55 protein-coding genes and 3 pseudogenes (1 of these 58 cut by a window edge) are annotated in these 57,671 nt (G+C 37.8%); 15 read left to right on the forward strand and 43 right to left on the reverse strand.

Annotation, left to right across the window (positions count from 1 at the left end; genetic code table 11):
• Positions 1–671 precede the first annotated feature (671 nt).
• The 3 genes from AC3WJG_RS09030 to AC3WJG_RS09040 all read right to left on the reverse strand — a co-directional run bounded on the left by AC3WJG_RS09030 (position 672) and on the right by AC3WJG_RS09040 (position 2,961).
• Positions 672–866: a DUF4181 domain-containing protein gene (locus AC3WJG_RS09030; protein ID WP_373364788.1), complete on the reverse strand. Its 195-nt coding sequence runs from the start codon at positions 864–866 to the stop codon at positions 672–674.
• 167 nt (positions 867–1,033) lie between these two features.
• Entirely contained in the window at positions 1,034–1,390 is a 357-nt protein-coding gene (locus tag AC3WJG_RS09035) for a DUF4181 domain-containing protein (RefSeq protein WP_060746757.1), read from the reverse strand.
• A gap of 1,007 nt (positions 1,391–2,397) precedes the next feature.
• Positions 2,398–2,961, reverse strand: coding sequence for a hypothetical protein (locus AC3WJG_RS09040; protein WP_255293549.1), 564 nt, complete (start codon positions 2,959–2,961; stop codon positions 2,398–2,400).
• A 144-nt stretch (positions 2,962–3,105) separates the two neighbouring features.
• Between AC3WJG_RS09040 and AC3WJG_RS09045 the strand changes: the two are divergent.
• Positions 3,106–3,675 (forward strand): annotated as a pseudogene (locus AC3WJG_RS09045) (Y-family DNA polymerase); the annotation flags it as partial.
• A gap of 4 nt (positions 3,676–3,679) precedes the next feature.
• On the opposite strand, the pseudogene AC3WJG_RS09050 reads toward AC3WJG_RS09045, so the two are convergent.
• The 4 genes and pseudogenes from AC3WJG_RS09050 to AC3WJG_RS09065 all read right to left on the reverse strand — a co-directional run.
• Positions 3,680–3,799: pseudogene (locus AC3WJG_RS09050) on the reverse strand (aldo/keto reductase); the annotation flags it as partial.
• Between the two features lie 117 nt (positions 3,800–3,916).
• Positions 3,917–5,161, reverse strand: coding sequence for a Bcr/CflA family efflux MFS transporter (locus AC3WJG_RS09055; RefSeq protein ID WP_028408061.1), 1,245 nt, complete (start codon positions 5,159–5,161; stop codon positions 3,917–3,919).
• Between the two features lie 214 nt (positions 5,162–5,375).
• Positions 5,376–6,563: a methionine gamma-lyase gene (megL, locus tag AC3WJG_RS09060; protein WP_102813269.1), complete on the reverse strand. Its 1,188-nt coding sequence runs from the start codon at positions 6,561–6,563 to the stop codon at positions 5,376–5,378.
• 156 nt (positions 6,564–6,719) lie between these two features.
• Positions 6,720–7,769 carry an NAD(P)/FAD-dependent oxidoreductase gene (locus AC3WJG_RS09065; protein WP_098332330.1) on the reverse strand — a complete coding sequence of 350 codons (1,050 nt, stop codon included), beginning with the start codon at positions 7,767–7,769 and terminating at the stop codon, positions 6,720–6,722.
• A gap of 189 nt (positions 7,770–7,958) precedes the next feature.
• Between AC3WJG_RS09065 and AC3WJG_RS09070 the strand changes: the two genes are divergently transcribed.
• The 4 genes from AC3WJG_RS09070 to AC3WJG_RS09085 all read left to right on the forward strand — a co-directional run bounded on the left by AC3WJG_RS09070 (position 7,959) and on the right by AC3WJG_RS09085 (position 11,773).
• Entirely contained in the window at positions 7,959–8,753 is a 795-nt protein-coding gene (locus AC3WJG_RS09070) for an ABC transporter ATP-binding protein (protein ID WP_098333548.1), read from the forward strand.
• Complete coding sequence (locus AC3WJG_RS09075; RefSeq protein ID WP_337133400.1) at positions 8,754–9,677, forward strand: iron-hydroxamate ABC transporter substrate-binding protein; 924 nt, start codon at positions 8,754–8,756, stop codon at positions 9,675–9,677.
• An 81-nt stretch (positions 9,678–9,758) separates the two neighbouring features.
• Positions 9,759–10,769 (forward strand): FecCD family ABC transporter permease, encoded by a 1,011-nt coding sequence (locus AC3WJG_RS09080; RefSeq protein WP_337133401.1) that lies wholly within the window; start codon positions 9,759–9,761, stop codon positions 10,767–10,769.
• A complete protein-coding gene (locus tag AC3WJG_RS09085) occupies positions 10,766–11,773 on the forward strand; it encodes a FecCD family ABC transporter permease (RefSeq protein ID WP_098433671.1) in 1,008 nt (335 codons plus the stop codon). Before AC3WJG_RS09080 ends, AC3WJG_RS09085 begins: the two co-directional genes overlap by 4 nt.
• Before the next feature lie 165 nt (positions 11,774–11,938).
• On the opposite strand, the gene AC3WJG_RS09090 is transcribed toward AC3WJG_RS09085, so the two are convergent.
• Entirely contained in the window at positions 11,939–12,106 is a 168-nt protein-coding gene (locus tag AC3WJG_RS09090; RefSeq protein ID WP_081085297.1) for a YfhD family protein, read from the reverse strand.
• 128 nt (positions 12,107–12,234) lie between these two features.
• Here AC3WJG_RS09090 and ytzI point away from each other — a divergent pair, with 128 nt between their 5' ends.
• The gene (gene ytzI, locus AC3WJG_RS09095) at positions 12,235–12,369 is read left to right on the forward strand and encodes a YtzI protein (protein WP_016763550.1); all 135 of its coding nucleotides are present in this window, start codon (positions 12,235–12,237) and stop codon (positions 12,367–12,369) included.
• A gap of 29 nt (positions 12,370–12,398) precedes the next feature.
• Here ytzI and AC3WJG_RS09100 read toward each other — a convergent pair.
• The 4 genes and pseudogenes from AC3WJG_RS09100 to AC3WJG_RS09115 form a co-directional block, all read right to left on the reverse strand.
• Positions 12,399–12,601, reverse strand: a pseudogene (locus tag AC3WJG_RS09100) (XRE family transcriptional regulator).
• A 45-nt stretch (positions 12,602–12,646) separates the two neighbouring features.
• Positions 12,647–13,075 (reverse strand): MarR family winged helix-turn-helix transcriptional regulator, encoded by a 429-nt coding sequence (locus tag AC3WJG_RS09105; protein WP_337133402.1) that lies wholly within the window; start codon positions 13,073–13,075, stop codon positions 12,647–12,649.
• A 61-nt stretch (positions 13,076–13,136) separates the two neighbouring features.
• Positions 13,137–14,762: a DHA2 family efflux MFS transporter permease subunit gene (locus AC3WJG_RS09110; RefSeq protein WP_034275603.1), complete on the reverse strand. Its 1,626-nt coding sequence runs from the start codon at positions 14,760–14,762 to the stop codon at positions 13,137–13,139.
• Between the two features lie 33 nt (positions 14,763–14,795).
• Positions 14,796–15,434 carry a biotin/lipoyl-containing protein gene (locus AC3WJG_RS09115; RefSeq protein WP_013082429.1) on the reverse strand — a complete coding sequence of 213 codons (639 nt, stop codon included), beginning with the start codon at positions 15,432–15,434 and terminating at the stop codon, positions 14,796–14,798.
• 279 nt (positions 15,435–15,713) lie between these two features.
• Here AC3WJG_RS09115 and AC3WJG_RS09120 point away from each other — a divergent pair, with 279 nt between their 5' ends.
• Positions 15,714–16,175, forward strand: a complete 462-nt coding sequence (locus AC3WJG_RS09120; protein ID WP_025749292.1) for a MarR family winged helix-turn-helix transcriptional regulator — start codon at positions 15,714–15,716, stop codon at positions 16,173–16,175.
• Between the two features lie 49 nt (positions 16,176–16,224).
• On the opposite strand, the gene AC3WJG_RS09125 is transcribed toward AC3WJG_RS09120, so the two are convergent.
• The 5 genes from AC3WJG_RS09125 to AC3WJG_RS09145 form a co-directional block, all read right to left on the reverse strand.
• Positions 16,225–17,028, reverse strand: a complete 804-nt coding sequence (locus tag AC3WJG_RS09125; protein WP_028408051.1) for an endonuclease I family protein — start codon at positions 17,026–17,028, stop codon at positions 16,225–16,227.
• Positions 17,025–17,984, reverse strand: a complete 960-nt coding sequence (locus AC3WJG_RS09130; RefSeq protein WP_337133403.1) for a S8 family peptidase — start codon at positions 17,982–17,984, stop codon at positions 17,025–17,027. Before AC3WJG_RS09130 ends, AC3WJG_RS09125 begins: the two co-directional genes overlap by 4 nt.
• Before the next feature lie 201 nt (positions 17,985–18,185).
• Entirely contained in the window at positions 18,186–18,926 is a 741-nt protein-coding gene (locus AC3WJG_RS09135) for a DsbA family oxidoreductase (protein ID WP_034653288.1), read from the reverse strand.
• Between the two features lie 142 nt (positions 18,927–19,068).
• Positions 19,069–20,325, reverse strand: coding sequence for an alkaline phosphatase (locus AC3WJG_RS09140; RefSeq protein ID WP_337133404.1), 1,257 nt, complete (start codon positions 20,323–20,325; stop codon positions 19,069–19,071).
• 140 nt (positions 20,326–20,465) lie between these two features.
• Complete coding sequence (locus AC3WJG_RS09145; protein ID WP_028408047.1) at positions 20,466–21,446, reverse strand: DUF3231 family protein; 981 nt, start codon at positions 21,444–21,446, stop codon at positions 20,466–20,468.
• 274 nt (positions 21,447–21,720) lie between these two features.
• Between AC3WJG_RS09145 and AC3WJG_RS09150 the strand changes: the two genes are divergently transcribed.
• Positions 21,721–21,987, forward strand: coding sequence for a hypothetical protein (locus tag AC3WJG_RS09150; RefSeq protein WP_225049654.1), 267 nt, complete (start codon positions 21,721–21,723; stop codon positions 21,985–21,987).
• Here the strand turns inward: AC3WJG_RS09150 and AC3WJG_RS09155 are convergent.
• The gene (locus AC3WJG_RS09155; protein ID WP_337133405.1) at positions 21,934–22,854 is read right to left on the reverse strand and encodes an oxidoreductase; all 921 of its coding nucleotides are present in this window, start codon (positions 22,852–22,854) and stop codon (positions 21,934–21,936) included. The two genes, AC3WJG_RS09150 and AC3WJG_RS09155, sit on opposite strands and share 54 nt — an antisense overlap.
• A gap of 153 nt (positions 22,855–23,007) precedes the next feature.
• Complete coding sequence (locus AC3WJG_RS09160; protein ID WP_028408045.1) at positions 23,008–23,379, reverse strand: thiol-disulfide oxidoreductase DCC family protein; 372 nt, start codon at positions 23,377–23,379, stop codon at positions 23,008–23,010.
• A gap of 418 nt (positions 23,380–23,797) precedes the next feature.
• Between AC3WJG_RS09160 and AC3WJG_RS09165 the strand changes: the two genes are divergently transcribed.
• Positions 23,798–25,021 carry an MFS transporter gene (locus AC3WJG_RS09165; RefSeq protein ID WP_060746744.1) on the forward strand — a complete coding sequence of 408 codons (1,224 nt, stop codon included), beginning with the start codon at positions 23,798–23,800 and terminating at the stop codon, positions 25,019–25,021.
• Positions 25,022–25,131: 110 nt separating this feature from the next.
• Here the strand turns inward: AC3WJG_RS09165 and AC3WJG_RS09170 are convergent, their stop codons facing one another.
• The 9 genes from AC3WJG_RS09170 to AC3WJG_RS09210 all read right to left on the reverse strand — a co-directional run bounded on the left by AC3WJG_RS09170 (position 25,132) and on the right by AC3WJG_RS09210 (position 34,624).
• Complete coding sequence (locus tag AC3WJG_RS09170) at positions 25,132–26,343, reverse strand: MFS transporter (protein ID WP_337133406.1); 1,212 nt, start codon at positions 26,341–26,343, stop codon at positions 25,132–25,134.
• Between the two features lie 103 nt (positions 26,344–26,446).
• A complete protein-coding gene (gene galU / locus AC3WJG_RS09175; protein WP_337133407.1) occupies positions 26,447–27,355 on the reverse strand; it encodes a UTP--glucose-1-phosphate uridylyltransferase GalU in 909 nt (302 codons plus the stop codon).
• Positions 27,356–27,400: 45 nt separating this feature from the next.
• The gene (locus AC3WJG_RS09180) at positions 27,401–28,603 is read right to left on the reverse strand and encodes a macrolide family glycosyltransferase (protein ID WP_028408041.1); all 1,203 of its coding nucleotides are present in this window, start codon (positions 28,601–28,603) and stop codon (positions 27,401–27,403) included.
• Positions 28,604–28,891: 288 nt separating this feature from the next.
• On the reverse strand, positions 28,892–30,397 hold the full coding sequence (locus AC3WJG_RS09185) for a glycosyl hydrolase family 18 protein (RefSeq protein ID WP_492588167.1): 1,506 nt from the start codon (positions 30,395–30,397) through the stop codon (positions 28,892–28,894).
• Positions 30,398–30,554: 157 nt separating this feature from the next.
• The gene (locus AC3WJG_RS09190) at positions 30,555–30,776 is read right to left on the reverse strand and encodes a spore germination protein (RefSeq protein ID WP_028408039.1); all 222 of its coding nucleotides are present in this window, start codon (positions 30,774–30,776) and stop codon (positions 30,555–30,557) included.
• Positions 30,777–30,860: 84 nt separating this feature from the next.
• The gene (locus tag AC3WJG_RS09195; RefSeq protein ID WP_014460878.1) at positions 30,861–31,715 is read right to left on the reverse strand and encodes a DUF1206 domain-containing protein; all 855 of its coding nucleotides are present in this window, start codon (positions 31,713–31,715) and stop codon (positions 30,861–30,863) included.
• 35 nt (positions 31,716–31,750) lie between these two features.
• Positions 31,751–33,253, reverse strand: coding sequence for a cardiolipin synthase (gene cls, locus AC3WJG_RS09200; protein ID WP_060746028.1), 1,503 nt, complete (start codon positions 33,251–33,253; stop codon positions 31,751–31,753).
• A gap of 262 nt (positions 33,254–33,515) precedes the next feature.
• Positions 33,516–34,070, reverse strand: a complete 555-nt coding sequence (locus AC3WJG_RS09205) for a hypothetical protein (RefSeq protein WP_098332317.1) — start codon at positions 34,068–34,070, stop codon at positions 33,516–33,518.
• 158 nt (positions 34,071–34,228) lie between these two features.
• On the reverse strand, positions 34,229–34,624 hold the full coding sequence (locus AC3WJG_RS09210) for a ribosomal maturation YjgA family protein (RefSeq protein WP_028408036.1): 396 nt from the start codon (positions 34,622–34,624) through the stop codon (positions 34,229–34,231).
• Between the two features lie 223 nt (positions 34,625–34,847).
• On the opposite strand from AC3WJG_RS09210, the gene desA reads away from it, so the two are divergent.
• The 3 genes from desA to AC3WJG_RS09225 all read left to right on the forward strand — a co-directional run bounded on the left by desA (position 34,848) and on the right by AC3WJG_RS09225 (position 37,750).
• Complete coding sequence (gene desA / locus AC3WJG_RS09215) at positions 34,848–35,891, forward strand: Delta(5) desaturase DesA (protein ID WP_013082402.1); 1,044 nt, start codon at positions 34,848–34,850, stop codon at positions 35,889–35,891.
• Positions 35,892–36,008: 117 nt separating this feature from the next.
• Positions 36,009–37,151, forward strand: coding sequence for a sensor histidine kinase (locus tag AC3WJG_RS09220; protein WP_028408034.1), 1,143 nt, complete (start codon positions 36,009–36,011; stop codon positions 37,149–37,151).
• Positions 37,148–37,750, forward strand: coding sequence for a response regulator transcription factor (locus AC3WJG_RS09225; protein WP_013056197.1), 603 nt, complete (start codon positions 37,148–37,150; stop codon positions 37,748–37,750). The genes AC3WJG_RS09220 and AC3WJG_RS09225 overlap by 4 nt, the downstream gene beginning before the upstream one ends.
• Before the next feature lie 33 nt (positions 37,751–37,783).
• Here AC3WJG_RS09225 and AC3WJG_RS09230 read toward each other — a convergent pair whose 3' ends face one another.
• Both AC3WJG_RS09230 and AC3WJG_RS09235 read right to left on the reverse strand, forming a co-directional pair.
• On the reverse strand, positions 37,784–38,308 hold the full coding sequence (locus tag AC3WJG_RS09230) for a cupin domain-containing protein (RefSeq protein ID WP_013056196.1): 525 nt from the start codon (positions 38,306–38,308) through the stop codon (positions 37,784–37,786).
• Between the two features lie 338 nt (positions 38,309–38,646).
• Positions 38,647–38,964, reverse strand: a complete 318-nt coding sequence (locus AC3WJG_RS09235; protein ID WP_013056195.1) for a hypothetical protein — start codon at positions 38,962–38,964, stop codon at positions 38,647–38,649.
• Positions 38,965–39,458: 494 nt separating this feature from the next.
• Here AC3WJG_RS09235 and AC3WJG_RS09240 point away from each other — a divergent pair, with 494 nt between their 5' ends.
• A complete protein-coding gene (locus tag AC3WJG_RS09240; protein WP_028408032.1) occupies positions 39,459–40,010 on the forward strand; it encodes a TVP38/TMEM64 family protein in 552 nt (183 codons plus the stop codon).
• A gap of 88 nt (positions 40,011–40,098) precedes the next feature.
• Entirely contained in the window at positions 40,099–40,401 is a 303-nt protein-coding gene (locus tag AC3WJG_RS09245) for a hypothetical protein (protein WP_060746032.1), read from the forward strand.
• Between the two features lie 18 nt (positions 40,402–40,419).
• Here AC3WJG_RS09245 and AC3WJG_RS09250 read toward each other — a convergent pair whose 3' ends face one another.
• The 12 genes from AC3WJG_RS09250 to dppA all read right to left on the reverse strand — a co-directional run bounded on the left by AC3WJG_RS09250 (position 40,420) and on the right by dppA (position 53,949).
• Positions 40,420–43,188: a bifunctional diguanylate cyclase/phosphodiesterase gene (locus AC3WJG_RS09250; protein WP_060746033.1), complete on the reverse strand. Its 2,769-nt coding sequence runs from the start codon at positions 43,186–43,188 to the stop codon at positions 40,420–40,422.
• Positions 43,189–43,274: 86 nt separating this feature from the next.
• Positions 43,275–43,802 (reverse strand): GNAT family N-acetyltransferase, encoded by a 528-nt coding sequence (locus AC3WJG_RS09255; RefSeq protein WP_337133409.1) that lies wholly within the window; start codon positions 43,800–43,802, stop codon positions 43,275–43,277.
• A 109-nt stretch (positions 43,803–43,911) separates the two neighbouring features.
• On the reverse strand, positions 43,912–44,463 hold the full coding sequence (locus tag AC3WJG_RS09260) for a hypothetical protein (protein WP_013056190.1): 552 nt from the start codon (positions 44,461–44,463) through the stop codon (positions 43,912–43,914).
• A gap of 341 nt (positions 44,464–44,804) precedes the next feature.
• Positions 44,805–45,566, reverse strand: a complete 762-nt coding sequence (locus AC3WJG_RS09265) for a serine hydrolase (RefSeq protein WP_225049652.1) — start codon at positions 45,564–45,566, stop codon at positions 44,805–44,807.
• Positions 45,567–45,580: 14 nt separating this feature from the next.
• Positions 45,581–46,588, reverse strand: coding sequence for an ABC transporter ATP-binding protein (locus tag AC3WJG_RS09270; protein WP_098333568.1), 1,008 nt, complete (start codon positions 46,586–46,588; stop codon positions 45,581–45,583).
• Positions 46,589–46,600: 12 nt separating this feature from the next.
• A complete protein-coding gene (locus AC3WJG_RS09275) occupies positions 46,601–47,506 on the reverse strand; it encodes a C40 family peptidase (protein ID WP_028408020.1) in 906 nt (301 codons plus the stop codon).
• 31 nt (positions 47,507–47,537) lie between these two features.
• Positions 47,538–48,482: a S66 peptidase family protein gene (locus AC3WJG_RS09280; protein WP_221840292.1), complete on the reverse strand. Its 945-nt coding sequence runs from the start codon at positions 48,480–48,482 to the stop codon at positions 47,538–47,540.
• 88 nt (positions 48,483–48,570) lie between these two features.
• Positions 48,571–50,214, reverse strand: coding sequence for a peptide ABC transporter substrate-binding protein (locus AC3WJG_RS09285; RefSeq protein ID WP_060746036.1), 1,644 nt, complete (start codon positions 50,212–50,214; stop codon positions 48,571–48,573).
• A gap of 23 nt (positions 50,215–50,237) precedes the next feature.
• Entirely contained in the window at positions 50,238–51,236 is a 999-nt protein-coding gene (locus tag AC3WJG_RS09290) for an ABC transporter ATP-binding protein (protein WP_102813282.1), read from the reverse strand.
• Between the two features lie 4 nt (positions 51,237–51,240).
• Positions 51,241–52,179 carry an ABC transporter permease gene (locus AC3WJG_RS09295; RefSeq protein ID WP_028408016.1) on the reverse strand — a complete coding sequence of 313 codons (939 nt, stop codon included), beginning with the start codon at positions 52,177–52,179 and terminating at the stop codon, positions 51,241–51,243.
• 1 nt (position 52,180) lies between these two features.
• Positions 52,181–53,110, reverse strand: a complete 930-nt coding sequence (locus AC3WJG_RS09300) for an ABC transporter permease (RefSeq protein ID WP_028408015.1) — start codon at positions 53,108–53,110, stop codon at positions 52,181–52,183.
• A gap of 14 nt (positions 53,111–53,124) precedes the next feature.
• The gene (gene dppA / locus AC3WJG_RS09305; RefSeq protein ID WP_028408014.1) at positions 53,125–53,949 is read right to left on the reverse strand and encodes a D-aminopeptidase DppA; all 825 of its coding nucleotides are present in this window, start codon (positions 53,947–53,949) and stop codon (positions 53,125–53,127) included.
• Between the two features lie 252 nt (positions 53,950–54,201).
• Here dppA and AC3WJG_RS09310 point away from each other — a divergent pair, with 252 nt between their 5' ends.
• Entirely contained in the window at positions 54,202–55,497 is a 1,296-nt protein-coding gene (locus AC3WJG_RS09310) for a purine/pyrimidine permease (RefSeq protein WP_034275595.1), read from the forward strand.
• Between the two features lie 30 nt (positions 55,498–55,527).
• Here AC3WJG_RS09310 and AC3WJG_RS09315 read toward each other — a convergent pair whose 3' ends face one another.
• Positions 55,528–57,671 carry the 3' portion of a tetratricopeptide repeat protein gene (locus AC3WJG_RS09315; RefSeq protein ID WP_337133410.1) on the reverse strand. The gene runs 2,062 nt beyond the window's last position, so the window shows 2,144 of its 4,206 coding nt (coding positions 2,063–4,206); its start codon lies beyond the right edge, outside the window — the gene reads right to left on this strand; it ends in the stop codon at positions 55,528–55,530.

Consider the following 57,671-nt stretch of genomic DNA (forward strand, 5'->3'; position numbering starts at 1 on the left):
GTTAATTGGAGATTTTTCGAAATGTCATCTTAACTCATTGAGCCTATTCCCACATCACAGCACCAGGGAATAGGTTTTTTAATGCAATTATGGATATAGTATTTAAACCTATATTTAAAGTGGAATTATTTGTATAAATTTAACAATAACACAAAATATATAGTTCATAAAAGTATACCTTTACGAACTTTTCTTTTTCATGAGAAATCTATCATCTTTATCGTTCGCTTAAGTTATAAAAACAATTATGAACGTCTTCTGGAATCCATGCACTTTTACGAACGTTTTTAGTAATAAAAAAGGATTCATACCGGTTAATTGATATGAGTCCTTTTGAAACATAGTTATATACCAATAGGTATTTCTTATAATAAAATTAATCCACCTATTATAAGAACAGCACCAAGCATAATACGGAACCCAGAAGACGACACTGGATCAGTAACTATATCGGATGCTACTGCTAAAAAAACTAAAGTTTTTTTAGTCTTTCCTTTTGTGTTTTTATCTTTTACAATGATTAAAATTCCCGAGATTAATAGATACAAACCAACTAGTAAAACTAATATAGGTATAAAAATTATTTCCACCTGCTTTTATGTATTATAGTGTATTTATTTTCTATGCTTTTTATAACGTACATAGCTCTTTGTGTATGTATAAATAAACCATTAGAAAACATTCAATATTGCTCCAATAATAATTGCTATTAAAAAATATATCAGGAGACTAAATGACAGTAAATATTCCCTCGTTTCTCCGTTATATCTCCACTCCATAAAGATTCGGAAACTTAAATAACATAAACAGAAAATAATTAACATGACCCACATAGGAACCTGTTTAAAAGCAATAAAGAGTATAATAAAAACTTTTTTCTACCCATTTATGCCACTTGTTCACATAATTTTTTCAGTGTCGAGGTCATCTTTAACATTTAATTTTATAGCAAGATACTTTGTAATAAGAGATGCTACTAACAATAATAGTAAGAGGTATAAAAATGTTTTTAGCAATAATATTCAACTCCTATTTAAAATACATTTAATAAAGTGCCAACTCCTATAGAAGCTAAATAAAAGAAGAAGAAAATAACGGCTAAAAGGTGTTCCCTCGTTTCTCTTGCAAATTTCCATTCCATAAATATATTAAATCCCTGATAAACAATACAAAAAGCAGCTAAAATAATCCACATAGGGACTTGATTATAATAGCTTAGGGAAAATAAAAATATTATGTATAGTACAACTTCTATTCTTGAGTGCCACCTGTTTACTTTTTTTCTGTAAATCTCTGGATCGGTTTCTAAGTGCATCTTTTTTCTTAAGTATTTTTCAACATAATGAGCGATATAAAACGCTACTATAATAAAAATCAAAAATTTGTACATAAATACCTCCTAATGTCCAATAATATCTTTTTTTCTATTTTAATTAAATTAATCCAATTATTGTAGAATTAATTATATGATTTAAGGCAGGTTTCATTGAGCAGTAAGAAGAGGCTTCACTTGTGAATAAAGATATAGTAGCAATTGAAAGTGATAAAATTGCGTTTTACAAAGATTTAAAATATATGTTACTTAGGAAGATGACGCAATAACAAAAATAACTGTGTGACGAAAAATATGGAAGGTTAAAGAGCCCTTGTATATCAAGAGCTCATATTTTTGTATGGTTCCTATAATCAAACTTATGGTAACTAAACTAGAAAATAAAAAGCCTGGATCTCCTTAGATACAGGCTTTTTCTCAACTCTGTTGTTTAAGTAGAAAAAAGTACTTACTTTAAATTAAAGGTTACTTCCTTATTTAGATATGGAGATGTAAAAGTTACTGTTTGTTCATTTCCCCATTGTGCATCATAAGCTCCTAAAACATTTAAATCGCTCATATCCGTATTTCGTGTCATGACATGAAGAGGTTCTTGATTTATTCGTTTTTTCACCAAAGGGAATTCCGTTTGTTTATAAAAATCATAGTAATAGTTAGTTTCTCCAAGACTCCAATTGGAATAACCAATAATAATTTTTTGGGTATTCTTAGGGGAACTTAGATCGTAATAGTCAACTTTATTAGTATAAAAGAACGTGAACCACCCAACGATTGCTATAGGTACATTAAAAAACAGCCCAATTACTCCCCAAAAAACTTTAGACTCTTTTGTTTTGCTAACGGTTATAAGGACTATGTATAAATAGATAAAGTGTAGAACAAATATCAGAAAATATATCGAAACCTTTGAAGAGAATTTGAAGAGAAAACGTATACGCTCTTTAGTGCTAAAAGATAAAAGAATAGATCTATAGAAAGAAGGATGATAGCTAACATTTTTAGTATACTCTTATTATTTTTATACTTCATTGACTACAAACCCTCCTCCTTTTAATTTAGAAATGTTAAATATTGCTGCTATTAATATCAAGTGAGTAGCTACGAGGTATATAATTTTTGACTTTTCCAGGTGAGTTAAATAGATCACTCTTACTGAATATCGTAAATCCAACCTCTTCCACATCCACAAATGTATCGACTTTATCTATATCGACATTTTTAAATTCTATAGGTTTATTCCATTGTCTCGAAGGAATTAAATCCTGCTCTACAATACCTTCTCCGTAGAAAATGAATATACTCAGCCCATTATTAACTAACTCTTCTGCTAATCCACTAACATGGCTCAATTTTTCTTCAGAATCAACTTTAATAATAGCACCATCTGATGAATGCTCATAAAAAGGCGTTTTATTTTTAATCAATGTTTCTTTTTCATGTCCAGAGAGCATTGAGTCTAAAACAAAAAAAACAGGTAAACCAAACATTTTTCGAACTAAAGAGATGATCAGATCATGATTAATGTCCCTAATCCCTACAGTAATAGATACAAATTTATCTTCTGGAAAGTCAAAACTATCAATTATACTTTGGTCTGAATATTGCACAAAATATTCTTTTTTCAACATTTATCCCCCTTTAGGGTTTATTCTTTTTGAACTCTTACCATTACGTTATGTAGTAGTTACTTCTGTTAATGTAACAATAAATTCTATGCAAGTGATAGCAATGATTGGGAAAAATGTAGAGTTTTTATTTTAGGAGTATTTTCAATGGAGGATGAACAGTTACCAAACAGAATCATTATATGTATCGACATGAAGGCGTTCTATGCTTCAGTTTCTTCTGTCATAAGAGGATTAAACCCGTTGAAAACAAAGCTTGCGGTAGTCGGAGATATCAAACGGTCGGGATCCGTTGTATTAGCTGCCACACCCTTATTAAAGAAAGAAGGGGTCAAAACAGGAAGTCGTCTTTTCGACATTCCTAAAAGGAAAGATATCCATGTGGTGAATCCATCCATTGAGAGGTATATCAAGGCTTCGACCTATATTTCGAGCTTGGTGTTACAGTATGTGGATCCTGAGGATTTTTATGCCTATAGTATTGATGAGTTGTTTATTGATGCGACAGCTTCGTGGCATCTATTCGCTCGTACACCAGAAGAATTAGCCCACAATATTATCGACGAAATTTATCATAAGACACGCCTGACAGCTACGGCAGGCATAGGCCCTAATCTCTTACTGGCGAAGGTAAGCTTAGACCATGAGGCTAAGAATAGCCCAACAGGAGTGGCTTATTGGCGATATGAGGATATTCCCTTTAAATTGTGGGCTATTCATCATCAATCGCACTCGTTATAGCGTTGACTCCTTCATTTCCGTTAAGCTTGTATGTGCCAAAACCTATAGCAGGCAAGGTTACCCCGTCATTAAGGGTTATTTCAGGAATTACTTTACTCATTATTATCCACTCCTTTCGATCACGCCCTAAGGTTAGCATATATTATTCAATACTTAAATAAATTTGCATCACTCATTTTTACAAAGGAGTGATGCTTTCAAACATTCAAAAAAGTGATTACGGAGAAACCTCCGTTTTAAACTCGTTAACTTCGCACTTTTCTGTTTCTTTCTTGTTTTTAGTTAACGTAAAGAAAGCTACAAAACCTAAAAGCGCCGTACTAAATAAAATAGCAGCCATCGGAATCGCTGTGGTTTCGTTAATACCCACTAAAGGAGAAACAATGGATCCTAAAGTTAGTGGAAGCATGCCTAACACGGCACTCGCACTTCCTGCTCTATGTCCTTGATTTTTCATTGCCAATGTCACCGAGCCTGTGATCGTCATTCCTATAGAGATCATGTAAATAAAAATGGGAATAACAATCGTAGCCAGCGGCCCTTTAAGCATGGTCATGATAAGAAGTACGCTAGTAGCACTTACAGCCGTAATCACGGCAATGCGAAGCAGGCTTCTTTCATGAAGAATTCCGCTAAAGCGCCCAATAATAAAGCTTCCAGTCACAATGGCTAAGCCGTTAATGCCAAACAAAATGCTAAAAATTTGCGGAGAAACATGGTAGATCCCTTGATAGACAAATGGAGTGCCTGATACATAAGCAAAGCTACCTCCATGGACCAGTCCGACAATTAAGGCATACCCAATAAAAGAACGGTCTTGTAATAGACTGCCCATCGTGCGAATGGAATGACCAATTGAACTTGGCGTTCTATTTTCAATTGGCAAAGTTTCTTTTAAACGCATTGAAATTGTTAAAACAATTAAAAGGCCTATTAAACTTAAAAACAAGAAAATAGTATGCCAGCTTGCAAAAGGAAGAAGTAAAATAGCACCTCCGGCCATTGGTGCTATCATTGGCGCAAAGGCATTGATAACCATTAACAGAGCAAAAAACTTCGTAAGCTCTCTTCCACTAAAAACGTCTCTGACAATGGCTCGAGAAAGAACAACTCCTGCCGAAGCTGTAAACCCTTGTAAAAAGCGTGCGATGACTAAAGCTGTAATAGTAGGAGCCAAAGCACAGAGCAAGGACGATATCATAAATAAAGAAATGGAAATGAGTAAAGGTCGTTTTCGTCCCTTCGCATCACTGATTGGACCGATCACGATTTGACCAATGGCAAGGCCTAGTAAACACGATGTTAAACTAAGCTGTACAAGTGAAGCTCGCGCATCTAAATGATCAGCAATAGCAGGGAAACTTGGCAAATACATATCGATATTAAGCGGACCTAATATCGCAAGCGTGCTGAGGAGAAACGCCAATCCTAGACGTTTTTTTCCAGTTGGATTATGAAGCATAATAGCAGAGCACCTTCCTTACCTAAATATTGTATTTTTACAGATAACCTTTAGTCTATTGAAAGGCATCTCTTCTGTCTAGGACATTTGTCTAAAGATGTAGGTAAAGTTCCACTCGCAAAAAAAGATCTATGAGTGATGACATGCAGTTGATATTCAAAAAAACAACGCTTGAAATATCCTTAAGATACTTCAAGCGCTGTTTGAGCGTTTGTTATATACTATCTAATGCCTGCTGTAAATCTCTCATAATATCTTCCCATGCTTCCAGCCCAACTGATAAGCGAAGGAGTTCATTTGAGATTCCCATTTCTTTTCGAGCTTCTTCCGGCACGACTGCGTGCGTCATCGAGGCAGGATGCTGAATAAGTGTTTCAGCATCTCCAAGACTCACCGCAATGGAAATGAGCTTAAGCTGATTAACCACTTTTACGGTTTCTTCATAACCGCCTTCCACTTCAAAAGAGAGAAGCCCCCCTCCTTTTTTCATTTGCTTTTGCATGAGAGAATAAGCAGTGCTCTTTTTATCACCCGGATAATAAACGGCTTTCACCTTGGGGTGGAGACTTAATTGTTTTGCGATGTGTTCAGCATTTTCACAGTGACGATCCATCCGAACGGCCAGTGTTTTTAACCCGCGGAGTAACAGCCACGCATCAAACGGGGAAAGAATGCCTCCGATATCTTTTTGCGTCGTTTTGCGCAGTACGGAAATAACCTCTTTGTTCCCTACTACAATTCCTGCAACAACATCTCCGTGTCCACCAATAAATTTTGTTGCGCTATGAATGACTAAGTCGCATCCAAGCTTCAGCGGCTGCTGCAAATAAGGAGTTGAAAAGGTATTGTCTACTACCACAGGAATTCCTTTTTGTTTGGCGATAGAAGCAACTAACTCTAAATCTACTAAAGTCATAGTCGGATTAATCGGTGTTTCAATATAAATACATGCTGTATCTTTTCTGATAGCAGCAAGAATTTCTTCTTCAGTTTCCAAGTTGGAGAAAGAATGATGGATTTGATATTTTTCCTCAAGCATTTCTAAGAGACCAAACGTGCATCCATACACTCCTTTAGAACACAAAATATGATCGCCTGCTTTTGTAAGTCCAATCAATACAGCCGATACTGCAGCCATTCCCGATCCAAATGCCAAAGCTGCTTCTCCTTCTTCAAGCTGTGCCATACGCTCTTCTAAAATGGTGACCGTTGGATTCGATAACCGGGAATATACATAACCATCTTCTGCTCCGCTAAAACGGCTTGCACCTTGTTCTAGAGATGAGAATGTAAATGTAGACGTTTGATAAATAGGCGGAGCTAAGCTATCAAAATGATGTTTTGATTCATACCCTGCGTGAATGGCTTTTGTTTCAAACTGATATTTCTCTTTTTCGTTCATACGGCTTCCCCCTTATGCACACAAGCACTATGTCATTTTTTTAAAAATGTAAGCGTTTTCTTTTATTATATTTCTCTTTTCTTTTTTCGTTCCCTGCCTCCCTGCTTAGATAATTCCATCCTAGAAAAAGAAGCGACATGCACACTGCACCTCGCTTTACGTCATCATTTGTTTAATTAGTGCTGAATTGCGCTTTTTGAATACTTCATTATGAGAAGAAACCATAGCTGTCTTAGCCGCGGAGGGCTGAACAAATTGTTTTGCTTTGTTTACGGCATTAGCAGCGTCTTGAAAAGCACCTGTAATTAAATGGACTTTTCCTTCGTGCATGAGAATATCTCCCGCTGCATATACGCCTTCTACAGACGTTTCGCTTGCTGCGTTACCTGCAATATAGCAGTCATCAATGGTTTTAATATGTAATTCACTGTTTTTTAACAGCTCTGTATCTCTTTCATAACCGTGATTAATAATGACTTCGTCAATCGGTAAATAAGAAATTTCACCGGTTTGATGATTAGTCAGCTCAACTTTTTCAATAAATTCATGCGTCGCATCAGCCACTAATTTTGTAATAGATGTGTTAAGCAGACACCGAGCTGAACTATTTATTAATTGTCTCACTTGTGCTTCATGACCGTTTAGTTCACTGTTTCGATACGTAATATATACTTTTTTAGCAACAGACTCTAGCTCATTTGCCCAATCAATGGCTGAATTGCCTCCCCCGGAAACAATCACCGTTTTATTTTTAAAATGCTGCAAAGATTTAACCGTATAGTTTAAATTTGATATTTCAAATCGTTCTGCCCCTTCAATTTTGAGTTTTTGCGGATTTAAAATACCTCCTCCGACAGCAAGGATAATGGTTTTAGAGTAATGATGTTCACCTGAAAAACTCGTCAGCTGGAAAATACCATCTTCTAAGCGAGAAATGGATTCAACTTTCTCATTTAAAACAACAGTTGGATCAAACGTCAGCCCTTGTTCAATAAGCTGTTCAATAAGCTTCGCACCAGCAATAGGCGTTTGGCCTCCTACATCCCAAATCATTTTTTCAGGATAAACGTGAAGTTTTCCGCCTAGCTTTGGCTGATAATCAATCAGCTTTGTTTTCATTTCTCTTAGTCCACTATAAAAGGCAGAGTATAGGCCAGCAGGTCCCCCTCCTATAATTGTCACGTCGAACAGTTCGTTATGTGTCATGAACACCCACTCCTTGCAATTAATTGTTATTGATTATCATTCTCATTTGAATATACATCTTCTTCACCGTTTTGACAATAAAAATAACTATTGACATCCGGAAACGTTCGAATTATAGTATGTAAAGTAAACGATACTGATAATCATTATCAAGTATTTGTTGTATTAAACGTAAACGGAGGGTCAGATATGGTTCGCCTATATACAGAGAAATTGCATATTAGTTATGGTGAACGTCCAATAGTAAAGAATTTAAGCGTTAACATTCCAGACAAAAAGATTACCACGATTATTGGTTCAAACGGATGCGGCAAATCAACGCTTTTAAAAGCCATCACCCGCATTATTTCTCATCAATCCGGTTCCGTCATTTTAGATGGCGAAAATATTTCAACAGAACATACAAAAGCACTCGCTAAAAAAATGGCCATTCTCCCTCAAACCCCCGAAAGTGCCAGCGGCTTAACTGTTGGAGAACTTGTATCTTATGGGCGATTTCCCTATCAAAAAGGGTTTGGGCGTCTATCGAAACAAGACTATCAAACGATTGACTGGGCGCTTGAAGTAACCGGAACAAAAGATTACAAATTTCGTCTCGTTGACTCTCTTTCAGGCGGTCAGCGTCAGCGAGTGTGGATTGCAATGGCTTTAGCTCAAGAAACAGATATTATATTCCTCGATGAGCCGACTACCTACTTAGATATGGCTCATCAGTTAGAAGTGCTTGAGCTGCTTCAAAAGCTAAACAAAGAGCAAGAACGTACCGTCGTAATGGTGCTTCACGATTTAAATCAAGCCGCTCGCTTTGCAGATTATATTATCGCTTTAAAAGATGGAGAAATTGTTAAGGCCGGAACGTGTGACGAAGTCATTACGCATGACGTTTTAAAAAAAGTGTTTCATATCGACGCTGAAATCGGACGAGACCCGAGAACCAATAAACCAATGTGCATCACGTATAACTTATTAAGAGGAGATAACTAAATGAAAAAATTACTGCTTCCATTCATGCTCATATTCGTACTACTTATTAGTGCCTGCAGCAGCGGTTCAACTGAAAGCAAAAACGATTCTAATAAAGGAAACAGCGGATCCAAGACAATCACATATCAATCGGAAGACGGTCCTGTAAAAGTTCCGGCTAACCCGAAACGTGTTGTAGTGTTAGGCTCCTACGCAGGTAACGTCATGTCATTAGGTGTCAATATTGTCGGAGTTGATTCATGGTCTAAAATGAATCCCCGCTTTGAAAAGAAATTAAAAGGCGTTGAAGAAGTATCAGATGAAAATTTAGAAAAGATCATTAAATTAAAGCCTGACCTAATTATTGGCTTATCTACTACAAAAAACGTTGATAAATTGAAAAAAATTGCTCCTACCGTTACGTATACATACGATAAAGTAGATTACCTTACTCAGCATGTAGAAATCGGAAAACTATTAAATAAAGAAAAAGAAGCACAGTCATGGGTAAACGATTTTAAAAAGCGTGCGGCAAAAGCTGGTTCTGACATCAAAGCTAAAATTGGCGACGATACCACGGTTTCAGTTATTGAGAACTTTGACAAGCAGCTTTATGTATTTGGCGATAACTGGGGACGCGGAACGGAGATTCTTTATCAAGAAATGAAATTAAAAATGCCAGAGAAAGTAAAAGACATGGCTTTGAAAGATGGTTACTATGCAATTTCACCAGAAGTTCTTCCTGAATATGCCGGAGATTATTTAATCTTCAGTAAAAACCAAGATGGAGATACATCCTTTGAGAAAACAGATACGTACAAAAATATTCCTGCTGTAAAGAATAATGACGTATTTGAAGCAAATGCAAAAGAATTTTATTTTAATGATCCAATCACATTAGATTATCAACTAGATTTCTTTACTCAAAAATTTCTTGGCAAGTAACTCATTCAAGAGGAATTCTTTTTAGAATTCCTCTTGCTTTGTTTTACTAAATTTATTCTTACATGAAAAGATGGGTGTTTTATGAAAATAGACAATCAGCGTTTCATTCCTTTTTTATATAAATTAATAGGTGCCTTGCTCGTGTTCATCATAATGTTTGGTTATTCAATGATTTTTGGCGCTGCTGATATATCGATAAAAGATGTGTGGCTAGCACTTTCATCAAGCAGTGTAAACGAACAGATTTCGATCATCCGAGATATTCGTTTACCTCGTGAAATCGCCGCTGTTTTTGTTGGCGCTGCTTTATCAGTATCAGGGGCGATTATGCAAGGTATGACAAGAAATCCTCTTGCAGATCCAGGACTTTTAGGCTTAACTTCTGGCGCAAATGCAGCTTTAGCTGTAACCATTGCCTTTATCCCTTCTGTAAATTATTTAGGTATTACGATTGCTTGCTTTATCGGAGCTGCGGTTGGCGCAATTTTGGTATTTGGAATTGCTGCTATAAAAAGAGACGGTTTTTCTCCGCTTCGAATTGTACTAGCCGGGGCTGCCGTTTCAGCGTTTCTTTATGCGATCGGAGAAGGCGTCGGTATTTATTTTAAAATTTCAAAAGATGTATCGATGTGGACTGCTGGCGGAATGGTAGGCACTTCTTGGGAACAGCTTCAAATCATTGTTCCTTTTATTGTCGGAGGTATATTCATTGCCCTTTTGCTTTCCCGGCAGCTTACTATTTTAAGCTTAAACGAAGAAGTCGCTGTGGGGTTAGGTCAGCAAACAACAAAGGTCAAAACCGTTTTATTTGTTGTCATGATTCTTCTTGCAGGTGCTTCTGTTGCGCTAGTCGGAAACATGGTGTTTATCGGCTTGATGATTCCTCATATTGTACGAGGAATTGTAGGAACCGACTATCGTTATATTATCCCTATGTCCGCTGTCATTGGCGCAGCGTTTATGCTGCTCGCTGATACGTTGGGCCGAACCGTAAGTGCGCCTTATGAAACACCGATAGCAGCAGTTGTATCCATGATTGGTTTACCTTTCTTTTTAGTCATTGTTCGTAAAGGAGGAAAAGCATTCTCATGATCCACCCAGCGCTTATTAGAAAACAACGAATAATTATGATGCTGCTCACTGTTTTGATTCTTGGAACGATTGTAATAGGGATGGGGCTTGGGGATGCCTCCCTTCCTTATAATAAAGTATTTCCTACTCTTTTTGGCAAAGGGGATTTTGCAGATGAGTTTGTTCTTTTTTCAATTCGACTTCCGCGAATTATCATTACTCTTTTAGCAGGAATGGCTCTAGCTTTATCAGGCGCTATCTTACAAGGGGTTACGCGCAATGACTTAGCGGAACCTGGAATTATAGGAATTAATTCAGGAGCAGGCGTCGCAATTGCCGTATTCTTTTTATTTTTTCCAATTGAAGCTGGCTCTTTCGTGTATGCTCTTCCGTTAGTAGGGTTCATCGGTGCCTTGTTTACAGCTGGTCTTATCTACCTTTGTGCATATAGTAAAAGCCAAGGACTGCAGCCTGTAAAACTTATTTTAACAGGCGTAGGTTTTTCGATGGCTCTTTCTGGAATGATGGTGGTGATTATGTCATCAGCTGATCGTGCTAAAGTTGATTTTATTGCTAAATGGATTGCAGGAAACATTTGGGGGACAGACTGGCCTTTTATATGGGCACTTCTACCTTGGCTGCTTGTCTTGATTCCTTTTATATTGTACAAAGCAAATTCATTAAACATTTTTAACTTAAATGAAGCTGCAGCTATTGGAGTCGGTATCGCTATGGAGAAAGAGCGTATCACATTGCTTCTAGCCGCGGTTGCATTAGCGGCAGCCGCAGTTTCAGTTACAGGGGGCGTGGCCTTTATTGGGCTTCTTGCTCCTCATATTGCCAAAGGCTTAGTCGGACCGAGAAACCAGCTTTTTATTCCCGTTGCCATTTTACTTGGCGGCTGGCTCTTGCTGATTGCAGATACAATAGGACATAACATTGCCGACCCTAACGGTGTACCAGCAGGAATTATTGCCGCCGTAATCGGTGCTCCTTACTTTGTTTATTTACTTTTGAAAAAATAATAAACGAGGCTGAGAAATAACAACGTCAATCCAATCTAAAGACAAACCAATTGAATGTATGAGCTGAACCGCTCGTTACACCATAACAAAAATAACGAACCGCTAATCAAACATTTTGATTAGTGGTTCGTTTTTCACTTGGGCTAAAATACTTTTATCTCAGCTTTAGTTTTGCTTTTTTTGTCTTTCATCTGCAGCGTTCGCTCTAGCCTGAGCTTCTAAATCGTCTTGGTCTGCTAATTCACGAGAAAACTCTTCGTCTACTCCATCTGCTTTAGATGAAGGATAATCCGCTACCTTTTTTAATTGTTTTTTCAACTCTTTTTCATTCATTATAAACACTCCTTTATTTTAGGCTGTTACTAGTATGCGTTTGTCGTTTCTGCACTATGTGGAGAAAGAAGGAATTTTACCAATAAGACCGAAAGCATACGTAATAAGAAAAAGAAAGGACGTTTTATATGATCATCATTATTACGCTCTCTATTATCATTGTATTTGTTATTTTACTGCTATGCATAGTTACTACTTCGAAAGCTTACGATTATAAACATACGGTAGATCCGCTTACAAAAAAACAAGACGAAAAAAAGTAGGTGCGCTCGTTTCACACCTACTTTTTGTATTACCCTTGCAGTGTTTTTAAATCGTGATCGTTCAATTGAAATGCTTGCTTAATTTTGTCTTCCAAGTTTTTTGTTACTCTTCGCTTCCCCACTTCAACCAGTGCAATTAAAGAAAAACTGCAGTTTACTGCTTGAGCGAAGTTTCGCTGATTCATATTGTAGTTTAGTTTTTCCGAATGTTTTTTACCGTTTCTTTATTCATTTACACTCACTCCGCTTAACTCAATATACTTTTTTCTACTCAAGTTCAAGTCACATGTTCATCTAGCTGTCGACAGAGCGTGAGAAATTGCTGCTGTTCTTCTTCTTTATAGCAAGCAAACAGTTTTTCAACCCCTTGCTGCATGTCTTTTTCAGCAGCTTGAATCACTTGCTTCCCTTTGTTTGTAAGCTCGACCATAACTTTACGCCGATCTCTTTTTGAATGGTAGCGCTCCACAAGATTCAGTTCATACAAACGTGTAATCGATGCTGTAATAACGCTTGGGCTCGCCTTTATCTCGTCTGCCACTTTGGTGACAGGCATTGTATCTGCACGTTCAACAATCAGTAAAATATGATATTGAAAAGAGGTAATTCCGTAATGCTGTAAAAGGCTTTTTACATTTGTCATTACTTTTTTGTTTAAAGATATTGAAATTCTTTGAATTTCTTCACCAAATATCAATGGATCCATCCGCCTCACTGCCCCTTTCTCTCCAACATTTTTATGATGAACTTTAGATTTCTATAGCTCCTTATGAATTTATACTTTTTGGAGCTGGAAGCATACGAATATCTTCCTCTTGAGCTTTTGATTTCTTTTCTTCGACTACTTTATCTTTACGTACGTCACGAAGGAAGAAACTTAAAATTAAACCAATAACAGAAATTGCTGTTGCCCAGTAAAAGGCATCGTTAATACCTTGGATCGTACCTTGCTGCGTCATTTTTCCAGATAAAACCTTCAGCGCTTGCTGCTGAGCCTGATCTTGTGATAAATGCAAAGTAGCAGCTACTTTTTGTACAAATAAATGAAAGCTGTTCATAAAGAATGGATCAGACGTATTCATGGAACTGCTGATTTCATTTACATGATACGTTGTACGGTTCGTAAAAATGGTCGTCATTAAACTAATACCAATTGAACCACTTACTTGACGAAGCGTATTAGACATTGATGTTCCGTGACTGCTTAGTCGCTGCGGAAGCTGATTCAAACCCGCTGTCATAATCGGCATCATTAACAGTGACATACCGAACGAGCGAATAATATAAATCGCTAAAATATGATTAAACGGTGTATCCATCGTCAGCTTCGTAAATTCAAACGTTGAAATAGATGTAATGAGCATACCAACGATTGCTAGCGGACGAGGTCCCACCTTATCAAACAATGTACCTGAAATCGGCGACATAACCAGCATAACAAGTGCGCCAGGAAGCAAGAGCAGTCCTGAATCAAAAGCAGAATATCCGCGGATATTTTGCAAGTAAATTGGAAGCAAGAACATACCTGCGTACATACTGATTGTAATCGCAATACTAATAATATTTGATAGTGAAAAAATATTATATTTAAACACACGCATATCCAATAGCGGCTTTTCAGATTTAATTTGTTGAAGAACAAATATAATTAAAAGAACTGCTCCACCAATGATTGTAGAAAGAACAACTGAATCCGTCCAGCCGTCATTTCCAGCTTCACTGAATCCATAAAGCAATAATCCCATACCTGCAAGTGATGTCACAACAGAAGGCATGTGAACTTTTACATCCTTTGGAGGCTGAATGTCTTTTAATTGAAAGAAAGCAATAATTAATACAATGGCACCTAATGGCACCATGCCGTTAAAAAGGATGTGCCAATCATAGTTTTGAATAACCCATCCAGATAACGTTGGTCCAATAGCCGGTGCGAACATCATGGCTAAACCAAAAATCCCCATCCCTTTTCCTCTCATGTGAGGAGGGAAAATAAACACAATAATGGTCATAACAAGAGGCGATAAGACACCTCCGCCAATAGCTTGAATTAAACGGCCGGTAAGCATAATCGAAAACGTAGGTGCAATTCCGCAAATCAATGACCCTACTGTAAAACAAAACATTGCAAATAAGAACAAGCGACGCACACCAAATCGTTCAATTAAAAAAGCTGAAAGCGGAATTAACGCCCCGTTCACAAGCATATATCCTGTTAACAACCACTGAGCTGTATTTGCCGTTACGCCAAACTCAGTAATCAAATGCGGGATGGCTACGTTCAGTAACGTTTGGTTTAATATCGCAAGAAACAAACCAAGCATTAAAACAATCAATAGTGGAATATGCTTTTTGATGGATCCATCACTTGTGTTTTCTATACTGGCTGTCATCATATTTCCTCCTTTCTTGAACTGTTGTAGTAAGAATTAGTCTTTCGAAATTTTTACCTCGGCGTTCATACCTGGCAGTACATGCTCTGAGTAATTAGAAATAGAAATTTTCACAGGAACCGTTTGAGACACTTTTGTGTAGTTTCCATCTGAGCTTGAGTTCGATGTTAAAGATGAAAGTGAATTGGTTGCATATCCAATTTCTTCGACTTTGCCGTCGATTTTTGCACTGCTGTCTCCGTCTACCGTTACATCTACATCGTCGCCTTCTTTAATATCCTTAAGCTGATCTTCTTTAATATTTGCTACGATAAATAGGTCTTTCATATCTACTTCCGTTGCAATTTGCTGTCCAGCTTGAACCATTTGATTTTCTTTTACGTTTGTTTGAATAATTTTTCCATCTGCTGGCACTTTAGCAGCTACAGACCCTTTTTCGGCTTGAATTTTAGCAATTTCAGCATCTTTTGATACATCATTTCCTTCTTCTACTGTCCAGCTTGCTACTTTACCTGCTGCAGGTGCAACTACATTGTATACATCTCCGGATACTTTAGCGTTATCCGTTGTAATATAGTTCGATTTTTGAACGTAATAATATCCTCCTCCAATTAATAAAGCTAAAATAACGATAATTCCAATAAAATTTGTTACCATTAAGCGACTTCTAGACATTCATTACTCCTCCTTAATACTTCACTAATAAAATTACTTTTTTATATAGCTTTTTCATAAAGATATTATCTCCATCTATTATGAGATATGTTTCTTTACAATCATCTATTTGGTTAACCACCTAAATAACTTTATCATAAAGATATTTTTTCGTAAAGATATTAATTTAAAAATAATAATGGTGGTTAAAGATAATCATTGCCATCCTTTACAATTGTTTCATTTTATTTTAGAGTTAGTTTATATACGTCCGTAGTGTACAAGGAGATGGAAGCTAGCATGGATAACAATTTAGATTCAAAAATTGAACACCTTTATCAAATTAACACATCTTTTTTTCAATATATGCGGCATTTAGTCGAAGAAACATTAAAAACACAGCCTTATCACTTAACACCCACTAAATTTTATATCTTAAACTACATTGCCAGCGGCACAAAGTATATGGTAGCAGATATTTCAAATAAACTTCACTTAACCTCGGGCGCTACAACTAGCTTATTAAATCAATTGGAAGAAGAATCTCTCATTCAGCGCGTGCGAGACGAAAAAGACCGGAGAGTTGTGTGGGTTTCACTGACCGATGAATCAAAGAAACTTGTTTCAATGATTACAGAGAAGCGAAATGGATTTTTAAAAGATATGCTAGCAGCTCTAACTGTAGAAGAACAAGAAGAATATTTTCGCTTATTAAATAAAATGGATGCCCTTTTAAGTGATAAATATGGATTTTCATATTAGATTATCCAAAAGAGCTCCGCTTCAATTCGAAGCGGAGCTCTTCGCTATTTTAGAAAGCAGAACTCATTAACGCACCTGCTTTGTCAGGAAAATCGATAAAAGGATTTCGGTTGCCTTGCAACTCAAAGATTGCTGCATTGCGATGTTTTTCATAAAGTGAAACAGTAAATTCTTCATGCCATTTTAGTAAAAGAGGAAGATCTACTCGCGAAGAGTCAATTTTATTATGATAGCGAATAAAAAAATAAAGCGTAGCCCGAGCCACAATTCCTTTGCCATATTCAGGTTCAAACTTACCTTTTTCTGCTTTGCCACATCCTTCTTTCACATCTGATTGCTTTACTTCCGGCGTATAATCCGCGAAGTCAATATAAGAAGAATTACCTCTTCGACTGTTACAAGAAGGTTCACACGCAAATAAATGATGCAAATCACCTCTCATAGGCTCTTGTTTCCCAAACCAAGATTGTGGGACAACGTGCTCACAGTTCAGCAGTATATCATTGCTTGAAAAAGATGAGTTACTAAGCGCCTGAAGTTGATCAATATCTTGCTGTATAGTTTCTAACGGATCCATCCCTTTCCCTGAGTATAGACTTTTCAGCTCCCCATTCTCCTGTAGATCCACCCATGGATATACATATTTATGGGGCGAATAACTTAGCAAATGCTGATGCGTTTCCGTTAACAAAGTTTGCATGGCTTCTCTTTCAAAGAGCGTATCTTGATAATAAAGATTTTTATTTTCTTCATCCATCTTTTCATCATAATAACTTCGATTGTTTACGTATTCGTGATAAAGAGCTTTTGCCTGCTGCTTTTCCATCATTAACATATCTAAACTGCTTCTCATCCGATCACCTCTGAAGTCATTTGACGTTGAATTTCACGCAACAGCTTTTCAACAACGGTCAAGTGCACAAATCCGTTTCCTACTTCTCTTGGTGATTCATTTAATGGAAGCGTTCTTCTAATTAACTGTGCATAAAGCTCTGGTTCTGTAAGTGTCCTTCCAAACGTTTCATTTGAAAGAACTTTTATCAATGCTAAGGCCCCCGCTATGTGAGGTGTTGCCATAGAGGTTCCGCTCAGTGCGGCATACTTTCCGTTCAAGTAAGTTGATACAATCTTCTCTCCCGGAGCCACTACATCTACTTCGTTGTTTGAGTTGGAAAATGCCGAAGATCGTTTCTCTAAATCAACAGCTCCTACGCTAATCACTTCATTATATGATCCTGGGTACGCAAACTCATCTGTGGAGCCTTCTCCATCTCCTTCATTTCCCGCTGCGCAGACAACTAAAATATTCTGATCAACAGCATCTTGAATCGCTTCATGTAGCTCAGGCACATCGGCCGGACCTCCAAGCGACATCGAAATGATATCTACTTTTTGCTCGATGGCGTAGTTAATACCTTGAATAATCCACTCGTATTGACCTGAACCATTCCCATCAAGTACTTTTAGGATAAGTAAGCTCACTTCAGGAGCCACTCCTACAACACCTGTACCATTATGAGCTGCTGCAATTGTGCCTGCTACGTGAGTACCGTGACCATTATAATCTTGAAAAATATCTGGATTTTGTTGATCATCGTGTGTGAAATTTCTTCCTCCAATAATTCGTTCCTGCAAATCTGGATGTGTAACATCACAGCCAGTATCTAAAACTGCTATAGTTATTCCCCGTCCCTTTGTTTGCTTCCATACTTGCTCTGCTCCAATTAGATCGACTCCTTCTGGGACTTCATTAAATTGATTCCATTGTTCAACTACTTGAAATGGGATAATGCGCACTTTGCTCTTCATTCAGATTCCCCCTGCAGGATTAAATGGAAGCTAGTTCATGGTGGGATCACTTTTAATCGCTTATTTTTGGAGCTTACTCATCGAGGTTTGTTGATTCTAAACTTATTATAACACAAAAATAGAACACATGTTTGTATTTTTGTGAATTTTTTTTGCAAATAAATAAAAAGCAGAAGCGGAATTTCCACCTCTGCTTTTTATTTATTGTTGGTTTTTAGAGGAATCAGGAACGGCACATTGACCATCTGCACAAAAGGCATCATCTGCGCCTTCTGGAGAAAGACTCTTCAAAGCGGGAGTCGGATTTTCTTCTTCCCATACTTGTTGGAGAGCTCCTACAAATGTTTCGACTGGCTGTGCACCTGAAATCGCATATTTTTGATTGACAACAAAATATGGAACACCGCTAATACCATATTGCTGAGCCGTTGCTTCATCACTGCGGACTTCATTTGCGTATGCGTTTTTATCCGCGAGAATTTGACGTGCTTCTTCTCGGTCAAGACCTGCATCTTCTGCAACAGCAACCAGCGTCTCTTCTTCACCTAGATGTTTTGATTCAGTAAAGTATGCATATAAGAGTTTTTCTGTAATGGCTGCTTCTTTTCCTTGAGCTTTTGCAAATTTAGCTAAGCGGTGAGCATCAAATGTATTAGTTGGCTTCATATCGTCAAAATTAAAGGATAAGCCCACACTAGCTGCCTGCTGTCCGATTCCTTCATTTGCTTGCTTCGCTTGTTCAATCGTCATTCCATATTTAGCAGCAAGAGCTTCATTAATCGTTTTGCCAGTATTAACTGGGGCGTTTGGATCTAGCTCGAAGCTTTTAAATTCAACCTGCACATCATCTTTGTGTGCAAATTGCTGAAGCGCTTGCTCTAAGCGGCGCTTTCCAATATAACAAAAAGGACAGACAAAATCTGACCAAACTTCTATTTTCATCGTGACACCTCTTCAATTCAAGATAATTCTTATCGTAGCATACCTTTGAAGAAATTCCATCATAACTTGCTCAAACAAAGCAAAAACACGGTGTTGATTTACATACTAAGTGTATTAAATCAACACCGTGTTTTTATCTCACTTATTTTAAATTCATTGCTTTTAGAAGAGCATCATGTAAATACGTATTTTCATATACTCCGGTAAATCTTTCTGAGCCGGCACCCATTGCATTTAAAGGAACGTCTGATGACGTATGCTCTTCAGTTGTCCAATCCGCAACGAACTGCTCTTTTGAATGAGCGATTGCAAATGGCCCGTCTTCTTTTGATGCTTCATTTTCACCGTTATCTTTATTGTCTACTTTTTCAAGTGCTAAACCTCCGGTTGCATGGTCAGCTGTTACTAATACGAGAGTGTCTGGGTGTGTTTTAGCATAAGCTTTAGCCATCTTCACCGTATCATCAAGCTGCTTACCTGCTTTAATCATGAGTTCAGCATTATTATTATGAGCCATTTCATCAATGGCTTCCTCTTCTACTACAAGAAAGAACCCTTTTTTATTTTGTGATAGCGTATTGATTGCTTTTTTTGTCATGTCTTTTAGAGATACTTGAGGGTTGTACACATCACCTTGGCCTTCAGGAGCTTGTTGAAACATTTCTTCATTAGCAAACAGACCAAGCAATTTTGTTCCTTTAGCATATTTTAATTCATTTTCGTTATTAACGTACGTATACCCAAGTTTTTGTGCTTTGCTTACTAAGTTCCCTTGCGTTCCTTTGCTTCCTTCAGTTTTATCTTCTGGCGGGGCATCCGAGTGTGCACCTTCATTTCCTTTTGGGTACCAATAATCTTCTCCGCCACCTAGAATCACATCTACTTTACTATTTTCAAGATACTGCTTCGCGATGTCACTTTGAGCACTTCGATCCTTAACATGTGCGCCAAAAGCAGCTGGAGTTGCGTCTGTTACTTGACTTGTTGTCACAAGCCCCGTCGTTTTCCCAGCTAATTTTGCTTTTTCTAAAACCGTTTGAACTGGTTTTCCTTTCATATTTACGCCAATAGCGCCATTATAGCTTTTAACTCCTGAAGCCATGGCTGTAGCAGCTGCAGCGGAATCCGTAACAAATGAATTTCCTGAAGATGTATGGACTCTTCCTACTGCCGGCATATCATCCATTGCTAACTTTCCATTTGCACCTACGGCGGCCAGTCGGATCGCATCACGATGATCGGTACCCATACCGTCTCCAACAAAAAGAATAACATTTTTAGCTTTTTGGTTATTTACGCCTTTAGCTGCTTTAGCATCTGTTGGTGAATTTGTTCCAAATGCCAGCGCTGCTACAGTTACCGCTGATAATACTGCCGCTCCAATTGCACGTTTTTTCATTGTTTACACCCTTTACTGTTTATTATTGACATAACTTAACTGTACACGCAGTCTGTTAAATCAACTTGAATAAAAGGTTAAAGGTGTGTAAAGATATATAAACTTCCATTTACAATGCATGAGAGAGGCTTTCCTTTTAGCTAATCAATACTTGGCGGAACTTCAAGCCAGCCTTTTTTGATCATAATTTCCGTTGCTTCGCTTGCATATTGAAACGCCTCTTCTCCTATCAGCATCATTTTAGCCACAATATCTCTTCGAAAACTAAATGCTGCTCCAAACGCCTGACTTCCGATACTGAAGTTACTTAGTAAAATATCGCATGTCAGCATCAAACGATCCGAAAAAGCAGGCGTTTCAGAAGTCGTTATGCTTCCTGTTGAGGCAACAGAAGGTGAAATATCGTCTTGTATAATTATTTCTTCAAGTCGCGTAATAATTTTTTTACTGAGCTCTTTTCCTTTCAAAAAATGCTTTTTCACTTCGGCATCTTTCGCCGTTTGAGAAAAAGCCTTCATTAACTTCATCCCGACAATGTTTGTTTCGACTCCATGATAAATCTGCGCTAGCTCCATCGTATTTAATACTCTTTTGTCCGCAAATACATTTAAGCCGCTCAGATATTTTCTATCCGAAACAAACTCAACGGTGGTTGGCATCGGAATATAAGGTGGACGTGATAAAATTCCTTTTTTCAATAAGTACTGCGTACAGGAATCGTAGCACTCTTGCGTAATTTTTGTTAAATCTTGATAAAATTTCACCACATCTTCTCTGTAGGCCTTGCCTAAACTTAATGTATACATCCCCATACTAATTTCTTTGATGACACGAAGAAACATAATATCAAATCCATTAGTAAATAGTTTTGGAGCCTGTACGTTTACGTCTTGAGATGAAAGCCCCGTTGGCACTACCGCTCCTTCTTTTTCAAATATTGTTTTTATTTTTCGTATGTATATAATAAGCTGCTCACGCAAGTCCGTCATAATTGTTTTAGCATCTTCATCATCCGCATGTTCAATCATATAATCTAACAAGCAAATAATTAACGTTTTCTGCTGATATGTCATCCACAGCGTCCCAATTTCGCTTGAGGTAATACTAGGTTTGTCAGGCACTGTTACTTCCCTCCGCTTCTTCAGCTTTGTTGAGTACGTCTACTTCTTTAAAAAGAGAGCATCCTCATTGTACATTTACTTATCATTATGCTATCCAACATTCTTTTTTTTATTTAACCCGCTGACCTATAGCTTTTGGGCAACAAAAAAGAGGCTAGGACAAAAGTATTTTAGACGAAATAAAAAACGAACCATTAATCAAGATGTTTGATTCGTGGTTCGTTTTGTTGGTTATGGTAAACGTAGGTTTAATGTGTGTAAGTCTTTCTAGCAGTTGATTCGAGGGAAAGACGAAGACTCCTGCGGGAAAAGCGGAACAGGTGAGACCCCGCAGGAGCGTATGCGACGAGGAGGCTCAGCGGCCGCCCGCGGAAAGCGAAGTCTCGCACGGAAATCAACGGCGGTTTCACGAGCGGTTCAGCTATGTATCCCATTTGTTCGCCTTTCAATTGGATTTATCTCGTTATGTCTCAACCTCTTTTTTACCTTACGCACGGAACGAATACATAACACCTGTCAATTTCTCGGATACGCTCCATAGTTTTTCCGCTACGTCCGGTTTAAATAAAACATCTCCCATCCTATCTTTTACAGGATATCCTTTTTTAGCATCTTTTCCATCCGGCCCGATATATGTACCGCCTTCTATTGATTCAGTGGCTGCATAAAGAGTAGGCAGCGCGCCCATTTCTGCAGATTGACTAAATAGCTTGACTAAAAATTTCAGCAAGCCGTTTGGCTCTTTACCTGAACCTCGTGATAATAGGTTAGTATTTGAAATACCCGGATGTACCGCAGCACTAATTGTCGTCGATCCAGCTGCTTCTAAGCGGTTTTGCAGTTCTTTAGCAAACAATAGGTTGGCAAGTTTACTTTGTCTATAGAACTTCATTGGACTGTAGCCTTTTTCCCCGTCTAGATTATCAAAATAGATCTCTCCAGAATTAGCAGCTATACTGCTTACCGTTACGACTCTTGAATGTGGAGTTGCCATTAGTAAAGGAAGCAGCAAACCCGTAAGCGCAAAATGCCCTAAATGATTACAGCCAAACTGCAGTTCAAATCCGTCTTTCGTTTTGCTGTGAGGCGGAACCATCACACCTGCATTATTAATGAGAAGATCCAAAGACGGGTATTGTTGAAGAAATTGATTGGCAAAATGCCTAATAGAGCTCAAGTCACTAAGATCTAATGACATAATAGTCACTTTAGCATTTCCGTTATCCGCTTTAATTCTTTTCTTAGCTTCTTTCCCTTTTTCCTCATTACGCACAGCAAGAATAATTTCTGCTCCTCGAGCTGCTAGAGCCTTTGCTGCTTCAAACCCAATACCGCTGTTTCCTCCCGTTATAAGGACTGTTTTTCCTATTACATCAGGCATTCGTTCAGCTGTCCATTTTGTTATCATATAAGTCTCCCTTTCAGCTATAGCTGTTTTTGTAGAATTTACGCGTCTCAGTCATACTAAATTAACGTTTTTTTAAAATTAAAGTATGTATAAAGTATAATGTCTTCAAAACAAAAGGGACAAGCTTTTTCAAAGCTTGTCCCTTTTATATATTTATGTGGTTCGCGGAGAATCGTAGCGTCCAAACCAGTCGTATCGGTTTGTGGAGACCCACTTGTATAGCGGACTAAACGCTTTGTTCATTAATGGTAAATGCAAAAGCACACCTATTGGAAATGTAAGAGGCAAAACAGCTAAAAGACGTCTGACCGTTTCAAATCCTGCTAGAACTTCTCCTTTTTTGGTCACCATATGAATTTGATCATATAAGTCTCTTCCCTCTTCTTTTAAGTAACTATACTCCGTTCGTTCAATGTATTGAACTGGAATCCACTGAATTTGGTTCGTCCAGTCCAGCGCTTTAATTATTTTTTTTACGTTGTAACATAAAGGACATTGCGCATCAAAAAATACTTTGTGTTTCATTGTTTCCACCTTTCTTCTTTTGTTTCTTTTTCCTTAATTTATAAATACCCTTTTCTCCTTTTTAATAACCACTATTGGGAGGCACTTCTTGTGCATCCTGGCTTTAAAACAAACATTTTTTGTGGGGTTTCTTTTGTGAAGCCGCGAAAGAAGACAGGATTTTTTTATAAAATATCACTTTTTTGGTTTAAAGCGCTAAAAACATGTTAGAATAGATTTCATATTGATTTGAAGCACTAGGTGCACGCATTTAGTCACATACTAAAAAGGACTAAATAAATATAATGATAAAAGGTAAAGGTAATGTCTTCGTAAACTTATCATGGAAGTAGGTTTATAAATAACGAAGAAAAAAGGAGGAACGGGTGCTACTTTTATCCCTTTCATATAAGCTTTTTTACGTAAGGATGTGTAAACGATGAAAAATAAGTACATGCTGTCAGCTTCAGGTATGTATATTAACTACTTTCTACTTGGCATGGTAAATATCATGCTTGCATCAAATATGTCATTTTTGACAAAACAATTAAATACCGACGGTGCTGGAATCAGCTATATTATTTCTGCTATTGGAATTGGAAAATTGCTTTCGTATTCTCTATCAGGCATCTTGTCTGATAAATTCGGACGAAAGCCTTTGATTATTGTTTCATCTCTGACGATGGCTATTTTTTTAATCGGCATTCCATTATCGCCAAATTATCAAACAGCCTTTATCTTTGCCATTATTGCTGGTATTGCAAACTCTGCTATGGATGCTGGAACGTATCCTGCTTTGATTGAGGTCTTTCCTAAATCTTCAGGTTCAGCCAGTGTTCTTGTAAAAGCATTTATTTCAGCAGGAGCAGCGCTTCTTCCGTTTATGATTGCTTTTTTTGCAGATCGTGATTTATTTTATGGGTATGCTTTTTTTCTTCCTGCTCTTATTTATTTACTAAATATGATCTTTATGTTCAAACTGCCTTTTCCCAATCATAAACGCGAACAGAGTACAGTACAACAGCAAAATACAGCAGAGAATAAATTTATCTCTGCTCCTAAAATGAAACAAGAAGGAATTGCTCTTATTGTGATTGGATTTACTTCTACAGCGCTTTTTACGGTGGCTCAAATTTGGCTCCCTACTTATGGTCAACAAGTATTAGGTATGGCCGAAAGCACCTCGGTCCGCCTTTTAAGCTACTACAGCATCGGAGCGTTAATCTCTGTTTTAGTATTAGCTGTATTGTTAAGCAAAGTGCTTCGTCCTGTAACGGTTATTCTCGTTTACCCGATGATTACCCTTATAGCCGTACTTACGCTTCTGTTTGTTAAAGTACCTGCTATTGCAATTGCAGCTGCTTTTTTCATGGGATTTTCTACGGCTGGGGTCTTTCAATTAGCGATTACCGTTATGACCGAGCTTTTCTGGAACAAAAAAGGAACGGTTACGGGAATTGTAGCGACCGCTGCTGGATTAGCTGCAATTTTATTGCCTTTAGCAACAGGGCTCATGTCTAAAACGGGACATATTTCAATCATCTTTATTTTTGATGCAATGCTTTCAGTAGTAGGTATGGCGGCTGCCGCTTTTGTTAATTACCGCTACCGCAAAATTTTAAATAAAAATCGCAGCGAACAAATTCAAGAAACAGCATCATAAAAAAAGAAGCTGGGGCAAAAGTATTTTAGAAAAAGTAAAAAAACGAACCATTGATCAATGGTTCGTTTTTTTGTTGTGGTGAAGGTATGTCTCACTCTCTTCTTAACTTCTCAACTCATTTCCTCAGCTGGTTTTTGCTTCATAAATAGAAACATCACACCTGAAACAACTGCAAAAACAGCTAAAATGTAAAAAGTAGAAGGCAAAGGAATCACGCTAACTAGTGACCCCATAGCTAAGCTGCTGACAACTGCTGAAGTTTGTATAGCGGTCATATACGCCGTCGTGGCTAGTCCAATTTGGCGCGGAGCCAGTGACTGAGCATACACCATTCCAACTCCCATCGTAGCGGATAGAATAAAAGCATAAAATACTTGAAGCGCAATTAATCCACTAAGTGGTAAATGAAGGCTCGTTAAAACAAAATAAAGCACTTGGCAAGCAATTCCAATAACAAAGAATCGTTTAACTCCGATCTTATCAGAAAAATAGCCCCCTAACGGCATAAATACTAGCTCAAAAACAGATGTAACGGTAAAGAGAATCCCTACAATCGAAACGGATTGTTTTAACGTATCCGTTATGTAGAGCGGCAAATACATAGAACGCCCGGAATCACCCGCAAAAATGAAAAGAGCTGCTACGAATACAGCTATTAACACAGAAGGTATACCGGCTGGCGCTTTTGAAGATGCATGAGCTGAAGTTTGAAGCATACTGTCTTCTTTAAGTGCAAAAAGAACCCACCCTAAAGTTGCTAGCGATAACAACCCTGATAATAAAAATAAAAGAGTATACCCTCCGTTGTCAATAATTAAAGCGCCAAGCATAGGTCCAAAAATATAGCCTTGTGAAAAAGCCATTCGCACGGTACCAGTAATCGTACCTGCCTGCGATTTGCTTTCTTGCTTTTTAACAATAAAATCATTCAGCAGGGCAAAGAAAAAAGAAAACGCATTAAACCCTCCTATAGCAAGTAAAATGAGTGCTATTGTATAAGAATGCGTAAACGCTAACGGCACTCTTGAAATGGTTCCAATCAGTAACGCCCAAATAATAAATGGCTTTCGTTTCCCCCATTTGTCTGATAACGAAGCTAAATAAAACGATACGATTAAACCAATAATGCTCATTGGCACAAATAAAAATCCTGCTTGAAAAGAAGTGGCATGCAATGTATTTGTTGCCCAAACCGTTAAATAAGGCATAAAGCCGCCGACAGATAATCCAATAATAAATAATGAAATAAAAATCGTTCGAAAATCCCGGTCTGTAAATACAATCTTTATGCCTGATACAAACGAATTTTCTGTTTTCGACATAAACTCATTTCAACCCTTTCTATCCAGCTGTCAAACGTTCAATTTCCGCAAAAAAATGCACCTTTCTTCAAGAAAAAGTAGAAGAAAGGTGTGTAAATGAAGGTTATTTTCCAATTTGTACAGCAATTTTTTCTTTTTGTTCTTCTTTGCTGATAAGTTCTTTGAATTTGGTCAAAAGAGGTACTTTTAATTCTTCATCTTTTAATGCAAAAGCAAGAGTCGTAAAAATAAAATCTAATTTTTCCCCTGCATCATAACGTTCACCCTCGAATTCGTAAGCATAAATAGAACGGTCCATATTCATACGCTGAATAGCATCCGTTAGCTGAATTTCCCCGCCTTTTCCAGCTTCCTGTGTTTCAAGATAATCAAAAATGTCAGGTGTAAATACATAGCGTCCAATAATTCCTAAATTAGACGGAGCTTCTTCGACTGATGGTTTTTCTACAAAACCATTCACTTCGTATAATCGGTTTTTATTTGCTTTTGGATCTATAATCCCGTAGCGGTGAACGGATTCTTCCTCGACGCGCTGTACGCCGATAACCGACGATCCCGTTTGGTTATACTGGTCAATCAGCTGTTTTAAACAAGGCTGGTCTGGATCTGTTAAGTCATCTCCAAGTAAAACTGCAAACGGTTCGTTTCCAATAAACTGTCGAGCGCAGTTAATCGCGTGGCCAAGCCCCTTCATTTCTTTTTGACGCACGTAATGAATGTTCGCTAGTTCAGAGATTTGCTCCATTTCTTCTAATAGTTCAGTTTTTCCTTTTTGATGAAGCAAGTGTTCTAGTTGAATATTGTGATCAAAATGATTTTCAATTGCTTGTTTCCCGTTTCCTGTCACAATTAAAATATCTTCGATTCCTGATTTTAAGGCTTCTTCTACAATAAATTGAATTACGGGTTTATTTACAATTGGAAGCATTTCTTTTGGGATAGATTTTGTAACGGGTAAAAAACGAGTGCCCAACCCTGCTGCTGGTATAACTGCTTTTTTTATAGTCTTCATAATTATTTACTCCTCTCTGTTAGTTATCTAGCTGCCTTACATCTATTACGCTTTAACAGGCACCACATTGAAAATTTCTTTCACGCCTTGCTTGTATCCTCCCGCTGAGCGAAGTGATTCTCCAATTTGTTGTGCGTGCTGTTTATATGTGTGAGTAGTTAAAACGTCGTTAACTGTATTTTTGATTAGCTCAGCAGATACATTATTTTTATCTAATTTTACACCTGCTCCTAACTTCTGCACGCGATCGCCAACCATAAATTGATCCACTGCCATTGGAATAACGACAAGCGGCGTATCGTAGTATAAACCTTCACTGCTGCTGTTCATTCCGCCGTGAGTAATAAATAAATCCGCGCGTTTTAAAATTTCCAGCTGAGGCACATATTGTTTCACAACGAAGTTTTCTGGAATGTGTGCTAATTCTTCAGGTTCTGTATTTTTACCAATAGATAAAATAACTTTACCCTTAAAATCTTTTAATGCTTCTACACATAAGTTATAGATTTCTAGCTGCTGATTAAAAATAGTTCCCATAGAAACAAAAATAATTTTTTCATTTTCATTTTGTAAGTAAGAAGGATCTTCAATATCTAGTCGTTTAACAATTGAAGGACCAATAAACTTGTACTCACTCGTAAATTCAGCTACGTTTGGCTGAAAGAATTCTGACGTAAATACTAGCGTAATATCCCCTGGATTCGACATAATGTCAATGGAATCTTTTAACTCAGTATTATATTGGTTGTTGAACTTATTTAATGATTTTTCGAATTGAGGATAAAAGGAAGATTGGTCAGGTTCTGTTTGACCACTTGGCATCATACAAGTTGCTAACTCCTTATCTAACGCAAATGTCGTACAAAGAGAAACCTTCGGAAGCTGAAGAAGGTCGGCCACAGCGGAACCTGCTAAAAGGTGATAATCGTAAAGTACATAATCATATGTTTCGTGCTTTGTTTCACTCATGATTTTAGTAATAATATTCTCAGATTCATTTAAAAACAAATTCATTACTTCATAGCGATCATAAGACTCTTCTTGGGTCATTCGATTGCTCATATCAAGACTTGGACGAAAATCTTCATATTCACGAAATTCCGCGCCTGATTTTCGAATTTTTTCAGCATAGTCTTCAATACCGTAATAGACGACCTTTTCCCCTTGAGCCATCAATTCTTTTACAATTCCTAAAGAAGGATTCACATGCCCTTCACCTGGAAATCCTATTACTAATACATTTCCCATAACATTCATTCCTTTCACTTAGTTAATAATTAAATCACTTAATTGTTCATTTAGTAAATTTATTGTATAGAAACTGAATTTACTATAAATTATCTTTATCGTAAAGTCATTAAGCGTTTTCAACTAAAAAAAGGTTAAATAGGCTCATTTTGGAATATAGTTATAAATTAACTCAAGAAAAACAAATATTGTAAAATTTATCTCGTTTGTAAATAGATGTATGCGTTTCATTATGATTCAAATAAAAAAACACACCTCTCTAAATCAAGCAAGAGGTGTGTTTTTTATTTAAAAGTTGTATAACTCCCATATATCTGATGTTTCTGAACCAATATACCAAGCTGCCGCTCCGCCTAAATGATAGTCCTTAATCAAATTAACCCGGCGCTGCATAGATGCTTTGTCTTCGAGCCATATTTGATGCTTCGTACCATTTTCCGTGTATTCTACATAGTACTGTGAGGATTGGCTATCCCATTTTTTAGTTAACTTTTTAGAAGAGATAACAGCTTCTGCTTCTTTCATCGTTAAGTCTTTTGTGACAACTTTTTTGGTCGATAGGTCCGTTTTCCATTCTCGCGTATAAAAAGGAACTCCCAGCAGGATTTTGTGTGCAGGTACATCTTTCATAAGAAGTTGTGTACCTTCTTTCACCCAAGGCAGTGAAGCAACAGATCCTGGAACTTGACTTCCTCCCCAGTGTTCTTCATATCCCATCATAATGACATAGTCTGCCACTTGACCAATCTGTTTCCTATCAAAGCTTCCCGACCAAAAAGGATCATTATTTTCTCTTGTTACGTCTACTGAAATAGTCATACCATGAGGTTTTAACGCTGCTTTTAATTCTTTAATAAATAAAACAAAATCTTGTTTGTTTTTAATATTAATATTTTCAAAGTCAACATTGATCCCATCGCTGTTTGTTTTTACTAGCGAACTTTCTACTGACGATACAAGCTTTTGCCGCTTTGCTTTGTTGCTCAGCACATCACTTGTAAGTGCATCATCAAAATTGTTACCAATAAGCGGCCAGACTTTTTTGCCGTTTTTATGAGCCGTTTGAACATATGATTCATTTATAGAAGATGAAACAACTTTGTCATTCGACGTTAGCGTAAACCAACGAGGTGAAACAACGTCTAAATTCTTTTGTTTCATCGATTCTGTGTAGCCTGCTGTTTTTTCATTAAAGCTCCAACCCATAACTACAGGCTGATGCTTCTTTTGCGCTAAATCAGATTTTTTGATCCAGCCCTTTTTCCCTTCCAAAAGCTGTACTTGTACATAGTAATCAGGAATAATAAGCATTTGTCCGGGCTTAATATTTGTTGAGGATAGCTGATTTAACTTTGTTAATTCATTCGCTTTTACACCGTACTTTACGGAGACTTTCCAAAGCGTATCTCCTGATACTACTTTATGTAACAAGCCTTTTGGCGGTATTTTCAGCGTTTGCCCTGGAATCAGCTCCGTCTTTTTTAGCTGATTTTGTTTTATTAGATCACTGACTGTTACACCGTATTGCTTAGCTAGTAGCCATAGTGTATTTCCCGACACTACCGTATGAGTAGTAACCTGAGCTGCATCTCCAGCTTCAGATGAAATGACAGGAAATTCTTCTCCTTTTTTCACTGTCTGCATAACAGAAGAATGCAAGGAAGGAGAACGATATACGTTTACGTTGTCACCTTTGACAGTGCCCACTGAAGAAGCAGCGGCTCCTTTACTCATCGGGGCCAATCCTCCGCTGAAAAGACAGAGAACGATCAGGCTCATACATATTTTCTTCATTTTATAATTTCGCCTCCCCACTTTTTGACATCACCTGTCTAGTTTACTACTCCTATAAGATAGAATCCTAGAGGTACATTGTGGTAAAGAAACGTCTGGGTATACGTAAAATTCAAATAAAAAAGCTTACCGTCCGATGACGATAAGCTTTCGTTTCTTATGCATTTCCCACTAGATTTTGATCCTTAATATCCATATCAATTGTATTAGCGGTACTGGAACTGCTTGTAATATTCATAAAATTCCCCGTGTTCCCGCTGCCAGAACCGACTGTTGTAAAAGCTGTACTTTTTGGCTTAATAGCCAGACAATCACCAAACTCCACTGAAGATGAAACCAATACATTCGAGATATTTACGGCTCCTACTACCGATGGCATCTGCCTCTCCTCCTGTTCATTATCTATATGCTATAGGATATGAGCAGAAAGCTAAAAAGTAGCTTTTTCATCTTTTTAATTTTATTAAGGATCGATTCGTTTATACCTTGATTCTGCAAACATATATACTCCGTATGCCATAAGTCCGATTGATACGATAGCCAGCAGTACAGACCCAAAAGGACGCTGTGCTACTTCAGCAAGGGCTCCATCTAACCCTTTCGTTTCGTCTGGATCCGCTTGAAGAGCCGTGCGAATAAGAAAGAAACCAATAATGCCAAAGACGATACTTCGAGCAATAATACCTGCTTTTCCAATATGTCCGCTCCATCGCCACTCTTCTTTTGACATTTCGTTTTTCTTTAGTTTTTTTAGGAATCGTCCTGAAAGAGCCCAATATACTTGTCCAATCCCAAAGATAATAACGCCGATACCTGTAAGCGCAATGATGGTTTGCCCAAAGGGATAAGATAACAGCTTGGCTGATACCGTTTGATAATGCTTACCTGACGTATGAACGTGAGCATGAAGCAAAATTTTTACCGAACTCACACAAAGGCTAATATAAAACGTGGCTACAACTAAATAGCCTAAACGAGTAAAAACGCCTTTTACCCCATGCCCGACGTGGTGAGGATCAAAAATAGCAGAAATGATTTGCCAAAACGCATATCCACTTAAACCTACTGCTAAAACAATTAAAATTAAAAAGCCAAACGGCTGCTTTGCAATTGTGTGTAGGGCTCCTTGAGAAGTAACTAAATCGCCTTTTAATCCGAAAGCCGTCTGAATCGCTAATATACCGATGATAAAATAGACCACACCTTGAGCCACATGACCAAACCGTGAAAAACGCACGACAAATGGCTTAGTACGTTCTTTTAAGCGATGTAACTTTCGACCAAACGTATCTTTTTTAACAAATGGAGATTCACCCATACGTTTCCTCCTGCTTTTTGAAAACAAACTTTATTTTATAAAACACCTGAAAATAAGCGTGCAAATGACTCTTTCGAACGTTCTACTAAGCTTCGCTTGTAAAATGCTACTGGTTTGATCAAATGACTGTCTTCAATATCTTCTTCGTAATTTTTGATGAGCGTTTGAATTGTCTCTCCTTCAATTAAAAATGCATTAACTTCAAAGTTCAGATGAAAACTTCTCATATCCATATTTGCAGTACCGACCGAAGCCATATCTCCGTCTATAATCACAATTTTTTGATGCAAAAACCCTTTTTTATACGAATATACTTCAATTCCACATCGAAGAAGTTCAGCAAAATATGACCTCGTTCCATATTGAGTCAGAAAGCCGTCATTAATTTCTGGTACCATAATTCGTACCTCTACGCCTTTTCTAGCTGCAATACGAAGGGCGGTTCTTATGGCTTCATTTGGAACAAAATAAGGGGTTGAAATCCAGATTGATTTCGTCGCGCTTGTAATCATAGTATAGTAATAATCACTCATATTTTCCTGCGTATCCGGCCCCGTCGCCACCACTTGCACAAAGCCTTCTCCTTCGACAGGATGAGGCTTTGTATATGCTTCATTGTTAATTAAGCATTCTCCAGAAACGTATTCCCAATCGAACATAAAGATCGAATGCAAGGTTTGAACAGATTCTCCTTTTAGCATCAGATGAGTATCTCTCCAAAAACCAATTTTTTTGTTTTTTCCTAGATACTCATCCCCAACATTCAATCCCCCTACAAAACCTACTTCCCCGTCAATTACGACTATTTTACGGTGGTTTCGAAAGTTAAATTTTTGGTTGAAAAATCCATACTTAATAGGTAAGAAAGGATGCACTTTAATATTCGCTTTTTTCATTCGTTTAATATCTGAACCCGATAGTGTAAAACTTCCCATTGTGTCGAATGTAAAGCGCACTTCTATACCTTCGCTTGCTTTTTTTATTAGAATATCAATGATTTCTTTTCCTAGAGAATCCGAGTGAAACATATAGTATTCCATATGAATAAACTGTTTTGCTGATTGCAAATGCTTTTTGATTTCATTAAACGTTTCTTGCCCGTTCTTAAGGACGTAGGTTTTTGTATGAACATTCATCTTCGTCAAAGATACACATTGAAGATACTGAGCAAAGTAACGCTGATGAGATTGAAGCGGCGATAGATCAGGCGTCGTTTCTTTGTCTGCCATCTTTCTAAGCATCTCTCGGTTATGCATACGCTTTTTTTTGAACATATGCCCCTTTAAATAGAGCTGTCCTGAATACAAATAAAAGAAAAAGCCTGCAACAGGAAAGAAAAAGAGGACATACATCCAAACCAACGTACTTTCAGGCGTTCGATTTTCAAGCATAAGTGAATACATACAAATGAAAATGATGACACCATATAATCCAACTAAGGCATACTTCCAATGAACATCAATAGAGGTAAAAAAGAAAGCATAAATTGAAAGTAAAATAATAAATAAAAAAATAAAGTCCAACCGGCGTTTTTTCATAAAAGCTCTCCTAAAAACAAACTGTATTGTATCACTTGTCTATCTTTCATATGAGGTAGTATATGGAATACACAGAATTCTTATCATGCATGCTACATAAAATGTACATATATTTGCACAAAAAGCAGTTTAGCCGCTTAAGCAACTAAACTGAACTACCTCAGACAAGCATCATTCATATACCTATACCCTGGATGGTAAAACAAAAAACCTCCTTGCGGGGAGGTTTTTTCGCTGATTTTTCACACATGAAGATGCCTTTTTATGAGTTGGTATAACCGGACTCTTTTTCTTTTTTAGGCCAAACGAAATTAGAAAGAGATAATAAGAAATCAATTCCTACAATAACTGTCCAAAATTCCACTACATTTTGCAGCACGTTGGTTTTTCCATTTGGTACTATATACATCATCGCCGCTAAAAGAGTTGCTCCAATGGCGTAAGCAACAAGATGCTGTATCCATGACTTAAAATAATGCTTTGCATATTCTTTTCCATAGCGTCTACGAGGTTTTTCTCCGTTTTTCATCACATAATATTGAAAGCGTTCGTCTGCCCATTGAATCATACTTTTTCCAAAAGCGATCGAAATTCCAATATACACGGCTGCAATAGCGTGAGCATACGTCGCTGTAGCACCTCCGTAAAGGTCTACGCTCGTCACAATCAGAAGAAAAAAATCAACAACAGGTGTTAGAGCTAAAATAAAAAAACTGAGCTTTTGTTTTTTAAACATATACCTTGTTGCTAATCCTAAAACGATGACTATCCAAAAAGCGATTTCACATGCAATAATCATCCAGGCTATTAAGTTCAAATAATCCCCTCTCTTCCTCTCGTTTAACGAATAAACAATTGGTTTTAAGTAAAAAATTTTTATGCATAAGTTTATTTTTATGTATATACATCCTGCTTCATAACCTTACGGCTTATTCCATCCTCAGCTGAGTTCTAAGATTCGTTGAACCGTATTTGCTAGACGGATCTTTTAAATCGATATCTATAATATTCCCAGCTCATTCCTACTCCGACTCCAATCGAATAAGCCAGTATATCGCTCCATAAGAAGCCATACCCCAGAATGAGCGCTCCTAGCGCAGTCTTTCTTATGTCATCAATCCACGGAGCGTGATACAGCTGTGTAAATTCAATAAAGTAACAAAACACTATAGCAAACATACCAATCATTTTTGTCTTCCATGCAGGAAATAAAAAACCCGCGCTGACAAAAATCATTAAGGCCCATAACGAATCTCCCGCATATATATTTACGATGTGAGGAAGATACGCGGTAAGTTTTCTTGATAAAAGGCCTGCTCCCATGATCACAAAAGCTAGAAGAAGATATACCCATCTATTTCTTTTATTCATTTCAAACTCCTTTTTTCTTCTTAAATACTCCGTAGCACTAAGCCTTCACTGTATAATTTTATCAGAACCGCAGACTGTTAAATACCGCTTTTTTTCATTTTTTACAGCTTCCCCCTACGTATATATGACAACTGTCATAGTTTCTATATGACACGTATGTCTTAAATAGTCAGAAAAATCTCTTTATACTGAGGGTAATATACGGTGATGAAAGGAATTTCATATGACTATACAAAAACAAAAGAATTTACGAAAACAAGTTGCACCTTTTGAAAAAGCAGTAATGAAAGACAGCATAAGACAATTGATTAATACTTTTTTACCTTTTTTCACACTGTGGTTTCTCGCTTATGAGAGCCTTTCAATTTCTTATTTTTTAGCATTTCCGCTAACTGTTATCGCAGCAGGATTTTTAGTAAGAATATTCATTATTTTTCATGACTGTTGTCACTACTCTTTCTTTAAAAGTAGACAACACAATAAAATTCTCGGAACCATTACCGGTGTCTTAACGATGTTCCCTTACAGTCAATGGGGACATAGCCATGCAATTCACCATGCAACAAGCAGCAACTTAGATAAAAGAGGTACGGGTGACATTTGGGTCTTAACCGTAACAGAATATAAAGAAGCTTCTATTTGGAAAAAAATTGCTTACCGTATCTATCGTAACCCGTTCATTATGTTCGGCGTGGGACCTATATATGTATTTTTGATTACAAACCGATTCAATCAAAAAAATGCGAAGAAACAAGAAAGAATGAATACGTATCTTACAAATGTATTGATCGTTGCATTAGCAGCAGCGACCTGCTGGTTGGTAGGTTGGCAGGCATTTTTATTAATTCAAGGACCGATTTTCTTCATTTCAGGTTCCATTGGAATTTGGCTGTTTTATGTACAGCATCAGTTTGAAGATTCCTATTTTGAAGAAGATGAGCACTGGGATTATGTAAAAGCAGCCGTTGAAGGAAGTTCATTTTACAAGCTTCCAAAACTATTGCAATGGCTAACAGGCAATATTGGGTTTCACCATGTACATCATTTAAGCCCAAGAGTGCCCAACTATAAGCTTGAAGCTGTTCATCAACACACACAGCCTCTTCAAAATGTACCAACCATTACACTCGCAACAAGTCTTCGCTCTCTTCGGTTCCGTCTATGGGATGAAGAAAACAAAATGTTTGTGAGCTTTAAAGAAATAAAAACACGCTCAGCTGCACCAAAAGCAAGCAGAATTTCATCTCAAACAAAAGCAGAACTTTAATAAAACAAAACAGTCAAGCTTTCAGAAGCTTGACTGTTTTATCTATCTCTCTAAACTTATTTCGTTCTACTTTGTGGTAAACTAATAGTGTATTTTAACAAGTAAACGAGGTTCTTTATGAAAAAATATACGTTTTTCCAAAAAATCACTGGGCTATCTCCGTACATATGGACGGTATTTGTCATTCTACCATTTTATTTTATTTTACAGTCTTCATCCATGAATCACATTATTGTTGGTTCGTTACTCACCATCTTATTTTTTATTTTCTATCGTTTTGCGTTTGTTTCAACAGGCAAGTCCGTTTACGTATGGACAGCTTTGTTAATCGTTATTTCCTTAGCCCTGACAACTATTTTTAATTATATTTACTTTGCCTTTTACTTTGCTTTTTTTATCGCTTATTTTATTGGAAATATCCAAAAACGACTCGCTTTCTTCACTTTGTATGCTGTTCATTTAATCAGCACCGTTATTTCGGTAAACTTTAACGTTGTTATGCAAGAAGAGATCTTTTTAAAACAGCTGCCTTTCATTTTTGTAATTTCCATCAGTGTGATTGTACTGCCATTCAGCATTTATAATCGAAAGAAGCGAGACCGGCTGGAAGAACAGCTTGAAGATGCAAACAAACGTATTTCTGAGCTTGTAAAACAGGAAGAACGCCAGCGGATAGCTCGCGATCTGCACGATACGTTAGGACAAAAGCTGTCTCTTATCGGTCTAAAAAGTGATTTAGCAAGAAAACTTATTACAAAAGATCCTGAAAAAGCAAAATCAGAATTAAAAGATGTCCAGCAAACAGCGCGCACGGCTCTTAATGAAGTGAGAAACATGGTTTCTCAAATGCGTGGAATCCGCCTTAGTGAAGAACTAAAACGCGTTCAAGAGCTTTTAGAAGCTGCCGAAATTAAGTTTGTAGGAGAAGAGGCCATTTCATTAGAGAATGTGTCGTTGCTAATTGAAAATATTCTTAGCATGTGCTTAAAAGAAGCCGTAACCAATGTGGTCAAACATAGTCAAGCCACCGTTTGCACGATTACTTTACATCAGTCTGCAAAAGAAGTAGGCATAAGGGTAGAAGACAATGGAGTTGGTATTAATACGAAGAAAACCTGCTGGAAAGGAAACGGTCTTTTAGGAATGAAAGAACGGCTGGAGTTTGTAAACGGCCATCTTGATATCTCCAGTCAAGGGGGGACGATTATTCATATTACAGTTCCAAACATCGTTAAACATATTAAGGAGGAACAATTATGATTCGAATTGTTATTGCCGAAGATCAGCAAATGATGTTAGGGGCTTTAGGCTCTTTGTTAAATTTAGAAGATGACATGGAAGTTGTCGGAAAAGCTTCAAATGGGGAACAAGCGGTATCACTTGCTAAGCAGCACCAGCCAGATATATGCGTAATGGATATCGAGATGCCTCTTAAAACTGGGCTTGAAGCTGCAGAGGAACTGAAAGATTTAAACTGCAAAGTCATCATTTTGACAACGTTCGCTCGCTCCGGCTATTTTCAAAGAGCTTTGAAAGCCGGCGTAAGCGGATACTTGCTAAAAGATAGTCCGAGTGAAGAACTCGCAAATTCCATTCGAAGCGTGATGGCAGGCAGACGCCTCTACGCTCCAGAGTTAGTGGATGACTTATATAGTGAATCTACTAGTCCTCTTACAGCTAGAGAGAAAGAAGTATTAGCTCTAGTAGCTGATGGAAAAAACACAAAAGAAATTGCTGACGAACTATCTATTAAGACTGGAACGGTGCGTAATTATATTTCTACCATTCTGGACAAACTCGAAGTAAAGAACCGCATTGAAGCCATTACTCGCTTTAAGGAAAAAGGCTGGTTCAAATGAAAAAAGCATGCATCAAACCGAGATGCATGCTTTTTAATCATTTGGCAATTTATCGTACCCTAATTTGTCGATGATCACAACATGCTCAGGGAATTCATCAAGCAGCTGCTGTTTTGTGAATAATTCAAAGTCACGGAAATCAAAACCTGGTGCGACCATGCATCCAACGAGAGAAAATGTATTCTCATTTGCCACAGAGGAACCAAAAATCGTATCTCTTGGAACTAAAAATTGAGGAACTTCTCCATTTTCTAAGTTTGTACCTAGTTTTACTTCTTGATAGGTTCCGTCGCGGTAAATAATATGAATGGTTAAAGGGCTTCCCCCATGATAGTACCATAGTTCATCTGATTGCAGCCGGTGGAAATGCGATACATCTTGAGATCTTAATAAAAAGTAAATACTCGTGTATAGAAATCGTTTATCATCAAACTGCGATGACACTTCTTTATCAGAAATTTCATCATTGGAGCGATAGGTTTGTTTATAAAACCCTCCTTCTGGATGAGGCTGAAGCTCGAGCTTTGAAATCCAATATTCCCACTTATGTAAATCCATTACGTTCCTTCCCTTCTTTTTCTTTTATCATTAACTACATCATAGTAAATCATTCTTTCTAACACAACAAACGGCTTCATTATTCCATCAGGAAAAATGAAGCCGCTTACCACCGGTATCTTATCATTACATCCTACCCTTTCTGTTAGCAGGGCTATATCTATACCTGCTAGAATGGCAGCGATGAAATAAATATGTCATATACAAATCTAACTGAAATCGATCTCCCTCAATGAAACATTGAAACGGCTGTTCTTTGCCTTGAACATTTTTTGCAGATGAACGCTGCTTAAACGGGACAATATTCATCTCTTTTCCCCCTCAGACAGATGTACTTTTTAGTGTAAATGCTGATGACAAACGTAATATTTTTTGATAAAAGTGAGGGCTGCCTGTGCATCTTGAATGCCAAGCTTTTTACAAACGCCAGCTAACATGAGCAGTTTGTACATAACCAGCTTTTGATTATTTGTTGCCAGTACGTAATAAACAATCGTATTAGCAACTGCCCGCGGTAATCTTATTTTTTTCAACTCATATAGCGCAGCAGACGAAGACATGCCTGCTTCAGTTAAAATCTGCTCAGTTGTGTACGTCTCCAAATAGCGAGCAAGCTTTCTTTCTTTATCGTTAAATATACCTTTAGAATCGTTCATTTTCTCTCCCTCTATTATTTTAATAATCCATTAAATGCTGCATTAATTAGCCATAATGCGATAGCTCCCCCTGATAAATAAGTGCTGAGATAGAATAATAATTCCATATACCTCCCTCCCATTTCTATCTTACCCCTTCATTTTTCTAGCTGCAGTGATATTCATCACAGGTAAAAAATGTATTGTTGAGCTACTGAATAGCTCCGCAAAAGAGCTCGTGAGAAAGATCTCACGAGCTGCTTAGTTAGCATTTTTATTTTCGGATAAAGCGTTTAAAAATCATAATAATTAATAATATAACTACAATAACAAGCAAAAATTTCAACATGAGTTGTCCATCCCTTCAAATCAGTGAGTCATCTTTCATTAGTAAGTAGTTACCCTGTTTCGTTTTTTATAAACTGCCTACCTACTTATTTCATGCCAAAAATTATATAATAGTAGAAAATCATCTAAAATAGCCCTACAGGTAAAACATAAATAGGAGTATAACCATGACTGACTATCTTCAAACATTTCTGCTTGAACATTTAGAAGCAGCTGGGTTTATCAGCATTCTTTTGAACATTCTTATTAGCATTACGGGCGTATTTCCAAGCGCACCCCTTACGTTCGTAAACGTAAAGTTATTTGGTTTTTGGAACGGATTTTTACTTTCTTTTATTGGAGAAGTTTTAGGTGCAGCTCTCTCTTTTTGGCTGTATCGAAAAGGGTTCCGTACACTTGTTCATACCAAAACACCTTCTCACTCCAAGTGGCTAAAGCTGCTGCGCGTACAAGGGAAAGAAAGTTTTATATTGATTCTTTCTTTGCGATTACTGCCCTTTGTTCCATCAGGCCTCGTTACATTCTTTAGCGCTGTAGGAAAAGGCTCCTTTGCGGTATTCATTTCTGCTAGCGCACTTGGAAAAATTCCAGCGCTTTTTATTGAAGTTTATTCCGTTTATCATATTACGCAAGGATCTATGCAAGGCAAAATCATTTTAGTGGCTTTATCTATTATTTCACTTTTTTATATAAGTAAAAAATGGAAGAAAAAAGCTTAACGGATTATAAAAAGGGAAGACTATCTAAAAATAAGCAAAAACATTATCTTATGTAACTGTAATAAGCTAACGTATTGGAGATGGTCCATTGATTTTCCTGCTGGTTTCTGGAAGTATTATTGTTCCTATTATCATGCTCTTTTTCTCACTCAAATGGAAAGGAGCAGAGCTAGTTTTTAATACGCTAGCCCTTCTTTCAGCGCTAGTATTTGGAAATATAGCTGCTGCTTCTATCTATCGTATCTTAAAAAACCATACTGTTTTTATGACGAGCATCCATGCAATCTTTTTAAATTCAGCTTTTTTATTAACCGGTGCATACCTTGGAATCTATGTATTGTATAAACTGTTAGCTCTTACTTTAAATGTAAAAAGCCGTTCTTTTAAATAAGAACGGCTTTATTCTTTATTAATGAACAAATTCCATTTTTTCTTCGATTTTATGAAATTTCTCATAAAATTCCTCCGCTGAAATCGGTTTGGAAAAATAGTATCCCTGCACTTCATCACATTTTTCTTTATGAAGAAGTTCTACTTGTTCAACTTCTTCTACACCTTCTGCTACGACGGATAGCTGCAAACTTTTGGCTAGTGTAATAATGGCTCTGACAATCGATACTTCCGTTGTATTAGGATCTAAATCTTTAATAAAAGACCGGTCAATTTTCAGCGTATGAATAGGTAGCTTCTGAATATAGCTGAACGAGGAGTATCCTGAGCCAAAATCATCAATCGAAATAAATACTCCTGCATCTTTTAAGATTTGTAGCTTTTCGATTGTTTGCTCAACATGCTTCATCGTTACACTTTCTGTAATTTCAAGTTCTAAATATCGTGGTTCTAACTCTACTTCACGCAAGACACCTAACACATAATCAACAAAATCAGTTGTACCAAAATCCACGCTTGATATGTTCACACTCATTTTTAAGGGAGGAAGTCCTTGAAGCTGCCAATACTTATTTTGATGGCACGCTTTTTTTAATACCCATTTCGTCAGTGTAACAATAACCCCTGTTTCTTCAGCAATCGGAATAAATTCTGCGGGAGAAATGACGCCCATCTCGGCATGAGTCCACCGGATTAAAGCCTCCACTCCAACAATATGGCCACTTTGAATATTGACTTTCGGCTGATAGTGAAGCTCCATTTCGCCCAGCTCAAAAGCCTTGCGTAACCCATCTTCAATTCTCATTCGTCGCGTAGTATGAACCTGCATTTCTTTTTGATAAAACAGATAATGATTACGCCCTTGTTTTTTGACTTCATACATCGCTAAATCAGCATGGCGAACGAGCACTTCAAGTGAATTTCCATCTTTAGGAAATAAACTAACTCCGATACTTACCCCTAAATAAACATCTCTCGATAGCACTACAAAAGGAGTGGATAAGCAGTCATTTAATGATTGACAGATTTTTTCCACTTCTTCATCCGTCCTATCATGCAGTAAAACTAAAAACTCATCTCCTCCAAAACGCGAAAGCACATCTTGGTTTCTTAGGCAGCTCTTCATTCGATCAACAACCTGAAGCATAAGCTGATCTCCAGCATGATGACCAAGCGTGTCATTTACCTGTTTGAAACGATCGAGATCTAAAAATAAGAAATGAAGCTTTTTTCCTGAATCAGCTGCTGAATCAATGGATTTCTCTACAATGCTTGAAAACATACTTCGATTTGGTAAATCTGTTAGCATATCGTGAAAAGCCATATATTGAAGCGATTCTTGAGCTTTTTTCTGTTCCGTTACATCTCTAGTTACTGTCTGAAAAAGCGTCTCTCCATTAATTTGAATGAGCGTAGATTTTACTTCTAAGAAGAGTTCCTTACCTAACGCATTAAACATTTTCAACTGAGCTAATGGAGATCTTGGCTCATCTTTTCTATCCTTTACTGCCTTCAATCCTTTTTTAATATCAGGAACTTGTTCAGATGAAAAGAAATCATATAACGATTTACCAACGAGCTGGTCTTCCGTTACTCCTAAAAGCTGAATCATAGCATCATTCACAGACACGACCTCTTCTTCTCGATGGACCATAATGGCCAATGGAGAGGAGTAAAACAAGTTTTCATAGCGATTTTTTGCTTCAATCAACGTTTTTTCCGCTTCGCGCTCTTGCGTCATATTGCGGATATACAGCATATACTCAACCGTCTCTTCAATCGCTACCGCCATCACCGTTATCTCAGCCGTAACTTCTCTATTACTTATCAAAAGGGAGTGCTCAGTTCGTCCATCTTGTAGAGAAGAAAATTCATAGAAGGGGAGCAGCTTAACAACATTACTCCCGATTACATCTGATGCTTTAAGAGAGAAAAGCGTTTCCGCTGCATAATTGAGCGATAAAACATGTCTTTTTTCATCGATCACCAAAATAGCATCCAGGGCGGATTCAAAAAAAGCCCATTTTAAAACTTCTTGTTTTTGTACGCGTCGATCCATAAAAATGGTTAAAAACACAGCCGTAAATAGGCAGACAATAAAAAAAACAATAACGACGGATAAATATATTGGATTTAAGGCAAAACCGTTTGAGTGTTCAGACATTGACATTCCTGAAAAAGAAGCTGCCTGCATGCCCGTATAGTGCATACCTGCAATAGCAATGCCCATAATAGTAGAACAAATAACCTTAGCAAAAACGGTAAGCTTGCCTTCATTTAGCTTTGAATAAAAACCAAGCCACAAAGCTGTATTAGAAGCAGCAACAGCAATAAGAATAGAGAGAAAAACGATAAATGGATCATATGAAATCATAATTGGCTCCATAGCCATCATGCCCAAATAGTGCATAAAAACAATTCCAGCTCCCATAAAGCTCCCTGCAATGATAAGTGCTTTTATACTTTTCTTTTGTTTGTGAATGAGGTAGAGGCCTATATAACATCCCGTTATCGCTCCCAAGATTGAGAGAAGAACAAACCATAAATTATATGAAACATCTACGGGCAAGTGAAAAGCAAGCATGGCGATAAAATGCATTGACCAAATGCCTATTCCCAATGTAAATGCCCCGCTGATTAACCAAAACTGAATAAATTTTGCCCGGGAAATTTTCACACGATTAGCTAACCCAAAAGAAGCGTACGCCGCAGTAATAGCGATAAGGAAAGAGAGTGTAACGAGTAACTCATTGTACGTCCCTTCTAGTAAATGTGTATGATGATTCATTCATGACCTTCCTTCAATTCGTTCTTTTCTTTGTTATCGGTTAAGGCCTAAAAATATTTACTATTTCAAAAGAACTTATGCTTGGTTTACTTCTTACCTTTTGAACGTCCTGACAATATCGCGCTCACTTTTTCCTTGTTGACGGTGTATAAACAAGTGCAATCATCTGAATCATACGCCTCTTCTAGTTGAAACGAAAATTTTTTTAAAAGAGTAATTGAATCTTTATTATTAGGATCAACTTTTGCTTCAATTTCTTGTATATGAAACTCTTCAAAAGCTTTTTCTAGCAAAAGGCAGAGCGCTTCTGTCATGAGGCCTTTTTTCCAAAAAGGTCTGCCTAAATCATACCCAATCTCTGCTTGCTTTTTAACATAATCAATACGGTTTAGACCGCAGGTTCCAATGATTTCATCGGAAGTCTTTAATCGAATAGCATAGCGTGTTGCTTTGCCTTCTTTCGTCAAACTCTGGAGAAGTGCAATCATGCTTTCCGCTTGATAAAACGTCGTAAAGGGCTCAATATTCATATATCTAGTAACCTCTTCATCCGACCAATATGCAAAAACTTTAGAAGCATCTTTTTTTTGAAGAGGAGATAAATACACCCTCATCTATGTTCTCCCTCCCTTTGGTGAATGATGGAGCAAGACATTTTCATCTGCGCCTCTTTCACATCTTAAAAAATCTCACATGGTGCACGGAACATGTGAGATTTGACATTTAACTATTTTTTGATTGTGCATCACGCAGCTGCGTATATAAACGATTAATTGCTACAGTCATTGACTGTTCATAGGAATGATGATCATAATAAACCGCTATGTTTTTTAACATTTCATACGTTTGATGATCAAGCTGCACCTCAAGCGTAATTTTTTCGTCAATTGTTGCTGTTTGCAAATGGTGAGGCAGGTCCTCTTTTGTAGACACTTGCTCTGCAATATGGATTGCTTCTTCTACTGTTTCAATTCGGCCGTACTGATGCACCCATCTTCTGCCCATTTCAATTGTATCTTTTACAAACTGACGATTGGTAATGGTATCTTTAATATTAAATTGATGATCTGCCACATATACAGATTGATACAAGATTACACTGATCACTTCGTCTTTTAAATTTAATTTTCTCAGCTCATCAATTAAATCCGCTATATATTTAGGTAATGGACTAAATGTCCCTCGCACCTCCTTAATTAAATCCATGGCAATGGATTCAGTTGAATTGCGTTTAAATGCTTTTATAATATCTATCATTACATGTTCGTTTGCCATACATACACCACCATTTATGAATCGAATAATTTCATGCTTCTTGCTGCTTTGCATAGACATTCACTATTCGTTTAAAATATATACTATTATTCTATTATATAAAAAATATGAATAAGTTGGTATAGGATGAATGATTTATCATTATTTTTTCATAAAATTTTATGAAAAAGAACATGTTTATCTATTACTAGCATAAATCCAGCACAGCAAATAACGGTCTCGCCAAAATCTGAGAAGACAAGCATTTATTATTAGTAAATGTGAGTTTTTCTTTGATAGAAGACATTAAATAAAAGAGACCAAACCAATCCCACTTATTGAAGTATATGGTCAAAAGATTTTTAGATGTTAGATGACAGAAGGTATCCAATATCAGCAATTAATCTCCTTCCCTGTTCATTGTCACTTAGTCCATCTATCAAAACAACAGCATAATACGTTTCGTTACCTCGCATGAGAATAGCACTATCATGTTCTGCTCCCTGTAGTTCTCCAGTCTTATTCGCAGCCTGAAACGCTGACCCTATACGTGCTGGAAGCTTATGCTGAAACTGCTGTATTTTTAACATTCTCATTATTTTTTCGCGACTAGATTTTTGCAAAAGGTTTCCTTCATATATTTCCCTTAGACACTTTACTACGTCAGAGGCACACGTATAATTATCAATCCCTTTTTCAACAGCGATTTCGTCCATCATATAGCGTTTTAAAACGGTTTTCTTTAATCCTAGATTTTTAGCACATTCGTTAATTTTTTCAAATCCTACTAAAGAAATGAGCTCATTTGTAGCTGTGTTGTCAGAAACAACTATCATAAGGGTAAGCAGCTCCTCCACTTTAATATATGTTAACCGCGGAAGAGCTCTAAGTACGCCTGCTCCGCCAACCGTGTTTTTTTCCGTTCTTTGAATGACAGATGTCAAAGCCAAGATGCCCGCATCAATTTGACGAAACGCTTCTATTGCAAGCAGCAGCTTGATTGTACTTGCTGCTCGTTGTTGGATAAAAGAATTAATCTGTATGGATTCTTTTCCTTCAATATGAATACGTATAAGTCCATTATTACTCCGCTTCCATGTAGTAACTGCATCTTCGATTTTCATTCTCGCTCTTTCCATCATTTTGTCGCAGCTGTTTCCATATAGTTGTTACTCATTATCTTTTGATTGTATAAGTGACAGGCTACAAAGTGATTGTCTTCAACTTCCTGCCACTCCGGCTTTTGAGTCTTACAGGCTGCTACTGCAAGAGGACAGCGCGTATTAAACACGCAGCCAGAGGGCGGGTTAATTGGACTCGGTAATTCTCCTTTAAGAACAATCCGCTTCCGATTATCCTCAACGTCAGGATCAGGGATAGGAATAGCTGACAGTAGAGCTTGAGTGTAAGGGTGAAGCGGTTTTTGATACAGCTCCGAACTTGTTGTTAATTCTACTAAATGTCCTAAATACATAACTCCAATACGATTGCTTATATGCTTTACCATCGATAAGTCATGTGCAATAAATAAATAAGTTAACCCTTTTTCTTTTTGGAGTTTTTTTAATAAATTAACTACTTGAGCCTGTACAGACACATCTAAAGCAGAAATAGGTTCGTCTGCAATAATGCATTCTGGATTTAGTGCTAAAGCTCTCGCAATCCCTATACGCTGGCGCTGCCCGCCGCTGAATTCATGAGGATAGCGATTGGCATGATCACGGTTTAGCCCGACATCTTCTAGCAGCTCATACACGCGGTTCAGCATCTCTTTTTTATTCGAATAAAGTCCGTGAACCTCCATTGGTTCTGAGATAATCTCCTTCACGGTAGAACGAGGGTTTAGTGAAGCATATGGATCTTGAAAAATCATTTGCATATTACGATGAAAAGCAAATTTTTCTTTCTCTGATAGCTCATGCACGTTTTTCCCTTTATAAAGCACCTCTCCTGATGTACGGTTATACAACCCAATGATTGTTCGTCCGGCAGTTGATTTTCCGCAGCCGGATTCACCAACAAGTCCAAAGGTTTCTCCTTTTGAAATATGAAAAGACACGCCGTCTACTGCTTTCAAAACCTGCTTATTCGTAATCGAAAAATATTTGCTCAGCTGCTTTACTTCTAACAAATGCTTCGTTGCCATAACTGCCACCTCCTAATAATAGCGCCGGGCTGCGCACAGCTCTTCTTCATAAAGCGTTCCTTTTAATTCAATCAGTTCAACGGTTTTACCTGTTTTAGGTGAATGAAGCATTTTTCCTTTACCATAATAAATACCAACATGGTGGATAGACCCTTCACCTTTTTCATGAGCAAAAAACAGCAAATCTCCAGGTTGAATAGAGGCTAACCCTACTTCTTTTCCTTGCCTTGCTTGATCGGTTGCATCTCTTGGAATAAGATATCCGTTTGCTTTATGAGTAGCATAGGCAAACCCTGAACAATCATATCCCCAGGCACTCATGCCGCCCCATAAATATGGAAGATTCAAAAACTGTTCTCCTGCTGCAATAATCATATCGCCAGTTCCTTTTACTTTACGGTTTCTATCCTCCATTACAACAGCATCTTGACGTTTTATTCTCCCCCTGCCAACCGGCGTTTGAACTTCTAGCCATTCTTTATCTTCTTTTAAAAGAGGCAGCTGCGTTTGATAACTAATTTGCAAGGCTTCTTCCGCTAGGTGCAGGGTCGCAATCGTTGCTGATACCACTGCCGTTGGTTTATTCAATGGAAAATATTCAGCTTGAGAAATCAGTTGGTGGAAAGGAACCCAACCGGGATATCCTCTTTCATCTTTAGAAGAAAACTGAGAAGGAATAACGATTTTTGCCCATTTACCTTTGATTTCTGTTACATATACTTCTTCTCCTAGTAACAGCTGCGTTTGAACTAAATTTTTCTCACAAAGGTCCAACCGGCGTGTATACGTTAATTGTTCTAACCATTTATCCAGTTTTACTGGGACACTTGTTGCATTGTCATCTATTTCTCTGCTAGAGTCATAGGAAGTCCAAACAGTCGCCACAGCTACACAAACGTAATACGTTTTTTTATCCACCACTTATTTATCCTCCTCTCAGGTTTAACCTTCAGCGTTCGATTTTATCTTTTGGTAATGCGATACCTGATTCAAACTCCACGGTTCGTTGATGAGTAGACATCGTGGCATAACTTCCAATCGCCACAGCTGTTTGAGGAGAACAATGTCCGATGCGAAACCCTTTCATAACAGGCTTTTTTAAAGAAGTCAGGTAACTTGTTAATGCCATTTCTAATGAAAGCGACTCCGTACGTTTTTTAGGATAGCAGTTATGAAAATCTCCGATAATAATTCCTGCTGCATCCTGCAGTTTATTGGCCATATACAGCTGTGTCATCATGCGGTCAATTTCATACGGTTCTTCATCAATATCTTCAATAAATAAAATTCGATTTTTTGTATCTAGTTCAAATGGTGTGCCCAGCGTGCTTACCAGCAAAGTAAGATTTCCTCCTATTAGCTGACCAGTTGCTTCTCCTTCACAAATAGTGTCGAGCATACTAATTTGATCCGTATAGCACAAAGAACGGTGAGAAAACAATTGATAAAAAGCTTGCTTCGTCTCTATATGAACATCTTCTTTTCCGAGATCCGACGAAAGCATTGGCCCGTGAAAGGTAACCAAACCTGTGCGCTGATGAATAGCCGTATGTAAAAACGTAATATCACTATACCCCCAAAAAATCTTTGGGTTTCGTTTAATTAAATCGTAGTTTAATTGCGAGGCAAGCCTAGCAGTCCCGTACCCTCCACATGCACAGATAATTGCCTTTACTTGCTTATTAGCAAACATTGCATGTATATCCGCTGCCCGCTGTTCATCAGTCCCTGCCAAGTACCCGTGTTTTTTATATAAATGCGCGCCTGTTACTACGTTTAACCCTATTTCCTTTAAATATTCTATTCCTTTTTTTAGATTGTGCTGATTAGGCGGACTAGCAGGTGCAATAACAGCTACTGTATCACCTTTTTGTAATCGTTGTGGTTTTATCATTTGTTACACTCCTTTTGGGTAAAGAAATGAAGAAAGTGAAACTTGGGTCAGAAGGGAATTGAAATCCCCTCTGACAAAAAGTTCCACTTTACTGTTTATCTGCCCACTTCAAATCTAAATAGCCAACAGGATGACGAACAATTCCAGATACGTTATCTTTGATTAAAAACACATAGTTGTAGAAATGGATAGGAATGATCGGCATCTCATCAAATAAAATACCTTCTGCTTTATACATAAGCTCAAAACGTTTTTTATTATCCGTTTCGTTCATAGCTTGTTTAATTAACTCATCATATTCTTTATTGCTCCAAGCTGTACGGTTCATTGAATGACCCGTCTGGAAGCTTTCTAAAAAGTTAATTGGATCTGCATAATCAGCTAAAAATGAACTTCGTGACAGCTGAAACTTTAACGCTTTTTGTTCTTCTTGGAAAACATTCCACTCCATATTGGCAAGCTTCACATCTACGCCTAGATTTTCTTTGAACATTTGCTGCAGTGCTTCTGCTATTTTTTTATGCGTATCGTCTGTACTGTATGTTAGCGTAATAGCTGGCAGCTTTTTATATCCTTCTTCTTTCATTCCTTTTTTCAGAAGTGCTTTTGCTTCTTTGCCATCTGTTTTTAATAAGTCGCCGCCCGTTTTCCGGAAATCCTTTTCATCTGCATCTTTAAATCCGTAAGACACGAACCCGCGAGCTGGCTTTTCTTTATTCTTTGTAACAAAATTAACAATTTGATCTTGATCTACAGCCATTGCAAATGCTTTACGGATATTTTTGTTTTGAAAGGGCTCTTTATCTAAGTTAAAGCGATAGAAGTAAGTTCCCGCTTGGTCTTCGATATGAACATCTCCATCTTTCAGCAGCTTTTCACTTAAATCCGATGGAATTTCAGAAACATCTAGTTCTCCATTTTGATACATTTGATATTCTGTGTTTGTATTTTCAACAATTGCCCATTTTACCTTGTCGAGCTTTACATTTTCAGCATCCCAGTACTGATCGTTTCTTTCCATGACTAGATTACTGTTATGCTTCCATTGAGTTAATTTGAAGGGACCATTAGCAACAAACGAATCTGCTTCTGCAAACCATTTCGGATTTTTTGTTGCTACTTTTTCATTAATTGGGAAGAACGCTGGATTGGAAACTACGCTTAAGAAATAGGCTTGAGGGCTTTTAAGCGTAACTTCAAAGGTTTTGTCATCTAGCGCTTTTACCCCTACTTGATCAGCACTGCCTTTACCCGTATTAAATTCTTCTCCACCTTGGATGAAATAACCTAAAAATGCCGCTGGTGAACCCGTCTTAGGGTCTAACAGCCTCTTCCAAGCAAATACGAAATCACTTGCTTTCACGTCATCTCCATTTGACCATTTAGCATTTTTTCGTAAATGAAACGTATAGACCTTTTTGTCATCAGAGATATCCCATTTCTCGGCCATTGCTCCTTCAGGCTCATCGCTTTTTCCTAAACGAGTCAGCCCTTCCATTAAGTTATTAAGCATATTCCATGAATATGAATCAAATCCAATAGGTGGATCAAAAGACGTAGGTTCTGCGCCATTATTCATATAAAGGACCTTACCCTCATCTTTTGCTGTACTGCTCTTCTTTTCTGGCTCCGCGCCGGAATCTTTTGTGGCCGTACAGGCAGCAAGTGCAAATATAAGTACACACATCATTAGTAAAGACCCTATTTTTTTCATCATTTCCCCCTCTTTCATAAGTTCTCTATTCATCTATAAATCTAGCTTATAGTTGTTACAAATTTTTGGGCTCTCTCATCTTGAAGCCAGCAGTGCACTTGGTGACTTTCTTTCAGCTTTGTCGATACAGGATACATGCGATCACACACTTCCATTACGTAAGGACAGCGAGGTGCGAACGAACATCCGGATGGAGGTGCAAATAAATCGGGAGGCGATCCTGCAATAGGCACAAGCTCACTTTCGTATAAATCTAACCGAGGAACTGAACGCAGCAATCCTTTTGTATACGGATGCTGCGGCGTATAAAAGATATCTCTTCTTGTTCCAATTTCTACAATTTTCCCTGCATACATTACGGCCACTCGGTCAGCTACCTGAGCCACTATCCCTAAATCATGGGTAATTAAAACAATGGAGACATCCGTTTTCTGCTGAATATCCTTAAACAATTCTAAAATCTGCGCTTGTATCGTGACGTCAAGAGCTGTGGTAGGTTCATCAGCAATTAGCACTTCGGGATTGCACACAAGAGCCATTGCAATGACAATACGCTGTCTCATTCCCCCGCTAAATTCATGAGGATATTGCTTTAGGCGTTCTTTAGGATTTGGGATTCCGACTAGCTCCAGCATTTCAAATGCTTTTTCTTTGGCTTTTTCTTTCGAGATGTTTTCATGTTGCATAATATTTTCTGAAATTTGCTCTCCTACGCGAAGAGTTGGATTAAGCGCAGTCATAGGATCCTGAAAAATCATCGAAATATCAGCGCCTCGAATGTCTCGCATTTTCTTTTCTGGTAGTTTCGTTAAATCCTGGCCTTTAAATAAAATAGATCCGCTTGTGATCCTGCCCGGAGGTGTCGGAATTAACCTCATAATACTTTGAGATGTTACGCTTTTTCCGCACCCTGACTCTCCGACAATCGCTAGTGTTTCTCCTTTATGTAAATCAAAACTAACGCCTCTTACAGCTTGAACTCGCCCTCCGTAAGTTGAAAACTGTACGTGTAAGTTTTTGATTTGGATCATTTTTTCCATTTGCTTACCTCCTTAATTTCGGATCAAGTGCATCTTGCAGTCCGTCTCCAAGGACATTAAAAGCAAACATGGTTAGAGAAATAAAAAACGCAGGGAAAAATAAACGCCACCAATAGCCTGATAGAATCGTTGATAAACCATCGTTTGCCATTACTCCCCAGCTGGCATAAGGAGCCTGTACACCCAGCCCTAAAAAGCTTAAAAAAGCTTCAGCAAAAATGGCAGTTGGCACGGTTAGTGTCATTTGAACGATAATCGGTCCCATCGTATTTGGAAGCAGGTTTCGCTTAATGATACGACTAGTTTTTGTTCCAAAGGTTTTGGATGCAAGCACGTATTCATAGTTTTTTATTTGCAATACTTGCCCCCGTACAATTCTCGCCATCCCGATCCAACCTGTAACGGAAAGTGCCACAATAATCGTAGAAAGCCCAGGGCCCATCACTACCATTAGTAAAATCACCACTAATAAATAAGGAAGACCGTATAAAATTTCAATTACGCGCATCATGGCATTATCTGTTTTTCCGCCTTTGTAGCCGGAGAATCCCCCGTAAATGACACCGATGATAAAATCAATAAGCGCTGCCATCAGCCCTACAAATAAAGAAATTCTAGCCCCGTACCATGTCCGAGTGTACATATCTCTTCCTAAGTCATCCGTTCCAAACCAATGACTAGCTGAAGGAGGAAGGTTTTGCTCTGTAAAAGAAGCTTTCGTTACACTGTAGGGTGAAAACATAGGGCCGAATATAGCCATCACAACGAGAATGACTAAAAAAAAGAGGCCCAGCATGGCTAACTTGTTTTTTACAAGCCTGCGCCAAGCATCATGCCAATAAGAAAGACTCGGCCTTACAACTGCTTCAGCTTCAGATTTCTTTTTTTTCTTTGGCACAAACCACTCATCAGGAATTTGCTTATACTCCTGTTTTTCCAGCACATTATCCCTCCTTCTTGTACAGTTTGATTCGTGGATCAAGTATTCCGTAAGCAATGTCTACCAAAAAAAGCATAATGATGAGAATCGAACTGTAAAAGACCGTCGTGCCCATAATTACCGGGTAGTCTCTCGTATTAATACTGTCCACAAAATATTTTCCCATGCCAGGAATAGCAAAGATTTGTTCAATAACAAATGTGCCGGTTAATACGCTGGCTGCAATCGTTCCAAGAACTGTTATAACGGGCATTAAAGCATTTCTAAGCGCATGCTTAAATACAATTTTTACTGGCGAAAGCCCTTTTGCACGCGCTGTTCGAATATAATCTTGAGTTAGTACTTCTATCATGCTGGAACGAGTCAAACGTGCAATAATAGCCATAGGACCTGTGGCAAGAGCTAGAGTCGGAAGAATCATATGTAAAGGGCTCGTCCACGTAGCGGCAGGTAAAATTTTCAAATTAACAGAAAGCTGTTGAATTAACAACGTGGCCATAACAAAATTTGGAACCGACAATCCGATAACTGCTATGCTCATCGCCATGTAATCAATTATTCCATTCCTTCTAAGAGCAGCAATAATGCCTAGTGTAATACCGGAAATCACCGCAAGAATTAACGTCACTATTCCAAGTTCAAATGACACAGGAAATCCTCTTCCTAAAAGGTCGTTAACCGTTTGAGAGGGCTGTTTAATGGAAGGACCAAAGTCAAAGGTAACAATGGATTTTAAATAAAGAATATATTGCACAGCTAGCGGCTCATCTAAGTGATAGAATGATTCCAGGTTTTTTTGAACTGCATCGCTCGTCGCTCGTTCTTCATTAAATGGAGATCCAGGAATCGAATGCATTAAAAAGAAGGTTAAGGTCACAATTACCCACAGCGTGACAAGCATGGATAAAAATCGTTTCAAAATATAACTTTTCACCTTTATCCCACCTTCTAACAGAATGTTGTGCGTGTAGCTAATTCAGTCATCACAAGCATGGCCTGATAAGCTTCTAAAATATCTTTTGCTTGAAACCGAACGGTCGTCGTTCCAGGCTCAATTTCTGTTCCCGGCATTAAATGCGCCCACTCTGCTTGACCGTAATTTGCAAATTCTATTCGTAAGGTTGGATGTTTAGGTGGAATTAAAGGTTTAACAAGGTGTTTGTGTTGAATAGCTGCGGCTGTTTTTTCTTGAAGTAATTGTTCTGCTTTCTTAGGGGTTAATGTTTTGGCTGCAGAACGTGAAATGGCCTGTTTGACGATAGCAGTCGTTACATTTGGAATAAGCTGCTGTGCTTCCAGCGCCGTTTGGTCATCGCCGGCTACCATTAAAACTGGCACGCCGTAATAGCCTGCGACGTATGCGTTGAAGCCTAACTCTCCAATATTCGTATCGTCTATGTACATATTGCGGGCACCAAATATCATCGAATGAGACATGACACCAGGCATGGATGCTTTAGCATGATACCCTAGAAACATAGCACCATCAAAAGTCTGATCTAATCCCTGTACCATTGAATATGGTTTTACACTTCCTGAAATAAGCTGAGTTTCTGGATGAAGCCGTTCAACAAGGAGATTATTCATACTCGAATGGCTGTCATTTACCACAACTTCTGAGCACTGTTCTTTAAATCCCGCATAAATTACTGCATTTGCTTCATCCGTCATTATTTTGCGGCTTCTTTCATAATCTTCTTTCTGTCGCAGAACATTTGTGTGATCGACGAGTCCCGTAATTCCTTCCATATCAACCGACAGATATAGTTTCATTTGTCTTATCCCTCCTCCTTCCTTGACTGTTAGTCAGTTCATTATAAATTATTCTTATGTTTATAATTTATAATTGTAAGAAAATTATAAATTATCTTTCTCCTTTTTACAACAATATATTGAATTTTTTGACACTTTACTCATCTTCCTTTTAACAAGATATCGCTTACAAATTGGAAATCCCATGGTAAAATAATAGAGCAGCCTGTTGGTTCATTCAGCCGCTCGTCGGCATTAATTGAGGTGTTAAGAATGTTTCGAGTTTCCATTGCTTCACTACAATGGTTTTTATTTATGATTTCTAATAGTATGATTGTTCCTATTGTAATTGCTTCTCAGTTTCATTTAAACGCAGCGGATTCTATTCAATTTTTACAGCGAACGTTATTTATTTTAGCTTTATCCGGGCTCTTGCAGGTATTTATAGGGCATAAATACCCAATCATGGAAGGGCCAGCTGGCGTTTGGTGGGGCGTCTTTTCTCTGTATGCGAGTCTTGGAACCGTTCTGTTTGGTTCTCACTCTGAAACGCTCCGCGTGCTGCAGTTTACCCTCCTTATAAGCGGGATAGTTGCTATTTTGATGAGCCTGCTTGGTCTCATTGATAAACTAGCAAAATACTTTACCCCGACAGTTACCGGTACATATTTAATTTTATTAGTGACGCAGCTCAGCGGTTCCTTTTTAAAAGGAATGTTTGGCATTACAGAAACGAATTCAGCTATTAAACTTCCAATTGCGCTGGCTTCAGCTGCGATTTTGCTGCTGACTTTTTATTTATTATCGCACCGGACGTTAAATAAGCTCAGCATTATTATTAGTATTGGTGTAGGCTGGGGAGTATTTGCAATGCTAGGATTAGCTAAACCTATCGAGTTTCAGGCGCAGTTATTTTACATACCTAAAGTGTTCGTATTTGGAGCTCCTCGCGTTGAATGGAATATGGTTGTTACTGCTTTTTTTGTGACGCTCATTTTAATTACAAACATGCTCGCTTCTATTCGTGTTGTTGAGTCTGTTTATAAACAAAAAGGAGAAAAAATTGAAAAAGACAATATTAAGCGTTCCGGGATGGTTTCGGGTATAAGTCAGCTGCTTGGAGGATTGTTTTCAGGTGTCGGTGCCGTTCCTATTTCAGGCTCCGGTGGATTTATTTCAGCTACAAATCTTTATAGCCGAGTTCCTTTCATTGTAGCATCGTGTCTTTTGCTTTTTCTGAGTATCTTTACTCCTTTAACGTCCATTATGTCCGCTCTTCCTCCTGCCGTCGGATACGCGGCAATTTTTCCTGTTTTTACAGGTATGATGGCTCTTGGAATTGGAGAATTCAAGCATGCCAAACAGCCCGAAAAAGCAATGAAAAAAGCTGGTATTGCGTTGCTGTCGGGGATAGGGGTTATGTTTTTGCCTTCTCAAGCTTTTTCAACACTGCCTCCTTTAGTTACTACGTTTTTAAGCAACGGATTAGTTCTTGGTACCATTATCATTCTTGCACTGGAAATTTCCGAATCCATTTCTTTGAACAGACAAGGTGCAAAAGAGGGATAAAAAAAGAAGCTGAAACCCAGCTTCTTTTTTTTACCTTCTTACCGTTAATCCTTTTAGTTCATCGTCTTCCATAGCCATTTCATAAAATTCTCCCGTTTCATCGTGCGCTAAAACATAATCCAACTCTTCCTGAGCAGAAGCAGTTTTTCCAAGAACAGCTAGATAGCATGCCAAGTTATAGCGAATAAAAAGATCTTCGTCTCCACTTTCTACTCTGGTTATCATAAGCGAAGCTGCTGCTTCCGTTTCACCTTCTAAATGATATGCGATACCTAAATCGGTATACATCCCTTCATACTCTTGACGCTGTTCAATTGCTTTTTGAAGAAGCTGAACAGTTTCATGATAACGTTCCGTTTTATTATACAGTTTTGCTAGTCCTGCATATATGTCAGGCTGATAAATCTCCTGCTGAAGTAATTCTTGAAAAGCTGCCTCCGATTTTTCTACCTCTTCAAGGCTACTCAAAATAAATGCTCGGTATATCTGCAAATCTATATGATATGGCTGCTGTTCAAGAAGTTTTTGAACTAAGTTTAGCGCTTCATGTGCAGCCTGTTCATTTTCATGGATGTTAACGAGTATATTAGCTAAATGATAGGCAACATCAAAATCCCAGCTTTGATGCAGCGATTTTTTCAGCACGGTGATGCTATCTTCAATTAATCCTTTCTCTTCGTAAAAAGCCGCAAATGCATGCACAGCCTCTTTATTATTCCGATCCGTTTTTATAGCAAATTCATACAGTTCAATCGTTAAGCCAAGCAGCGTAACCGTTTTTGCTTTTGCTTTGAACTTTGCTAAGCTTCGTTTGAAAATAGATCCTTTCTGCTCTTCTACGATCGAATCGGCATACTCATTTAAAGCCTCGGCTGCGTTTTTAAATAACAAGCTTTTGCTTTGTTTTTCCATTTTTATCTTTTTTAAATCTGCCGTAAGCCCGGACAGTTTTTTTCCATTTGGAAAGCTAGACATGAACGTTTGAAATAGAGCGTAATCTTCCGGATCCTCACTTAGTAACTCTGTAAGAATTTTTCTAGCTTCTTCATATCTCTGCTCCATGATGAGCCATTTTGCCTGATGATGGCGAATAGCAGGATTCTGTGGATCTAGTTCAAGCGCCTTCTCTAAATACGTTTCAGCCTGTGAAATGTCTCCTTTTAGGCGATACACATGGGCCTGGCTGTCAGCGAGCCATTGGGGAAGTACAATTTCCTCTACGCTTTTTAATACCTCTAACAGCTCTTCATACTCTTTCTCTGTTTCACAAAGTGAAGCTGCGTGCTCAACGTTTACTTCCATAGGATTCAGCTGTATCCATTGAAGCAGCCAATTCCTTTCAGCCGTTCGATTTTGTTCTTCACAAGCTATTTCGGCAAGCTTCATACAAGCGGCTTCAAATGTTTTATCAAGAGTTAAGCATTTTTGGAAGGCCTCTTTTGCTTCAGTGATGCGATTCATTGATTGATATATTTCACCTAACCGATAATATGGCAAAGCATCTTGCTTGATACGAAGCGCTTGTTGATAAAGTTTCTCACTTTTTGTTAGCTGCTTGGCTTGTTCGTATAATATGCCTAAGTAGCACATGTACAAAATCTCATCAGGGTGCTCTTGATGTTCTGCAGTTAAAAACTTAATTCCACGAGTCAGTAAAGCCGTGTCTTCTAAATAACTCGTATATGCTTCTAACACTTCAGCTAGCGCTGTTTGAGCAAAATGAATTCCTTCTTCATAAAGAGCAAATCCAAACTCTATCGTTTGGTCGTCTAGATTCTTCTCTTTTGCTGCATCCAAAAGCATGCTGCCTGCATCCAACAGGACGTCGCTGTTCGATGAAAACTTCTGCGCAATAAGCGTGAGCGTATCAACGGCCGTTAAATGTTCACCTGTTTCTAGATACGCATAAGATAAGCCCAAATACATAAGGGCATCTTCTTCTATTTTTAAGCCTTCTTTATACAGAGCAATAGCTTCTTCGTACCTTTGATTCGCGACGTATAAATCGCCTAGTCTTCCTCGAATTGTCATGTCGCTTGGGAGATGCTTCATGCCTTCTTTGAGATAGCTTTCAGCTTCGTCTGTTTTTTCTAGTTGATATTGTAGCAAATCAGCTATCGAAAGATATGGATAAGGAACAGTCGGCAAAAGCTTTTTAGCTACTTGAAATCCCC

Source organism: Priestia sp. FW507-14D1A, assembly GCF_058781295.1.

Coding starts and splice junctions, on each gene's coding strand:
- desA (WP_013082402.1), top strand. CDS start 34,848: ATGACTATACAAAAACAAAAGAATTTACGAAAACAAGTTGCACCTTTT.
- AC3WJG_RS09040 (WP_255293549.1), bottom strand. CDS start 2,961: ATGTTGAAAAAAGAATATTTTGTGCAATATTCAGACCAAAGTATAATT.
- AC3WJG_RS09195 (WP_014460878.1), bottom strand. CDS start 31,715: ATGGGTGAATCTCCATTTGTTAAAAAAGATACGTTTGGTCGAAAGTTA.
- AC3WJG_RS09105 (WP_337133402.1), bottom strand. CDS start 13,075: ATGGATCCATTGATATTTGGTGAAGAAATTCAAAGAATTTCAATATCT.
- AC3WJG_RS09285 (WP_060746036.1), bottom strand. CDS start 50,214: ATGAAAGAGGGGGAAATGATGAAAAAAATAGGGTCTTTACTAATGATG.
- AC3WJG_RS09135 (WP_034653288.1), bottom strand. CDS start 18,926: ATGAAAATAGAAGTTTGGTCAGATTTTGTCTGTCCTTTTTGTTATATT.
- AC3WJG_RS09055 (WP_028408061.1), bottom strand. CDS start 5,161: ATGCTTCATAATCCAACTGGAAAAAAACGTCTAGGATTGGCGTTTCTC.
- AC3WJG_RS09220 (WP_028408034.1), top strand. CDS start 36,009: ATGAAAAAATATACGTTTTTCCAAAAAATCACTGGGCTATCTCCGTAC.
- AC3WJG_RS09035 (WP_060746757.1), bottom strand. CDS start 1,390: ATGTACAAATTTTTGATTTTTATTATAGTAGCGTTTTATATCGCTCAT.
- AC3WJG_RS09165 (WP_060746744.1), top strand. CDS start 23,798: ATGAAAAATAAGTACATGCTGTCAGCTTCAGGTATGTATATTAACTAC.
- AC3WJG_RS09070 (WP_098333548.1), top strand. CDS start 7,959: ATGGTTCGCCTATATACAGAGAAATTGCATATTAGTTATGGTGAACGT.
- AC3WJG_RS09125 (WP_028408051.1), bottom strand. CDS start 17,028: ATGAGAAGCAGTTTAGATATGTTAATGATGGAAAAGCAGCAGGCAAAA.
- AC3WJG_RS09270 (WP_098333568.1), bottom strand. CDS start 46,588: ATGGCAACGAAGCATTTGTTAGAAGTAAAGCAGCTGAGCAAATATTTT.
- AC3WJG_RS09130 (WP_337133403.1), bottom strand. CDS start 17,984: ATGAAGAGCAAAGTGCGCATTATCCCATTTCAAGTAGTTGAACAATGG.
- AC3WJG_RS09280 (WP_221840292.1), bottom strand. CDS start 48,482: ATGATAAAACCACAACGATTACAAAAAGGTGATACAGTAGCTGTTATT.
- AC3WJG_RS09225 (WP_013056197.1), top strand. CDS start 37,148: ATGATTCGAATTGTTATTGCCGAAGATCAGCAAATGATGTTAGGGGCT.
- AC3WJG_RS09250 (WP_060746033.1), bottom strand. CDS start 43,188: ATGAATCATCATACACATTTACTAGAAGGGACGTACAATGAGTTACTC.
- galU (WP_337133407.1), bottom strand. CDS start 27,355: ATGAAGACTATAAAAAAAGCAGTTATACCAGCAGCAGGGTTGGGCACT.
- ytzI (WP_016763550.1), top strand. CDS start 12,235: ATGATCATCATTATTACGCTCTCTATTATCATTGTATTTGTTATTTTA.
- AC3WJG_RS09065 (WP_098332330.1), bottom strand. CDS start 7,769: ATGACACATAACGAACTGTTCGACGTGACAATTATAGGAGGGGGACCT.
- AC3WJG_RS09310 (WP_034275595.1), top strand. CDS start 54,202: ATGTTTCGAGTTTCCATTGCTTCACTACAATGGTTTTTATTTATGATT.
- AC3WJG_RS09185 (WP_492588167.1), bottom strand. CDS start 30,397: ATGAAGAAAATATGTATGAGCCTGATCGTTCTCTGTCTTTTCAGCGGA.
- AC3WJG_RS09240 (WP_028408032.1), top strand. CDS start 39,459: ATGACTGACTATCTTCAAACATTTCTGCTTGAACATTTAGAAGCAGCT.
- AC3WJG_RS09155 (WP_337133405.1), bottom strand. CDS start 22,854: ATGATAACAAAATGGACAGCTGAACGAATGCCTGATGTAATAGGAAAA.
- AC3WJG_RS09230 (WP_013056196.1), bottom strand. CDS start 38,308: ATGGATTTACATAAGTGGGAATATTGGATTTCAAAGCTCGAGCTTCAG.
- AC3WJG_RS09170 (WP_337133406.1), bottom strand. CDS start 26,343: ATGTCGAAAACAGAAAATTCGTTTGTATCAGGCATAAAGATTGTATTT.
- AC3WJG_RS09110 (WP_034275603.1), bottom strand. CDS start 14,762: ATGATGACAGCCAGTATAGAAAACACAAGTGATGGATCCATCAAAAAG.
- megL (WP_102813269.1), bottom strand. CDS start 6,563: ATGAACGAAAAAGAGAAATATCAGTTTGAAACAAAAGCCATTCACGCA.
- cls (WP_060746028.1), bottom strand. CDS start 33,253: ATGAAAAAACGCCGGTTGGACTTTATTTTTTTATTTATTATTTTACTT.
- AC3WJG_RS09210 (WP_028408036.1), bottom strand. CDS start 34,624: ATGAATAAAAGAAATAGATGGGTATATCTTCTTCTAGCTTTTGTGATC.
- dppA (WP_028408014.1), bottom strand. CDS start 53,949: ATGAAACTATATCTGTCGGTTGATATGGAAGGAATTACGGGACTCGTC.
- AC3WJG_RS09180 (WP_028408041.1), bottom strand. CDS start 28,603: ATGGGAAATGTATTAGTAATAGGATTTCCAGGTGAAGGGCATGTGAAT.
- AC3WJG_RS09160 (WP_028408045.1), bottom strand. CDS start 23,379: ATGAAACACAAAGTATTTTTTGATGCGCAATGTCCTTTATGTTACAAC.
- AC3WJG_RS09255 (WP_337133409.1), bottom strand. CDS start 43,802: ATGAGGGTGTATTTATCTCCTCTTCAAAAAAAAGATGCTTCTAAAGTT.
- AC3WJG_RS09290 (WP_102813282.1), bottom strand. CDS start 51,236: ATGGAAAAAATGATCCAAATCAAAAACTTACACGTACAGTTTTCAACT.
- AC3WJG_RS09075 (WP_337133400.1), top strand. CDS start 8,754: ATGAAAAAATTACTGCTTCCATTCATGCTCATATTCGTACTACTTATT.
- AC3WJG_RS09090 (WP_081085297.1), bottom strand. CDS start 12,106: ATGAATGAAAAAGAGTTGAAAAAACAATTAAAAAAGGTAGCGGATTAT.
- AC3WJG_RS09260 (WP_013056190.1), bottom strand. CDS start 44,463: ATGGCAAACGAACATGTAATGATAGATATTATAAAAGCATTTAAACGC.
- AC3WJG_RS09190 (WP_028408039.1), bottom strand. CDS start 30,776: ATGCCATCGGTAGTAGGAGCCGTAAATATCTCGAATGTATTGGTTTCA.
- AC3WJG_RS09265 (WP_225049652.1), bottom strand. CDS start 45,566: ATGAAAATCGAAGATGCAGTTACTACATGGAAGCGGAGTAATAATGGA.
- AC3WJG_RS09120 (WP_025749292.1), top strand. CDS start 15,714: ATGGATAACAATTTAGATTCAAAAATTGAACACCTTTATCAAATTAAC.
- AC3WJG_RS09115 (WP_013082429.1), bottom strand. CDS start 15,434: ATGTCTAGAAGTCGCTTAATGGTAACAAATTTTATTGGAATTATCGTT.
- AC3WJG_RS09235 (WP_013056195.1), bottom strand. CDS start 38,964: ATGAACGATTCTAAAGGTATATTTAACGATAAAGAAAGAAAGCTTGCT.
- AC3WJG_RS09140 (WP_337133404.1), bottom strand. CDS start 20,325: ATGAAAAAACGTGCAATTGGAGCGGCAGTATTATCAGCGGTAACTGTA.
- AC3WJG_RS09085 (WP_098433671.1), top strand. CDS start 10,766: ATGATCCACCCAGCGCTTATTAGAAAACAACGAATAATTATGATGCTG.
- AC3WJG_RS09080 (WP_337133401.1), top strand. CDS start 9,759: ATGAAAATAGACAATCAGCGTTTCATTCCTTTTTTATATAAATTAATA.